This is a genomic window from Mycolicibacterium austroafricanum (assembly GCF_902705885.1).
Taxonomy (GTDB): domain Bacteria; phylum Actinomycetota; class Actinomycetes; order Mycobacteriales; family Mycobacteriaceae; genus Mycobacterium; species Mycobacterium vanbaalenii_A.
This window is the reverse complement of record NZ_CACSIP010000043.1, coordinates 1-49,287: the sequence shown is the minus strand read 5'-3', so window position 1 is coordinate 49,287 and position 49,287 is coordinate 1. Positions and strand designations below refer to the sequence as shown.

45 protein-coding genes, 2 tRNA genes and 3 pseudogenes are annotated in these 49,287 nt (G+C 67.5%); 16 read left to right on the top strand and 34 right to left on the bottom strand.

The annotated features are described in order from the left end of the window. The 14 genes and pseudogenes from BEMPMBAN_RS24755 to BEMPMBAN_RS24690 all read right to left on the bottom strand — a co-directional run. Window positions 1-369, bottom strand: a pseudogene (locus tag BEMPMBAN_RS24755) (signal recognition particle-docking protein FtsY); the annotation flags it as partial. Window positions 370-417: 48 nt separating this feature from the next. Continuing rightward, window positions 418-4,002: a chromosome segregation protein SMC gene (gene smc / locus BEMPMBAN_RS24750; RefSeq protein WP_159233949.1), complete on the bottom strand. Its 3,585-nt coding sequence runs from the start codon at window positions 4,000-4,002 to the stop codon at window positions 418-420. Between the two features lie 26 nt (window positions 4,003-4,028). Beyond that, window positions 4,029-4,310 (bottom strand): acylphosphatase, encoded by a 282-nt coding sequence (locus BEMPMBAN_RS24745; protein WP_159233947.1) that lies wholly within the window; start codon window positions 4,308-4,310, stop codon window positions 4,029-4,031. Further along, window positions 4,297-4,710 carry an OsmC family protein gene (locus tag BEMPMBAN_RS24740; protein ID WP_159233945.1) on the bottom strand — a complete coding sequence of 138 codons (414 nt, stop codon included), beginning with the start codon at window positions 4,708-4,710 and terminating at the stop codon, window positions 4,297-4,299. The genes BEMPMBAN_RS24745 and BEMPMBAN_RS24740 overlap by 14 nt, the downstream gene beginning before the upstream one ends. A gap of 82 nt (window positions 4,711-4,792) precedes the next feature. Beyond that, window positions 4,793-5,674, bottom strand: a complete 882-nt coding sequence (mutM, locus tag BEMPMBAN_RS24735) for a bifunctional DNA-formamidopyrimidine glycosylase/DNA-(apurinic or apyrimidinic site) lyase (protein ID WP_159233943.1) — start codon at window positions 5,672-5,674, stop codon at window positions 4,793-4,795. A gap of 5 nt (window positions 5,675-5,679) precedes the next feature. Beyond that, entirely contained in the window at window positions 5,680-6,372 is a 693-nt protein-coding gene (gene rnc / locus BEMPMBAN_RS24730) for a ribonuclease III (protein ID WP_159233941.1), read from the bottom strand. Continuing rightward, window positions 6,369-7,007, bottom strand: a complete 639-nt coding sequence (locus BEMPMBAN_RS24725; RefSeq protein WP_159233939.1) for a YceD family protein — start codon at window positions 7,005-7,007, stop codon at window positions 6,369-6,371. The genes rnc and BEMPMBAN_RS24725 overlap by 4 nt, the downstream gene beginning before the upstream one ends. A gap of 30 nt (window positions 7,008-7,037) precedes the next feature. Beyond that, a complete protein-coding gene (gene sepIVA / locus BEMPMBAN_RS24720; protein ID WP_159233936.1) occupies window positions 7,038-7,775 on the bottom strand; it encodes a cell division protein SepIVA in 738 nt (245 codons plus the stop codon). A 112-nt stretch (window positions 7,776-7,887) separates the two neighbouring features. Beyond that, on the bottom strand, window positions 7,888-8,367 hold the full coding sequence (gene coaD / locus BEMPMBAN_RS24715) for a pantetheine-phosphate adenylyltransferase (RefSeq protein ID WP_159233934.1): 480 nt from the start codon (window positions 8,365-8,367) through the stop codon (window positions 7,888-7,890). A gap of 36 nt (window positions 8,368-8,403) precedes the next feature. Further along, on the bottom strand, window positions 8,404-8,970 hold the full coding sequence (rsmD, locus tag BEMPMBAN_RS24710) for a 16S rRNA (guanine(966)-N(2))-methyltransferase RsmD (RefSeq protein WP_159233963.1): 567 nt from the start codon (window positions 8,968-8,970) through the stop codon (window positions 8,404-8,406). Next, entirely contained in the window at window positions 8,967-12,359 is a 3,393-nt protein-coding gene (locus BEMPMBAN_RS24705; protein WP_159233932.1) for a pyruvate carboxylase, read from the bottom strand. The genes rsmD and BEMPMBAN_RS24705 overlap by 4 nt, the downstream gene beginning before the upstream one ends. Window positions 12,360-12,389: 30 nt before the next feature. After that, the gene (locus BEMPMBAN_RS24700; protein WP_234897681.1) at window positions 12,390-13,004 is read right to left on the bottom strand and encodes a vitamin K epoxide reductase family protein; all 615 of its coding nucleotides are present in this window, start codon (window positions 13,002-13,004) and stop codon (window positions 12,390-12,392) included. 32 nt (window positions 13,005-13,036) lie between these two features. Beyond that, window positions 13,037-13,792, bottom strand: coding sequence for a DsbA family protein (locus BEMPMBAN_RS24695; RefSeq protein ID WP_159233930.1), 756 nt, complete (start codon window positions 13,790-13,792; stop codon window positions 13,037-13,039). 32 nt (window positions 13,793-13,824) lie between these two features. Beyond that, complete coding sequence (locus BEMPMBAN_RS24690; protein ID WP_159233928.1) at window positions 13,825-14,964, bottom strand: alpha/beta hydrolase; 1,140 nt, start codon at window positions 14,962-14,964, stop codon at window positions 13,825-13,827. A gap of 237 nt (window positions 14,965-15,201) precedes the next feature. Here BEMPMBAN_RS24690 and BEMPMBAN_RS24685 point away from each other — a divergent pair, with 237 nt between their 5' ends. The 5 genes from BEMPMBAN_RS24685 to BEMPMBAN_RS24665 all read left to right on the top strand — a co-directional run bounded on the left by BEMPMBAN_RS24685 (window position 15,202) and on the right by BEMPMBAN_RS24665 (window position 20,153). Next, window positions 15,202-16,041 carry an aldo/keto reductase gene (locus BEMPMBAN_RS24685; RefSeq protein WP_159233926.1) on the top strand — a complete coding sequence of 280 codons (840 nt, stop codon included), beginning with the start codon at window positions 15,202-15,204 and terminating at the stop codon, window positions 16,039-16,041. Window positions 16,042-16,092: 51 nt separating this feature from the next. Beyond that, window positions 16,093-16,632, top strand: coding sequence for a hypothetical protein (locus BEMPMBAN_RS24680; RefSeq protein ID WP_159233924.1), 540 nt, complete (start codon window positions 16,093-16,095; stop codon window positions 16,630-16,632). A 213-nt stretch (window positions 16,633-16,845) separates the two neighbouring features. Then, window positions 16,846-17,376 carry a copper chaperone PCu(A)C gene (locus BEMPMBAN_RS24675; protein WP_159233959.1) on the top strand — a complete coding sequence of 177 codons (531 nt, stop codon included), beginning with the start codon at window positions 16,846-16,848 and terminating at the stop codon, window positions 17,374-17,376. Further along, a complete protein-coding gene (locus BEMPMBAN_RS24670; RefSeq protein WP_159233922.1) occupies window positions 17,363-18,589 on the top strand; it encodes a Dyp-type peroxidase in 1,227 nt (408 codons plus the stop codon). Before BEMPMBAN_RS24675 ends, BEMPMBAN_RS24670 begins: the two co-directional genes overlap by 14 nt. Before the next feature lie 115 nt (window positions 18,590-18,704). Beyond that, window positions 18,705-20,153, top strand: coding sequence for a PepSY-associated TM helix domain-containing protein (locus BEMPMBAN_RS24665; protein ID WP_159233920.1), 1,449 nt, complete (start codon window positions 18,705-18,707; stop codon window positions 20,151-20,153). Between the two features lie 61 nt (window positions 20,154-20,214). Here the strand turns inward: BEMPMBAN_RS24665 and BEMPMBAN_RS24660 are convergent. The 6 genes and pseudogenes from BEMPMBAN_RS24660 to BEMPMBAN_RS24635 form a co-directional block, all read right to left on the bottom strand. Then, window positions 20,215-20,768 (bottom strand): annotated as a pseudogene (locus BEMPMBAN_RS24660) (arylsulfatase); the annotation flags it as partial. After that, the gene (locus tag BEMPMBAN_RS24655; protein WP_200846110.1) at window positions 20,734-20,946 is read right to left on the bottom strand and encodes a hypothetical protein; all 213 of its coding nucleotides are present in this window, start codon (window positions 20,944-20,946) and stop codon (window positions 20,734-20,736) included. The pseudogene BEMPMBAN_RS24660 and the gene BEMPMBAN_RS24655, both read right to left, overlap by 35 nt. Before the next feature lie 120 nt (window positions 20,947-21,066). Then, on the bottom strand, window positions 21,067-21,687 hold the full coding sequence (locus BEMPMBAN_RS24650; RefSeq protein WP_159233918.1) for a superoxide dismutase: 621 nt from the start codon (window positions 21,685-21,687) through the stop codon (window positions 21,067-21,069). Between the two features lie 205 nt (window positions 21,688-21,892). Beyond that, window positions 21,893-22,600, bottom strand: coding sequence for an HNH endonuclease family protein (locus BEMPMBAN_RS24645; protein WP_159233916.1), 708 nt, complete (start codon window positions 22,598-22,600; stop codon window positions 21,893-21,895). Continuing rightward, complete coding sequence (recG, locus tag BEMPMBAN_RS24640; protein ID WP_159233915.1) at window positions 22,597-24,825, bottom strand: ATP-dependent DNA helicase RecG; 2,229 nt, start codon at window positions 24,823-24,825, stop codon at window positions 22,597-22,599. Before recG ends, BEMPMBAN_RS24645 begins: the two co-directional genes overlap by 4 nt. Before the next feature lie 2 nt (window positions 24,826-24,827). Beyond that, window positions 24,828-26,468: a fatty acid kinase ATP-binding subunit FakA gene (locus BEMPMBAN_RS24635; protein WP_159233913.1), complete on the bottom strand. Its 1,641-nt coding sequence runs from the start codon at window positions 26,466-26,468 to the stop codon at window positions 24,828-24,830. Window positions 26,469-26,714: 246 nt separating this feature from the next. On the opposite strand from BEMPMBAN_RS24635, the gene rpmB reads away from it, so the two are divergent. Then, window positions 26,715-26,909 carry a 50S ribosomal protein L28 gene (gene rpmB, locus BEMPMBAN_RS24630; protein ID WP_159233911.1) on the top strand — a complete coding sequence of 65 codons (195 nt, stop codon included), beginning with the start codon at window positions 26,715-26,717 and terminating at the stop codon, window positions 26,907-26,909. 109 nt (window positions 26,910-27,018) lie between these two features. Beyond that, window positions 27,019-27,315, top strand: coding sequence for a hypothetical protein (locus BEMPMBAN_RS24625; RefSeq protein WP_159233909.1), 297 nt, complete (start codon window positions 27,019-27,021; stop codon window positions 27,313-27,315). Window positions 27,316-27,335: 20 nt separating this feature from the next. Here the strand turns inward: BEMPMBAN_RS24625 and BEMPMBAN_RS24620 are convergent, their stop codons facing one another. Together BEMPMBAN_RS24620 and BEMPMBAN_RS24615 are read right to left on the bottom strand one after the other, a co-directional pair. Continuing rightward, a complete protein-coding gene (locus tag BEMPMBAN_RS24620) occupies window positions 27,336-28,013 on the bottom strand; it encodes a uracil-DNA glycosylase (RefSeq protein ID WP_159233907.1) in 678 nt (225 codons plus the stop codon). 28 nt (window positions 28,014-28,041) lie between these two features. Beyond that, window positions 28,042-29,007: a thiamine-phosphate kinase gene (locus BEMPMBAN_RS24615; protein ID WP_159233905.1), complete on the bottom strand. Its 966-nt coding sequence runs from the start codon at window positions 29,005-29,007 to the stop codon at window positions 28,042-28,044. Between the two features lie 122 nt (window positions 29,008-29,129). Here BEMPMBAN_RS24615 and BEMPMBAN_RS24610 point away from each other — a divergent pair, with 122 nt between their 5' ends. Then, a complete protein-coding gene (locus BEMPMBAN_RS24610) occupies window positions 29,130-29,372 on the top strand; it encodes an Lrp/AsnC ligand binding domain-containing protein (RefSeq protein WP_159233957.1) in 243 nt (80 codons plus the stop codon). A 10-nt stretch (window positions 29,373-29,382) separates the two neighbouring features. After that, a complete protein-coding gene (locus BEMPMBAN_RS24605) occupies window positions 29,383-29,931 on the top strand; it encodes a DUF3515 domain-containing protein (protein ID WP_159233903.1) in 549 nt (182 codons plus the stop codon). A 3-nt stretch (window positions 29,932-29,934) separates the two neighbouring features. Here BEMPMBAN_RS24605 and BEMPMBAN_RS24600 read toward each other — a convergent pair whose 3' ends face one another. From BEMPMBAN_RS24600 to BEMPMBAN_RS24590, 3 genes are read right to left on the bottom strand one after another with little or no spacing between them, the layout of a single operon-like run. Next, on the bottom strand, window positions 29,935-31,038 hold the full coding sequence (locus BEMPMBAN_RS24600; RefSeq protein WP_159233901.1) for a D-alanine--D-alanine ligase family protein: 1,104 nt from the start codon (window positions 31,036-31,038) through the stop codon (window positions 29,935-29,937). Between the two features lie 53 nt (window positions 31,039-31,091). Then, window positions 31,092-32,210 carry a cystathionine gamma-lyase gene (locus tag BEMPMBAN_RS24595; protein WP_159233899.1) on the bottom strand — a complete coding sequence of 373 codons (1,119 nt, stop codon included), beginning with the start codon at window positions 32,208-32,210 and terminating at the stop codon, window positions 31,092-31,094. Window positions 32,211-32,213: 3 nt separating this feature from the next. Then, the gene (locus tag BEMPMBAN_RS24590; RefSeq protein WP_159233956.1) at window positions 32,214-33,191 is read right to left on the bottom strand and encodes an NAD(P)H-dependent glycerol-3-phosphate dehydrogenase; all 978 of its coding nucleotides are present in this window, start codon (window positions 33,189-33,191) and stop codon (window positions 32,214-32,216) included. A gap of 62 nt (window positions 33,192-33,253) precedes the next feature. Between BEMPMBAN_RS24590 and cofC the strand changes: the two genes are divergently transcribed. The 3 genes from cofC to mutT1 all read left to right on the top strand — a co-directional run bounded on the left by cofC (window position 33,254) and on the right by mutT1 (window position 37,185). Beyond that, a complete protein-coding gene (gene cofC, locus BEMPMBAN_RS24585) occupies window positions 33,254-33,967 on the top strand; it encodes a 2-phospho-L-lactate guanylyltransferase (RefSeq protein WP_234897679.1) in 714 nt (237 codons plus the stop codon). A gap of 63 nt (window positions 33,968-34,030) precedes the next feature. Then, window positions 34,031-36,217: an RNA degradosome polyphosphate kinase gene (locus BEMPMBAN_RS24580; RefSeq protein ID WP_159233897.1), complete on the top strand. Its 2,187-nt coding sequence runs from the start codon at window positions 34,031-34,033 to the stop codon at window positions 36,215-36,217. Between the two features lie 68 nt (window positions 36,218-36,285). Next, the gene (gene mutT1, locus BEMPMBAN_RS24575) at window positions 36,286-37,185 is read left to right on the top strand and encodes an 8-oxo-(d)GTP phosphatase MutT1 (RefSeq protein ID WP_159233896.1); all 900 of its coding nucleotides are present in this window, start codon (window positions 36,286-36,288) and stop codon (window positions 37,183-37,185) included. A gap of 114 nt (window positions 37,186-37,299) precedes the next feature. Here mutT1 and BEMPMBAN_RS24570 read toward each other — a convergent pair. The 3 genes and pseudogenes from BEMPMBAN_RS24570 to leuC form a co-directional block, all read right to left on the bottom strand. Further along, a pseudogene (locus BEMPMBAN_RS24570) lies at window positions 37,300-37,794 on the bottom strand (HU family DNA-binding protein); the annotation flags it as partial. A 202-nt stretch (window positions 37,795-37,996) separates the two neighbouring features. Further along, window positions 37,997-38,590 carry a 3-isopropylmalate dehydratase small subunit gene (leuD, locus tag BEMPMBAN_RS24565; protein WP_159233892.1) on the bottom strand — a complete coding sequence of 198 codons (594 nt, stop codon included), beginning with the start codon at window positions 38,588-38,590 and terminating at the stop codon, window positions 37,997-37,999. A gap of 19 nt (window positions 38,591-38,609) precedes the next feature. Beyond that, window positions 38,610-40,055 (bottom strand): 3-isopropylmalate dehydratase large subunit, encoded by a 1,446-nt coding sequence (gene leuC / locus BEMPMBAN_RS24560; protein ID WP_159233890.1) that lies wholly within the window; start codon window positions 40,053-40,055, stop codon window positions 38,610-38,612. A gap of 38 nt (window positions 40,056-40,093) precedes the next feature. Between leuC and BEMPMBAN_RS24555 the strand changes: the two genes are divergently transcribed. Further along, window positions 40,094-40,795, top strand: coding sequence for an IclR family transcriptional regulator (locus BEMPMBAN_RS24555; RefSeq protein WP_159233888.1), 702 nt, complete (start codon window positions 40,094-40,096; stop codon window positions 40,793-40,795). A 26-nt stretch (window positions 40,796-40,821) separates the two neighbouring features. Here the strand turns inward: BEMPMBAN_RS24555 and BEMPMBAN_RS24550 are convergent. The 4 genes from BEMPMBAN_RS24550 to BEMPMBAN_RS24535 all read right to left on the bottom strand — a co-directional run bounded on the left by BEMPMBAN_RS24550 (window position 40,822) and on the right by BEMPMBAN_RS24535 (window position 43,547). Then, window positions 40,822-40,897: transfer RNA gene (locus tag BEMPMBAN_RS24550), tRNA-Glu, on the bottom strand. Window positions 40,898-40,968: 71 nt separating this feature from the next. Beyond that, window positions 40,969-41,043: transfer RNA gene (locus BEMPMBAN_RS24545), tRNA-Gln, on the bottom strand. Between the two features lie 120 nt (window positions 41,044-41,163). After that, window positions 41,164-42,636, bottom strand: coding sequence for a glutamate--tRNA ligase (gene gltX, locus BEMPMBAN_RS24540; protein ID WP_159233886.1), 1,473 nt, complete (start codon window positions 42,634-42,636; stop codon window positions 41,164-41,166). Window positions 42,637-42,767: 131 nt separating this feature from the next. Then, window positions 42,768-43,547, bottom strand: a complete 780-nt coding sequence (locus tag BEMPMBAN_RS24535; RefSeq protein WP_159233884.1) for a fumarylacetoacetate hydrolase family protein — start codon at window positions 43,545-43,547, stop codon at window positions 42,768-42,770. Window positions 43,548-43,704: 157 nt separating this feature from the next. Here BEMPMBAN_RS24535 and BEMPMBAN_RS24530 point away from each other — a divergent pair, with 157 nt between their 5' ends. Beyond that, complete coding sequence (locus tag BEMPMBAN_RS24530; protein ID WP_425295011.1) at window positions 43,705-44,886, top strand: MFS transporter; 1,182 nt, start codon at window positions 43,705-43,707, stop codon at window positions 44,884-44,886. 31 nt (window positions 44,887-44,917) lie between these two features. Here BEMPMBAN_RS24530 and BEMPMBAN_RS24525 read toward each other — a convergent pair whose 3' ends face one another. Both BEMPMBAN_RS24525 and serA read right to left on the bottom strand, forming a co-directional pair. Continuing rightward, entirely contained in the window at window positions 44,918-45,928 is a 1,011-nt protein-coding gene (locus BEMPMBAN_RS24525) for a 3-isopropylmalate dehydrogenase (protein ID WP_159233880.1), read from the bottom strand. Continuing rightward, window positions 45,925-47,511, bottom strand: a complete 1,587-nt coding sequence (serA, locus tag BEMPMBAN_RS24520) for a phosphoglycerate dehydrogenase (protein WP_159233878.1) — start codon at window positions 47,509-47,511, stop codon at window positions 45,925-45,927. Before serA ends, BEMPMBAN_RS24525 begins: the two co-directional genes overlap by 4 nt. A gap of 76 nt (window positions 47,512-47,587) precedes the next feature. Between serA and BEMPMBAN_RS24515 the strand changes: the two genes are divergently transcribed. Together BEMPMBAN_RS24515 and BEMPMBAN_RS24510 are read left to right on the top strand one after the other, a co-directional pair. Further along, complete coding sequence (locus BEMPMBAN_RS24515; protein WP_159233876.1) at window positions 47,588-49,018, top strand: phytoene desaturase family protein; 1,431 nt, start codon at window positions 47,588-47,590, stop codon at window positions 49,016-49,018. Window positions 49,019-49,110: 92 nt separating this feature from the next. After that, window positions 49,111-49,287: helix-turn-helix domain-containing protein (locus BEMPMBAN_RS24510; protein WP_159233874.1), on the top strand; the 177-nt coding region annotated here is incomplete at its 3' end.

The following is a 49,287-nucleotide window of genomic DNA, read 5'->3' as shown; positions in this document are numbered from 1 at the left end:
TGCCGGGGGCGCCGGGGGCGCCGGGGGCTCGGGCAGACGGACGTCGGCGATCGGTCGCTTGGGCGCATCGCGCGGGATGGTGGCGTCGTCACCGACGGTGGGTGAGCCGGTGGTGTCGAGGGGCGCGGGGTGCTCGGGAACGCCCGGCGGGGTCTCCTCCCGCGGAGCCGGCGGAGCCTTGGTGGGCGCCGACGCGGTGAACGTGATGCCCGAGGATGCGGTGTAACCCCCCGACCGATCGACAGGGGTGACGGTGTCCGGCGCGTTGAGGCTGATCCGGCGTCGACGGTAGCGGAGCAGGCCGACGACGAGCGCAGCGACCAGCAGAACAGCGATGACCGCGATCGCGATCCAGAGACCCTCAGACACGACGCCATTGTCGCAGGGGAGGTAATCGGTGCTGCCGGACCCCGGCGGTCAGGAGGGACTGGCCACGAGTTCCTGGCCGCGCATCCGCTGCGAGATCACCGTGGTGATGCCGTCGTTGCGCATCGTCACCCCGTAGAGGGCGTCGGCGATCTCCATCGTCGGCTTCTGGTGGGTGATGACGATGAGCTGTGACACTTCGCGCAATTGCTCGAACAGGCTGATCAACCGGCGCAGGTTGACGTCGTCGAGCGCGGCCTCGACCTCGTCCATGACATAGAACGGCGACGGGCGGGCCCGGAAGATGGCCACCAGCATCGCCACCGCCGTCAGCGACTTCTCCCCGCCCGACAGCAACGAAAGCCGCTTGATCTTCTTTCCCGGCGGCCTGGCCTCGACCTCGATGCCGGTGGTCAGCATGTCGTCGGGGTCGGTCAGCAGCAGCCTGCCCTCACCGCCGGGGAACAGTGTCGAGAACACCTGGGCGAACTCGCGTTCGACGTCGGCATACGCCTCGGCGAAAACCTGGAGAATGCGGCTGTCGACATCGGCGATGACGTCGAGGAGGTCCTTTCGGGCCGCCTTGACATCCTCGAGCTGGGTGGACAGGAAGTTGTAGCGCTCCTCCAGCGCGGCGAACTCCTCCAGGGCGAGCGGATTGACCCGGCCCAATTCGTTGAGTTCGCGTTCGGCGCGCTTGGCCCGCCGTTCCTGGGTGGCCCGGTCGAACTGCATCGGCGCCGGCGCGGTGACCTGCTCGCCGCGTTCGCGCGCCTGCTCGTACTCCGCCATCTCGAGCTCGGTCGGAGGCAACGCGACGCTGGGACCGTATTCGGCGACCAGGTCGGCCACGGCCATCCCGAACTGCTCGAGCACCTGCTGCTCGAGTTGTTCGATACGCAGTGCCGCTTGGGCTTTGGCCACCTCGTCGCGGTGCAGCGAATCGGTGAGCGTGCTGATCCTGGCCGTCAGTTCGTTGACCTCCTCACGCGTCTTCGCCAGCGCGCCGGCCCGGACCTGACGCTCGGCGGCGACCTCGTCGCGGATCCTGGACGCGACGCCGACCGCCGAGCTCAACCGTGCCGCCACCAGCCGACCGGTCTCGGCCACGGCAGCCGCCACCGCTGCGGCGTGCACCCGCGCCTCGCGTGCCCGGCGGGCACGTACGCGTGCCTCACGTTCTGCGGTCGCGGCCCGCCGGAGTGAATCAGCCCGTCCCCGAACGGCATTCGCGCGCTCCTCGGCGGTGCGCACCGTCAACCGGGCCTCCACCTCCGCCGAGCGCGCGGCCTCCGCGGCGGCCGTCCACTCCTGGCGGTTGACGGGCTCGGCCTCGAACATCGGCTCCTGTTGGGCGTTGTGCAGCCGCTCTTCGAGCTCGGCGAGCTCGGACACCGTGCGGGTGCGCCCGGTCTCCAGTTCGTCGCGCTGGCTGATCAGGCGCTGCCACTCGTCGTCGGCGGCGCGGGCGTCCTGACCCAGCCGGCCCAGCTGTTCGTAGATCGCCGAGATCGCGGCGTCGGACTCGTTGAGTGCCGCCAGGGCCTGTTCGGCGGCGTCCTGACGGGACGACTGCTCGGCCAGCGCACCGGACAGCGCGGCGGACAGCTCGCCGACCTGCCGCTCGGCGTCGGCGAGTTCCGCCCGAGCCTTGTCCACCTGCGCGGTGATCTCCAGCGTGCTGGGCCTGCGGTCGGATCCGCCGCTGACCCAGCCGGCCCCGACCAGGTCGCCCTCGGCGGTCACCGCACGCAGTTGTGGTTGTGCGGCAACAAGTTCCATGGCGTTCGCGAGGGCGTCAACCACCGCGACCCCGGCGAGCATCGCGGTCACGGCGGCGCGCACCCGCGGGGCGGCGTCCACGACGTCCACCGCCCACACCGCGCCTGCGGGCAGGTGACCCGTCACGGGCGCGGGTTGCGCGGGCCAGTCCCCCAGCACGATGGCGGCCCGCCCGCCGTCGGAGTGCTTGAGCGCGGCGACCGCCTCACGGGCGGTGCCGAAGTTCTCCGCTGCGACGGCGTCGGCCGCTGCGCCGAGCACTGCGGCGACCGCCGACTCGTGACCGGGTTGCACCTTGACCAGGTTGGCGATCGACCCGAAAAGCCCTGCCCCCCGGTTCTCTTGGAGCCATGCAGCGCCGTCCTTGCGGTCCAGCCCGACCGACAACGCGTCGATGCGCGCCTGCAGAGACGCCACCTGGCGCTCGGCGGCACGCTCGCCGGCCTGCAACTCGGCCACCCGCTCGTCGGCCAGCCGCAGCGCGGCCACGGTTCGGTCGTGGTGGTCGTCGAGCCCGACCTCGCCGGCATCGAGCTCGCTCACCCGGGTCTGCACGGTCTCGAACTCTGCTTGGGCCTGCTGCGCGCGTGCGGCCGCCTCGTCGATGCCCGTGGTCAACCGGGCGACGGTCTCGTCGATCGACTCGACTCGGGTGCGCATGGTGTCGACCTGACCGGACAGCCGGGCCAACCCCTCCCGCCGGTCCGCCTCGGCCCGGGCGGCGGCCAGGTGGGCCCGCTCGGCTTCGGCGGCCACCTGCTCCCGCTCGGCCAGCTCGGCGCGGGTGGCTTCCAGACGTTCCCGGGATTCGGCCAGCTCCTCGAGGAGCTGCCGCTCCTGCTCGGCCACCTCGTCGGCCTGCGCCTCGAGTTCGTCCGGATCCGGACCGCCGGCCATGTCGGGCTCGGCGTCCAGGTGCTGTGCCCGCTCGCTGGCGATACGGACCGTCGCACTGACCCTCTCGGCCAGCGCCGAGAGCCGGAACCAGCGCTGCTGCGCGGAGTCGGCGCGCTCGCTGAGTTCCTCGACAGCGGATTCGTGGGCCTCGAGTTCGACGGTCCGGACTTCCAGCCGCGCGGTCAGTTCGTCGTGCTCGCGACGCAGCGTGGTCTCGGCCTGGTTGGTGTCATCGAACTCGGCCTTGCGGGTGACCAGGTCGTCGGCTGCCAGCCGCAGCCGCGCGTCACGCAGGTCGGCCTGGATCGTCTGGGCCCGACGCGCCATTTCGGCCTGCCGGCCCAGCGGCTTGAGCTGACGGCGCAGTTCGGTGGTCAGGTCGGTCAGCCGCGCCAGGTTCGCCGACATCGAGTCGAGCTTGCGAACCGCCTTCTCCTTGCGTTTGCGGTGCTTGAGGACGCCCGCGGCCTCCTCGATGAACGCCCGCCGGTCTTCCGGGCGCGACTCGAGGATCTCGGACAGCTTGCCCTGACCGACGATGACGTGCATCTCCCGGCCGATCCCGGAGTCGCTGAGCAGCTCCTGGACATCCATCAAACGGCAACTGCTGCCGTTGATCTCGTACTCGCCCGCGCCGTCGCGGAACATCCTTCGGGTGATCGACACCTCGGAGTACTCGATGGGCAGCGCGTTGTCGGAGTTGTCGATCGTCAACGTCACCTCGGCGCGGCCGAGCGGGGCCCGCGAGGACGTGCCGGCGAAGATGACGTCTTCCATCTTTCCGCCGCGCAGCGTCTTGGCGCCCTGCTCCCCCATCACCCAGGTGAGCGCGTCGACGACGTTGGACTTGCCGGACCCGTTGGGCCCGACAACGCAGGTGATGCCCGGTTCGAAGCGCAGAGTCGTCGGCGAGGCGAAGGACTTGAAGCCCTTCAGCGTCAGACTCTTGAGATGCATGTCGTCAGACCCTACCGCCGAGCAGCTCAGCGCTCGGTGAAGCCCGAAAACGCGTCGGCGGGTTCGGACCAGTCCGAGACCACCTTGTCGACGTGCCCGGGAGTGTTTCCGCTCCGGAGCTGGTCCAGGAGGCGTTGGCAGGCGTCCCGGGAGCCCTGGGCGACCACCTGAACCCGTCCGTCGGGCCGGTTGGACGCAAAGCCCGTCAGACCCAGCTCGAGCGCCCGCGACCTCGTCCACCAGCGAAAACCCACGCCCTGAACGTGTCCGTGCACCCAGGCGGTCAGCCGGGTCTCACCTGCCGACATCTTTGACCCCAAACGTCACTTTGGTACCAGACTTCAGCGTTCGTCCCACTGTGCACACCTGGTCGATCGCGCGTTCCACCACGGTCAGCAGCCGGGTGACGTCGTCGTCGGACAGTCCCGACAGGTCGACCTCCAATAACTCCTCCAGCAGCGGGTAGCGCTCCTGTTCGCGGTCAGCGGGTCCGGACACCCTGATCGTGGCCTGGTAGTCGTCGCCCAGGCGCCGGCGCAGCGGCTGGTCGCTGGAGAGCCCGCTGCACGCGGCCAGTGCGATCTTCATCAGCTCCCCAGGCGTGAAAGCGCCCTCGACGTCCTCGGAGGCGACGAGGACCTCGGCACCGCGTGTGCTGTGCCCGGTGTAGCGACGCACCCCGGTGCGTTCCACCCATAGTTCGGTCATGGCTCATTTCTACAACCCCCGCCGGAACGGTATTCCACGCGCTCGATCCGGCGCCGTGACCGCGTGGAATACCGTTCCGGCGCTAGGTGCGTGGTCGGGGTTGGCAGCGTGGGCAGAAGAACGACGACCGGTTCATGAACTTCTCCCGCCGCATCACCGCCCCGCACCGGCGGCAGGGCTGCCCCTCGCGGCCGTAGGCATCCAGAGACCGGTCGAAGTAACCGGACTCACCGTTGACGTTGACGTAGAGCGAGTCGAACGACGTACCGCCCTCATCGAGCGCGTCGGTCATCACCTCGGCGGCGGCGTCGAGCAACTCGGCGAGCTTGCGCCGCGGCAACGCCGAGGCCAGGCGGGCGCCATTGACCTTGGCCCGCCACAGGGCTTCGTCGGCGTAGATGTTGCCGACCCCGGACACCACGGCCTGGTTGAGTAGCTGACGCTTGATCTCGGAGTGCTTGTCGCGCAACAGCGTGACGACAAGATCACGATCGAACGCCGGGTCCAGCGGGTCGCGGGCGATGTGCGCGACCGGCGTCGGCACATCGGTGCCGTCGACGGTGACCATCTCGGCGACCATCCAGCCGCCGAAGGTGCGCTGGTCGACAAAGCTCAGCGTGGTGCCGTCGTCGAGCAGCGCGGCGATGCGCAGGTGGTTCTTGTTCGGAACGGGCCCCAACAGCATCTGCCCGCTCATCCCGAGGTGCACGACGAGCGCGCTGCCGGCGTCTCGTCGCGCACCCCCCACATCGGCCTCATCACCCAGCGTGAGCCACAGGTACTTGCCCCGGCGTCCGGTCCCGGTGATCGCGGCGCCGAGCAGCCTGGCGGTCAGGTCCGTGGGCCCGGCCTCGTGCCTGCGCACGGCGCGGGGGTGGTGCACCCGGACCGCAGTGATGGTCCTGTCGGTCACGCTTTGGGCCAATCCCCGCCGGACGACCTCGACCTCGGGGAGTTCAGGCATCCGGATCAAGCACTGTCGAGGGCGTTCCACGCCGCCGCGGCGGCCTTGAGTTCGGCTTCTTTCTTGGTCCGGCCGATACCCCTGCCGTACTCGCGCTCGGCGACCATCACCGTCGCGGTGAACTCCTTGTCGTGATCCGGCCCGGTGGACGTCACGAGGTAGGTGGGCGCACCGAGGCCGCGGGACGCGGTCAGTTCCTGCAGGCTGCTCTTCCAATCCAGGCCCGCACCCAGGGTCGGGGCGGTGTCGAGAAGCTTGCCGAACAACCTCAGGATCACGTCCCGCACGACCGAGGCGCCGTGCTCGAGATATATTGCGCCGAGCAGAGATTCGACACCGTCGGCCAGAATGCTGGACTTGTCGGCGCCGCCGGAGTTCTCTTCTCCCCTGCCCAGCAGCAGGTAGGAACCCAGACCGTCTTCGGTGAGATCCCGACCGACGTCGGCCAGGGCGTGGGTGTTGACGATGCTGGCGCGCAACTTGGCCAGATCACCCTCCGAACGGTCCGGATGCCGGTGATAGAGCTCCTCGGTGATGGTCAGGCCGAGCACCGAGTCCCCGAGGAACTCCAGACGTTCGTTGGTGGGCAGTCCGCCGTTCTCGTAGGAGTAGCTGCGGTGCGTGAGCGCGATGGTGAGCAGTTCCGCGGGCAGATCGACCCCGAGCGCCTTGAGCAGCAGCGCGCGGTCGACGGTCACGACTGGTCTCCACCCTGCTCGCGGAGCTCATCTGCCGTCTGCTCGCGAAGCTCATCTGCCGTCTGCTCGCGGAGCTCGGTCAACTTGGCCCACCGTGGATCGATCTGCTCGTGATGATGGCCGGGCTCTGCGGTGGCCAGCGGCACCCCGCACTGCTGGCACAGCCCTTCGCAGTCCGGGCCGCACACCGGAGAGAACGGCAGCGCCAGACCCACCGCGTCGATGATCGGCTGCTCGAGGTCAACTGTCTCGGCACCGCCGTCGCGGCCGACACGGGCGATCTCGTCGGCGTCGGTGGTCTCGTCGGTCGCGCTGTCGGGATAGGCGAACAGCTCGGTCAGATCGATCTCCACCTCGCCGGTGATCGGCTGCAGGCAGCGCGCGCACTCGCCCGCCGTCGGCGCCGACACGGTGCCGGTGACCAGTACACCTTCCGACACCGCCTCAAGACGCAGGTTCAGCTCCAGCGGCGCGCCCTGCTCGACGGCGAGCAACTGCAGCCCCATCCGCGACGGACTGGCGACGGTGGTCTCCAGGGGCATCATCGAGCCGGGCCTGCGGCCGAGTCGGGAGATGTTGATCACCAGGGGCGATCGCGCCCCTCGGCGCGCGGCCGCGTTCACATGCGTCGGCATGCACGTATCGTACGTTCAGCGCCCCACGGGTCAGCGGGCCGCGTAGTCGTGGGTCCCGGCCGCGGTGCGCAGTTGATGACGGCCCCGGCCCACTGAGCGCAACGTGCCGTTGAGGAAGTCCTCGAATTCGGCCAGCTTGCTGTCGACGTAGATGTCGCACTCGCCACGCAACCGATCCGCCTCCGCGTGCGCGGAGTCGATCAGCCGGGTGGCTTCACCGGTGGCCGTCGCGACGATCTCGGTCTGCGACACCAGCCGCTGCTGCTCCTTGATGCCTTCCTGGACCGCCTTCTCGTAGGTCAGGTTGCCGCTCTCGATGAGCCTGTCCGCTTCGGACTTGGCCCGCCCGGTGGTGGCCTCGTACTCACGCTTGGCCGTGGCCGCGATCCGGTTGGCCTCTTCTCGGGCCTCCGCCACCATCCGTTCGCTGTGCTGGCGCGCCTCGGCGACCATCCGGTCGGCCTGCGACTTCGCGTCCGCCAACAGCCGGTCGGCTTCTGCCCTGGCGTGGTTGACCATCGAATCGGCTTCTGCGTTGGCCGTCGACACGGTGGCCTCCGCATGGTCCTTGGCCTCGCGTAGCAGCGAATCCCGAGCATCCAGCACGTCCTGCGCGTCGTCGAGTTCGCCGGGGATCGCATCCTTGATGTCGTCGATCAGTTCCAGGACGTCGCCCCGAGGCACCACACAACCCGCCGTCATCGGCACGCCGCGGGCCTCCTCGACGATTCCACCCAATTCATCGAGTGCTTCAAAAACTCGGTACACGGCAACACCCTCCAGGCGTAGTTGACAGTGACCAGTGTGCCTGGTGTTACGCCTGTGACTCCGCTACCGGCACCGGTGTGTCGTTACCAATTGCTTGATGCCCAGCATTATGTCAATTCCCTGCGAGCTTGGCCCGCACCTGTGCGTTCACCGGTCCCGGCAGCAGCGCCGAGACGTCGCCGCCCAGCATCGCGACCTCTTTGGCCAGCGAGGACGACACGAACGAGTACTGCGGGTTGGTGGCGACGAAGAACGTGTCGACGCCCGCGATGTGCTTGTTCATCTGGGCCATCTGCAGCTCGTACTCGAAGTCGGTGCCCGTGCGCAGACCTTTGACGATCGCCGTCATGCCCCGGGCCTTGACGAAGTCGACCACGAGCCCCTGGCCCGACTCTGCGCGTACGTTCGGCAGGTGGGCGGTGGACTCCTCGATCAGCGTGATCCGTTCCTCGACGCTGAACATGCCCTTCTTGTTCGGGTTGACGAGCACCGCGATCACCAGCTCGTCGAACTGCGCAGAGGCCCGTTCGAAGACGTCGATGTGACCGAGGGTCACCGGATCGAAGGATCCCGGGCACACCGCTCCACTCATGGAGGTCGACGCTAGCAGCCCGGATGCCCGGGCAGCTCAGTCGCGTTCGGCGAGCTCGATCCGGGTGTCCCCGTAGCGGCGGGCACCCCACGGCACCCATCCGTGCGGCCACGTGATCTCGGGCCCGGAGGTCGAGCGCTCCACCACGGCCACCGTGCCCGGCATCGTCCATCCGGCGCCCTCGAGCGCGACGAGCATCGCGCCGACCTCGGCATCGTCGACCTCATACGGCGGGTCGGCCAGCACAAGATGCACCGGCCGGGCGGCGCCCGCCTGCAGGACCGCCGTCACCGATCCGCGACGCACCGACGCACCCGCGACGCCGAGGGTCGTGATGTTCTTCGTGATCACCGCCGCCGCCTTGGCGTCGGACTCCACGAACACCGCCGACGCGGCGCCTCGCGACAGCGCCTCCAGGCCCAGCGCTCCCGAACCGGCATAGAGGTCGAGCACGTCGAGCCCGGCGAAATCGATCCGGGCGGCCAACAGATTGAACAGGGACTCGCGCACCCGGTCGGTCGTCGGACGGGTTCGATTCCCGGACTTGTGCTGCGGCACCGATATTCGGCGCCCTCCCAGAGCGCCGGCAACGATGCGCGTCAGGTGACCACCACCAGCAGGTCGCCACCTTCGACCTGCGCGGTTGCCGACACCGCGACGCGCGTGGCAGTGCCCGCCTTGGGCGCGGTGATCGCGGCCTCCATCTTCATCGCCTCGATCGTGGCGATGGTCTGGCCCGCTTCCACCGCGTCGCCCTCGGCCACGTTGACCGTCACCACACCCGCAAACGGCGCCGCGACGTGATCGGGATTGTTGCGATCAGCCTTCTCGGCGGCGGGCACCTCGCTGGCGACGCTGCGGTCACGGACGACGACCGGCCGCAACTGGCCGTTGATGATGCACATCACCGTGCGCATGCCCCGTTCGTCGGGATCGGAGATCGCCTCCAGCCCGATGAGCAGTTCGACGCCGCGCTCCAGCTTGACGCGGTGCTCGTCACCGTGCCGCAGCCCGTAGAGGAACTGGTTCGCCGACAAGCTCGAGGTGTCGCCGTAGAGTTCCCGGTGGGCCTCGAATTCCTTTGTCGGACCGGGAAACAGCAACCTGTTCAGGGTGGCCTGGCGCTTGGTCCCGGCCTGGCTCAGCGCCTCGGAGTCCTCGGCGGAGAGGTCGACCTGCGGCTTGGCGGGCGCGCGCCCGGCGAGCGCCTTGCTGCGCAGCGGCTCGGGCCAGCCACCCGGAGGGTCTCCCAACTCACCGCGCAGAAACCCGATGACCGAGTCCGGAATGTCGAATTTGTCTGGCTCGGAAGCGAATTCGTCGGCCGTGATGCCCGCACCGACGAGCGCCAGCGCGAGATCACCGACCACCTTCGATGACGGGGTGACCTTGACCAGCCGGCCCAGGATCCGATCGGCGCCCGCGTAGGCGGCCTCGATCTCCTCGAATCGGTCGCCCAGGCCCAGCGCGACGGCCTGGGTGCGCAGGTTGGAGAGCTGCCCACCCGGGATCTCGTGCCGGTACACCCGGCCAGTCGGTGCGGGAAGGCCGGACTCGAACGGCGCGTACACCTTTCGCAGTGCTTCCCAGTAGGGCTCCAGGTCGCACACCGACGACAGGGCCAACCCGGTGTCGTACTCGGTGTGCGCCGTCGCCGCGACGATCGAGCTCAGTGCGGGCTGACTCGTCGTGCCCGCCAGCGGCGCCGAGGCGCCGTCGACCGCGCTGGCACCGGCCTGCCAGGCAGCCAGATAGGTGGCCAGTTGGCCGCCCGGGGTGTCGTGGGTGTGTACGTGCACCGGCAGATCGAACCGGCTGCGTAACGCACTGACCAGCATGGCCGCCGCCTGCGGTCGCAGCAGACCCGCCATGTCCTTGATCGCAAGCACATGCGCCCCGGCGTCGACGATCTGCTCGGCGAGCTTGAGGTAATAATCCAGGGTGTAGAGGTTCTCGCCCGGATCGGACAGGTCCCCGGTGTAGGACATCGCGACTTCGGCTACCGCAGTTCCGGTTTCGCGTACGGCGTCGATAGCCGGACGCATTGAATCCACGTTGTTCAATGCGTCGAAGATGCGGTAGATGTCGATCCCCACCTCGGTCGCCTCCTGCACGAAGGCGTGGGTGACCGTCTCCGGATAAGGGGTGTAACCCACCGTGTTGCGACCCCGGAGCAGCATCTGCAGGCAGATGTTGGGCACCGCCTCGCGCAGCGCGGCCAGCCGTTCCCACGGATCCTCCTTGAGGAACCGCAGGGCCACGTCGTAGGTGGCGCCGCCCCAGCACTCGATCGACAGCAACTGCGGGGTGAGCCGGGCGATGTGGGGCGCCACCATCAACAGACCGGAGGTGCGCACCCGGGTGGCCAGCAGCGACTGGTGCGCGTCGCGGAACGTCGTGTCGGTGACGCCGACGGACTTCGACTCCCGCATCCATCGGGCGAACCCTTCCGGCCCCACCTCCGAGAGCAGGTGCTTGCTGCCGCGCGGCGGCATCGTGCCGAGATCGACCTGCGGCAGCTTGTCGTGAGGATAGACCGACGACAGCCGGGGTCCGTGCGGTTGGTTGACGGTGACGTCGGCCAGGTAGTTGAGGATCTTGGTGCCGCGGTCGGCGGGCGAGCGCGCGGTCAGCAGGTAGGGGCGTTCGTCGATGAACGAAGTGGTGACCCGGCCGGCCCGGAAGTCAGGATCGTCGATGACGGCCTGGAGGAACGGGATGTTCGTCGAGACCCCGCGCACCCGGAATTCGGCCAGCGCCCGGTACGCGCGCGCCACCGCACTCCCGAAATCGCGCCCCCGGCACGTGAGTTTGACCAGCATCGAGTCGAAGTGCGCGCCGATCTCGCCCCCCAGCACCGCACCGCCATCCAGGCGGATTCCGGCGCCGCCCGGCGAGCGGTACGCGGTGATGCGGCCGGTGTCGGGACGAAAGCCGTTCGTCGGGTCCTCGGTGGTGATCCGGCACTGCATAGCTGCACCACGGATGACCAGCGATTCCTGGCTCAGACCGAGATCCGCGAGGGTCTCCCCCGACGCGATGCGCAACTGGCTGCCGACCAGGTCGACGTCGGTGATCTCCTCGGTGACGGTGTGCTCCACCTGGATCCGCGGGTTGCACTCGATGAACACGTGGTGCCCGCGCTCGTCGAGCAGGAACTCGACGGTGCCCGCACAGGTGTAGTCGATCTGCCGGGCGAACGCGACGGCATCGTCGCAGATCTTCTGCCGCAGCTCCTCGGGCAAGTTGGGCGCGGGCGCAAGCTCGATGACCTTCTGATGGCGGCGCTGCACACTGCAGTCCCGTTCGAACAGGTGCATCACGTTGCCGTCGTTGTCGGCGAGGATCTGCACCTCGATGTGGCGCGGGTTGAGCACCGCCTGCTCGAGGTAGACGGTCGGATCCCCGAACGCGGACTCGGCCTCGCGACTGGCGGCCTCCACCGCCTCGGCCAGCGCCGCGCGGTCGGTGACCCGGCGCATCCCGCGGCCGCCGCCACCGGAGACCGCCTTGACGAACAACGGGAATTCCATGTCCTCGGCGGCCTGGAGGAGTTCGTCGACCGACGCCGACGGGTCCGACGACGCGAGCACCGGGAGACCGGCCGCACGAGCTGCGGCGATCGCGCGAGCCTTGTTTCCGGTCAGCTCCAGCACCCCGGAACTGGGGCCGACAAACGTGATGCCGGCGGCGGCGCACTGCGCAGCCAGGTCCGGGTTCTCCGACAGGAATCCGTAACCCGGATAGACCGCGTCGGCACCGGCCGCGGTGGCCACCCGGATGATCTCGTCGACAGAGAGGTAGCCGCGAACCGGATGCCCGATGTCACCGATCTGGTAGGACTCGTCCGCTTTCAGGCGGTGCAGGGAGTTGCGGTCCTCGTACGGATACACCGCGACGGTGGCGATACCGAGTTCGTAGGCGGCGCGAAACGCGCGGATTGCGATCTCCCCGCGATTCGCCACGAGGACTTTGGAGATCCGACCGGTCACGGTTCACCTTAACCTCATCGGAGGCACCGATCAGACGAGAGTCGACCAGTAGTTCCAGAATCGCTCGAGAATCAGCAGGGTCACCGCGGTGAACCACAGCGCCACCAGCGACCACCGCCACGTGTAGACGGCTCTGATCACGGCGGAGCCACTTCGCTGCGCTTGCGACGCGATCGACGTGGCCACCACCAGCAGCGGGATCGTCACGGCCCACACCACCATGCAGTAGGGGCACAGCGCGCCGATCCGGTACAGGCTCTGGAAGATCAGCCAGTGGACGAACACGGTGCCCAGCAGCGTCCCGCCGGCCAGGCCGACCCAGTACCAGCGCGGCAGCGGAACCTTGGCCAGCGCGAGCACGCCGGTGACCACCACCAGGCTGAACGAGACGATCCCGATCAGCGGGTTGGGGAACCCGAGCAGCGACGCCTGCGGGGTGATCATCACCGAGCCGCAGGACAGGACCGGATTGATGCTGCAGGACGGAATGTAGTCCGGGTTGATCAGGAGTTCGATCTTCTCGATCGTCAACGTCAGCGCCGCGGCCAACCCGACGCCCCCGGCGATCAGCACCCACAGCGCGCTGCTCCTGGCGACCTCGACACCCGTCGACTCGGCGGCCGCCGGATCCGCCGCCGATGGCACTGGGTTCGACGCCGAATTTGACACCGTGGCGGTCACGACGCCGGTGCGGGTGCGACTGCGTCGAGGGCGGGAACGTCGCCGACGATCTCCCTGATCTTGGCGACCAGCGCGTCCGGCGTGCTGGGCTGGTAATCCTCGCCGTTGATGCGGATCGTCGGGGTGGACTGGACCTCGGTGGCCGCAGCCAGGCCGCTGACCATGTCGACGAAGGTGCCGTTGTTGATGCACTCCGGAACCTCGCCCGCGGCACCGGCCTGACGCGCGATCTCGACCAGTCGGGCGTTGTCCGGAAAGGCGCTTCCGGTTTCGCTGGGCTGCTGGGAGTACAGGGCTGCATGGAAGCGGCGGAACGCTTCTTTGGACTCGGAGGCCACGCAGTAGGCGGCGTTGCCGGCGCGCGACGAGTAGTTCTGGTTCTGCGGCCGATCAAGAATGCTCACCATGTAGTAGTCGGCGGCGATCGCGCCGGAATCGATGAGCTGGCTGATGGTGGGCCCGAACTGCTGCTCGAAGTTGCGGCACGCCGGGCACAGGAAGTCCTCGTAGAGCGACACGAGGGCCTTGGGCTCCTCGGTGCCCTCCTTCTTGATCAGGCTGGTCGACTCCACCCTGATGGCTTCGGCCTCACCTGCGGTCGGCCTGTCCTCGGCGCCCATCACGATGTACAGCACCAGGGCGACCGCGAAGAGCACCACGACCGAGGTCAGACCGATCTGAATGAACAGGTTGCGCTTACGATCGGCTGCCTTCAGGTCGTAACGCGCGTTCTTCTTGGGTTTGGTGGCCACGGAAGACAGAGTACCGGCGTCCCCGGCGAGGATTAGCCGCCGCGGGTCAGATGCGCACGCATCGCCGAGATGACATCGGTGGTCGCGGTGGCGCTGGCACCGCCGAGCGGGAAGAAGTTGGCGAAGCCGTGCACGACGGAGCCGTACTCCCGGTAATCGACGGCCACCCCCGCCACGCGCATGGCCTCGGCGTAGTTCCTGCCCTCGTCGCGCAGCGGGTCGAACCCGGCGGTGGCGACCAGGGCCGGTGGCAGCCCGGAAAGGTCATCGGCCAGAAGAGGTGACACCCGCGGGTCGGAGCCGTCGACCGCAGCACCGCCGAGGAACCGGTTGTTGAACCAGTCGATGTCGTCTCGGGTGAGGAAGAACCCCCGGGCGAACAGCGTCCGGGAGCGGGTCTGCGCGGTGTAGTCGGTCACCGGATACAACAACAGTTGCAACGCGGGCGGCGGCGACTTCTCGTCACGGGCACGCAGGGACACCAGCGCGGCCAGGTTGGCTCCTGCACTGTCGCCGCCCACGGCGATCCGCGTCGGATCGGCGCCGAGTTCGGCGGCGTGCTCGCGGGCCCACAGGTAGGCGGCGTAGGCGTCCTCGGCCCCCGCGGGCGCCTTGTGCTCGGGAGCCAACCGGTAGTCGACCGACAGCACGTGGACCCGGCCGGACCGGCAGATCTCACGGCACAGATCGTCGTGGGTCTCGATGCTCCCCATCACCTGGCCACCGCCGTGATAGAAGACCAGCAGCGGCGCGTCGGGGTGCTCGGTGCGGTAATGCCGCGCCTTGATGGGGCCGACGGCACCGGCCACCGCCACATCGTTGACGGCAGCTACCGGGATGTGTTGTCTGAAGCTGTCCGCGAGCAGCTCCAGCTGCGCGCGCGCGGCGACGACGTCGTCGTCGCCGACCAATCCGTCGAGTCCCAGCGACTGCTGACCGGTGAGCATCAACTGCAGCGTGGTGTCGAGGGTGTTGCCGTCGAGCGTGATCGACCGCCCACCCAGCAGGATGCGCTTGACGCTGTCAGGGATGCTCGGCAGTGCCCGCAGCGTCACCCCGGCGACCTTGTTGGCCAGTACGTCGGCCAGGGTGTGCCGGACGCGGACCTTGCGGGCGGGGCGGGTGCCGGGGATTTCGGTGACGGGCGCCTGACCCGTCGCGCTCTGCGTCATGTCTGCTCCATCGGTTCTGGCAGACCTTACCGCCGACGCCGAGGTCGGCGGCCCACTAAGGCGATGTCAGCGGCAAGCGGCTGTGCACCCCGGAGCAAAACTCCCGGGCAGGCGAATGATTAGGCGACTTACCGACACCGCAATATAGTCATCGGCGAAACCGTGTCCCCCGGCCCGAGCATGCGTCGGTGACCGGGGTCCGGTGAACGAGCATTCCACTTCAGCAGGGCAGGTGACATGATCTCGGCGGCAGCGATTCCCACCGTCACACTCAACGACGACAACACGATGCCGGTGCTCGGCCTCGGCGTGGGCGAGTTGTCGGACTCCGAGACCGAGGCCTCGGTCCTGGCGGCATTGGAGGCCGGCTACCGACTGATCGACACAGCAGCTGCCTACGGCAACGAGGCCGCGGTAGGACGCGCGATCGCGCAGTCCGGGGTACCGCGCGACGAGCTGTTCGTCACCACCAAGCTCGCCACCGAGGACCAGGGTTTCCAGTCCTCGCAGAACGCGCTCAAGGCCAGTCTGGAGCGGCTCGGCCTCGAGTACGTGGACCTGTACCTGATTCACTGGCCCGCTACCCAGCACGGCAAGTATGTCGACAGCTGGGGTGGCCTGATGAAGGCCAAGGAGGTCGGTGACACCCGCTCGATCGGTGTCTGCAATTTCAACGAGGGTCACCTCGACGACATCATCAACCTGTCGTTCTTCACCCCCGCGGTCAACCAGATCGAGCTGCACCCGCTGCTCAACCAGGCAGAGCTGCGCGCCATCAACACCGGGTACGGGATCACCACCGAGGCTTACGGCCCGCTCGGCGTGGGCAACCTGCTCGACAACGCTGCGGTCACCGCGGTCGCCGAGGCGCACGGCAGGACACCGGCTCAGGTGCTGGTCCGGTGGAGCCTGCAGCTCGGCAATGTCGTCATTCCGCGTTCGTCGTCTCCGGAGCGGATCCGGTCCAATCTCGAGGTCTTCGATTTCGAGCTGACCGAGGATCAGATGGCCACCCTCAACGGTCTCGACGACGGAACCAGGTTCCGTCCGGACCCGGAGACCTACACCGGAACCTGACCTACTAGCCCGTGTAGTAGTTCATGTAGTAGTGCGAGTAAGGTACCCCTCGTGGGATCGCCGACGTCACGTGCGCGCGGGTTGCGTGGCGCTCTGGTCGGCGTGGCCTCGTCGGTGATGACGGTCGGTGCTCACGCCGCCGCCGGCGGTGGCGTCCCCCTCGGCGGAGCCCTGGTGATCTCGCTTCTGGTCTGCGCCACGATCGGGACGGCAATCGGCTTCCTCCGGTTGGAAAGCCGCTCCGCCCGGTGGCTGGCTACCACGGCGGCGCTGTGCGCTGCTCAGTTCTTGGGACATGTGGTCCTGGTGGCGACGGGCCACCACCATGCCGGCAGTGCACTAGGCATGAGCCCATCCATGGCCGCTTCCCATATCGGGGCGGCCGTGGTCCTGGGTGTGGCCATCACCTCCGCCGAGTACCTCTACGTGGTCTGCTCATCGGTGCTCTGCTGGCTACGCCTGTTCTCGCTGCGTGCGCCGCGACCGGCGGTCCGGACCGTCCGACGGACGACGAACATCGTTGCCGTACAACCGGTTTTCACGACCGGGCTGGGTATGCGCGCTCCCCCGCGATTGGTTGCCGCCGCATAACAGCGGTCCCCTGACTCACGAAACCGCGCTGCAGAACTGCGGCAGCAAGGGTTTCGCCCGCTACCTGATCGCGCGCTATTGCCGCGCCGGCGGTCGCGTGCTCTTCCTCCACTGTTGCGCTGTTCTTCGCGGCTTCAAGCTCGCGGAACCGGATCTCGGCGCGAATTCCACATCGTTTGCATCACTTTGCGAAAGAAGAATCCCTTGTCTGACATGAAAATCCGAGCTGCTGTCGGCGCTTTCCTCGCCGCCGCGGCACTCACCGCTTCCGGATGTACCTCGTCACCGGAGCAACAGGACGCACCCATGGCCTCCTCCGTCACCATCACCGACCAATGGGCAAACGCCAGCGACGAAGAAATGGCCGCAGTATTCGGCACGATCACCAACGATGGACAGCAGGATGTCCGCATCGTGTCCGGCGACTCGCCACTGGCAGGCCGTGTTGAAGTACACGAGGTCGTTTCCGACTCCGCCGGCACCAAGACGATGCGCCCCAAAGCGGACGGAGTTGTCGTACCCGCCGGCGGGACACACGATCTGGTGCCCGGGGGCGACCACCTGATGCTGATGGACCTCAAGGAACCCCTGCAACCCGGCGCTGACGTCGCACTCGATGTGGTGTTCGAGGACGGTTCCACACTGCCGGTCACTGTTCAGATTCGCGATTTTCCTGGCGCAGACGAGGATTATCAGCCGAACAGCGACACCCCCGCTGATATGCCCCACCATGAACACGGCTGACGAACCTGCCCCGCGCCGACTGCCAGTCAATCGGCGGCGCCTCCTCACCGGAGGCGCCGCCGCATTGGCCGCAGGCGCTGCGATAACCCAGTGCAGCGCCGGCCGTTCCGCAAGCTCGGCCAGCGAACCTCTCAATGCCGCAGAACCATTCAACGGTGTACATCAGGGCGGAGTCGCGACCATCCCGCAACGGCACGCAACATTCGTCGCGCTCGATCTCACTCCCCAATCAAGCCGAAACGCACGCGGCACACTCGCTGCAGTCCTCAAGTTGTGGACCGCCGATGCTTCACGACTCACCCAGGGTCGGCCGGCTCTTGCCGACACTGAGCCTGAACTCGCCGTCCAGCCTGCGCGTCTCACTGTCACCGTCGGGTTGGGGGCGACCGCCTTCGAGCGCATCGGTCTGACTCATCTGCTGCCGGAAGCAGCAGTTGAGTTGCCTGCGTTCGCAACCGACCGCCTCGACCCAGGGTGGTGTGGCGGTGACATCCTGCTTCAGGTCTGTGCCGACGATCCCATTGTCGTGTCGCACGCCCTGCGAGTTCTGCTGAAGAACGTCAGAAGCATGACGCGGCAGCGCTGGCGGCAGTCGGGTTTCCGCGGCGCACACGGACCTGGTCGGCCCGGCGGCAGTATGCGCAATCTGATGGGGCAAGTGGACGGAACCGCAAATCTTCACGACGAGGCGGCGTTCGACCGGAACGTCTGGGACGACGGCGCCCAGCAGAAGTGGTTCGCCGGCGGAACCGTACTGGTTCTTCGGCGCATCCGCGCCGAAATGGACACCTGGGACGAACTTGACCGAACGAGCAAGGAGCTGACGATGGGTCGGCGTCTCGACACGGGCGCCCCGCTGACCGGCGAACGGGAGAACGACGTCCCCGATCTCACTGCGAGCCGCAATGGAATCCCGGTCATCCCGCCCAACGCCCATATCGCCCTGGCACGGCACCGCAACGACGAGGAACAGTTCTTGCGCCGGCCCTACAACTATGACGATCCTCCTTCGGACGACGAAACCAGCGACAGCGGACTGATCTTCGCCTCATATCAGCGTGACCCCAGAAGGCAGTTCATCCCAGTCCAACAACGGCTGGCCGACGCTGACGCCCTCAACCGGTGGGTGACGACGATCGGCTCGGCGACGTTCGCCATCCTGCCCGGCGTCGCGGAAGGCGAGCACCTGGGCCAGAGGCTGCTCGCAACGTGACGAATACACAGACATCCACGAGTTGCCGTCCGAGCCGCGTTGCCTGATCAGTTGCTTTGCGCAACTGCACTTTCCATACCAATAACGAGCGCGAATTCACCGAAATCGAGGATCGATGTCCATCACCGAAACCGAACAAAGTCCGACTCCTGAGGCCGGCCCACCGGCGCGCCACCGGCAGTTCTTCATGCGTCTGCACTTCTACGCCGGCATCTTCGTCGGCCCGTTCCTCCTTGTGGCCGCCCTCAGCGGCGGCCTGTACGCGATAGCTCCCACCCTTGAGAAGTTGGTCTACCGGGACTATCTGCATGTCGAGTCGCAGGGTCCGGCGCTACCGGTCGCCGAGCAGATACGCGCCGCCCAAGAGGCGCGGCCCGATCTCACCCTGGCGGCAGTCAGACCGGCAGCCAATCCGGGCGACACGACGCGGGTGATGTTCACCGACTCAGGCCTCGGCCCCTCTGAACGGCACGCGGTGTTCGTCGATCCGGCAACCGCCGAACCGGTGGGTCAGCTGACTGTCTACGGCAGCAGCGGAGCCCTGCCGGTGCGGACCTGGATCAGCAATCTGCACCGCAGCCTGCACCTCGGAGATCCGGGTCGGATCTACAGCGAACTCGCCGCCTCGTGGCTGTGGCTCATCGCGCTGGGTGGCGTGTACCTGTGGGTCAGTCGATACCGCCGGATGAAAGCGCGGGGTTCGGCCAAAGCACGGCTGCTGACGGTCGATCGGAGCACGACGGGCCACTCTCGAACCTTGAATTGGCATGGAACGGTGGGAATCTGGGTTACCGTCGGCCTCCTGTTCCTGTCTGCGACCGGACTCACGTGGTCAACTTATGCAGGTGCGAACATTGACGAGTTGCGTTCGGCGATGTCATGGACCACGCCCGCAGTTTCGAAAGCCCTGCCAACCGCCGGTCAGTCCGGTGTCGAGGGCGATCCGGCTGCCCACGCCGGGCACCACCAAGACGCCGCTGAACTCGGCACATCAGAGGCGATTTCGGCTTCTCACGTGAACGAGGTCGACCGGGTGCTGAGCTCCTCCCGCACGGCCGGGCTCGACGGGCCGGTGGAACTGGGCATTCCCGCCGACTCCGACTCCGCGTTCACCGTGGCGCAGACCCGTCAGCCGTGGGTGATGTCGAACAGTGCGGTCGCCGTCGACGGGGTCACCGGGGCGATCACCGACACTTCCTGGTTTCCGGACTGGCCGTTGGCAGCCAAGCTGTCGGCATGGGGCATTCAGCTCCACATGGGAACCCTGTTCGGGCTGGCGAATCAATTGGCCTTGGCGGTCCTGGCGATCGCACTGGTCACGATGATCGTCCGCGGCTACGTCATGTGGTGGAGACGCCGACCGACGCAGGGGGACCGTCGGTTCGGCCGACCACCGCGTCGCGGTGCGCTGGCGATGTTGCCGCGCGGTGCGGCAGTCGCGGTGATCGTCTGTGCCGCAGCGATCGGCTGGTTCATCCCCCTACTCGGCATCAGCCTCGTGGCGTTCGTGGCAGTCGACGTGGTCGTCGGACTGTTGCAGCGTCACAGACCGGCCGAGGAATAATCCGTCGAACGCCTACGCATTCACAACCTGACGGTGAAGAACAGCTAGATCGCAGCTACTGTCACGCCATCGCCAGGTTGAACCTCTCCTCCGGCGGGATCAGGTGGTCGTGGCTGTCCTCGCCGATGTCCAGCTGCACCCACTCGATCCGACCGGTGAAGCGGATACCGGTCGGGCCGTAGTCGGGTGAGGCCGGTGACCCGGTGTCGGAACCGACGTCGCAGGCCTCGTCGGCCGAATAGCCCGTGGGGATGGTCTTCTCCACCCGTCCCGCGCCGACAGGCTTGACGTCGAAGTACAGGGGGACGTCGCCGCCCTTGGCCAGACCACCGCCGTCATAGGCGAATTCCATCCGTACCTGGTGCTTGCCTGCCGGAATCGGCTGTTCCGCACTGATGATGTAGTGCTCGATGCCGAAGAAGTTGAAGCAGTACCTCAGCTTGCCCTCATGGGCGACTTGTTCTTCAGCGTCAGCACACACCACTCGCTGACCCGCATTCCCTGAAAGAGAAGCTGGGTGTTGCCACGGATCAACTGAGGGCGCCCCGCGATGTCGGGATTGATCCGTTCGAAGCCCCGGTCATCGAGCGGCAGGACGTCGTACTTGACCGCCTCGAAACCTGTTGAGCTTGATGCCGTTTGCTGCGAGTCGGTCGGCGACGGGGGTGCTGCACGGGCCGCCGAGATCCTTCGCGTCATAGGTGGTGAGGCCGACGTGTTTGGGGTTGGGAATCGGCAGTTGTTCCCGCGCCAGGCCCGGAGCGATGGCGAGCTTCGGTGTATCCGGACTCATCACGTCCCCTCGGGGCTGAAGGAACGCTGCGGCAGGCGCCTCACGGTGAAACTGCAGATAACCTATACGCATTGACCTTGAATCGGCATCCTTGACCGACCCGAGGCCGCAGGACGACGCTCAGGAGATCAGGCCGTGCGCCTTGGTGGTGGCCGCGGTGAAACGGTCCTGGACGTCAGCCCAGTTCACGACGTTCCAGAACGCCTTGACGTAGTCGGCCTTGACGTTTTTGTACTGCAGGTAATAGGCGTGTTCCCACATGTCGACCTGCAGGAGCGGGATGATGCCGAGCGGCACGTTCGCCTGCTGATCGTAGAGCTGGAACGTCAGTAGCCGACTGCCCAGCGTGTCGTACCCGAGCACCGCCCAGCCCGAGCCCTGAAGGCCGTTCGCGGCCGCGGTGAACTGCGCCCGGAAACGGTCGAAGGAGCCGAACTGGTCGTCGATCGCCGCGGCCAGTTCGCCGACGGGCTTGTCGCCACCGTGCGGCGACAGGTTCTTCCACCAGATCGAGTGGTTGACATGGCCACCCAGATGGAAGGCCAGGTTCTTCTCGTTGAGGAAGATCGCGGCGTGGTCGTCACCGGCACGGGCTTCCTCGAGCTTGGCGAGAGCGTCGTTGAGGCCCTTCACGTAGGTGGCGTGGTGCTTGCCGTGGTGAATCTCGTTGATCTGACCGGAAATGTGCGGCTCCAGCGCCCCGTAGTCGTAGTCCAGGTCAGGCAGCGTGTACTCGGCCATGAGTTCCCTTCGGTCGGTGGCAGCGGGCGGCGCGCCAACACTGCGCTCTGCACCCTAGGGCTGCCCGACCATATCTGTCCATCCGTTCATGTGTTCATGTGTTAGTGTAGAAATACGGTTCGGCCGTGCGCGGCGTCGATGCAGCACATCACGTAGCGACTGTCTCCACAGGCGGTGGCGATGCCACGGCCGAACCGTTCTCGGATCAGCCTGTCGGACAACTCCGCGCGCCGTCACGCAGCACCGCCGCCGACGGTGCATCCACGGGCAGTCGATAACCCCGCAGCACCGCGATGTACTGCATCGAGTACTGGCAGTGGAACGCGGAGTTCGGCGGCATCCACAGTGCCGGTTCCTTGTCGCCCTTGTCCTGATTGGTCGGCCCGTCGACGGCCAACAGGTTGGCCGGATCGTTGGCGAAGCGGACCCGCATCTCCTCGCTCCAGTTCCGCGCGCCGAGATCCCAGGCGAGCGCCAGCGGTACCAAGTGGTCGATCTGCACCGCGGCGCCGGTCTGGTTGCCGCGGACGAACGGCACGACCACGCTGGTGTACGGGTCATGCAGCGTGCCGGTCGCCACCGCGGTAGGACACCGGCTGATCGACACATAGGTCTTGTCGCTCAGATCGCGGTCGAGGATGTCGTTGCGGGTGTCGCAGCCGTTGCGGCCGCCGGGAGCCGTGGTGTCATCGGTCCACGAGTCCCCGAACGCATCCCGTCGATAGTCGTATCCCCGGACGCGCGCGGGAATCTCGGCAACGCCGGCCAGCACATCGACACCCGGCGCGACAGTCGGGATGTCGGCCTGTGCGATGAAGCGGGACGAATCCTGCGATGTGGAGGTCACCTGGACGGCGACGATCACCGCGAGCGTGGCGGCGACCACCGCCCACAAGAGTTGTTTACGGCTCATGACTTTTCCAGGAACTGCACTCGGTCGGCGTCGATGAACGGCGCCGACAGCACCGCCATGCCACTGTCCAGCGGGTCGTGGTCATACACGGACTCGCAGAGATCGCGTGCCGTGCGAATGATGTCGTAATGCTCGGCAAGCGAAAGGAACCGCAACGTGATGGGCCGGCCCGATTGATGCAGGCCCAGCACATCTCCCTCGCTTCGTTCGCGCAGATCGAGATCGGCGAGCGCGAAGCCGTCCTGCGTGGCCGCGACGGCTTTGAGGCGCTGTCCCGCTTTGGATTGTTCGGGGAGATTGGTGGCCAACAGGCACAGGCTGGGGTGCTCGCCGCGGCCGATTCGCCCGCGGAGCTGGTGAAGCTGGCTGATGCCGAACCGGTCGGCGTCCATCACCACCATGACGGTCGCGTTGGGCACGTCGACACCGACCTCGATGACCGTGGTGCACACCAGAACATCGATCTCGCCGGCACGGAACGCCGACATCACGGCGTCCTTCTCCTCGCTGGGTAGCCGCCCGTGCATCAGGCCCAGCCGCAGGCCGGTCAGGGGCCCACGCTGCAGACGAGCGAACAGTTCCACCACGGTGGTCGGCGGTGGGCCCGGCTCTTTGGCCTCCTTCTTGGTCTTCTTCGCACTGGTGGGCGTGTCGTCTTCGTCGATCCGCGAGGCGACGACGTAGGCCTGGCGCCCGGCCTTGACTTCCTCGACGATCCGGGCCCACGCTCGGTCAAGCCACGCCGGCTTCTGGCGGACGAAGATCGTGTTGGACGTGATGGGCTGCCGTCCCCGGGGCAGCTCCCGCAGCGTCGATGTCTCGAGGTCGCCGTACACCGTCAGCGCCACCGTTCTGGGGATCGGCGTCGCGGTCATCACCAGAAGATGAGGAGTGATGCCGTCGGGAGCCTTGGCGCGCAGCCGATCCCGCTGCTCCACCCCGAACCTGTGCTGCTCGTCGACGACCACCATGCCCAATCGGTGGAACTCCACGGCATCCTGCAGCAACGCATGCGTGCCGATGACGATCCCGGCCGCGCCGGAGGCGACCTCGTCGCGCACCTCGCGCTTGTGTTGCGCCGACATCGATCCGGTGAGCAAGGCCACCCTGGTGGCCTGCTCCGCCCCGCCCAGTTGCCCCGCCAGGGCCAGCGGTCCCAGCATTGCCCGGATCGACTGAGCATGTTGCGCGGCGAGCACTTCGGTCGGCGCCAGCAGTGCGCACTGGTAACCGGCGTCGATCATCTGCAACATCGCGAGCACCGACACGATCGTCTTGCCGGATCCCACCTCGCCCTGCAGCATGCGGTTCATCGGACGGGTAGCGGTGAGCTCGGCGGAGATGACACCGAGCACCTCGCGCTGCCCGTCGGTCAGTTCGAACGGCAACTGGGCGGCCATCGCGGCCGCCAGACCGTCGTCGCGGCGCGGGGCCGGCGGGCCGGAATCGCTCAACTCACTGTGCCTGCGGACCACCAGGCCCCACTGCAGTCCGATCGCCTCGTCGTAGGTGAGCCGTTCGATGGCACGCGTGCGGTCGATGCTCGTCTCAGCGAGATGGACCGCGCGTAGCGCCTCGTCCTCCGACATCAGATCATGTTCTCGGACAAACCAATTCGGAATCGTCTCGGCGACCGGGTCCAACACGGCGAGGACCTGACGCACGCAGGCGTATATCTCCCAGGTCTGCATCTTGGAGTTGGCCGGATAGATCGGGAAGAAGTCCCGTTCGAACTCCGACAGCAGCTCGTCACCGGATGCGGTGGAGGCAGCGGCGATGGCCGCCAGGGATTTGGTGCCCTTGCCGGAGTCCAGAACCAGGAACGCCGGGTGCGTCAACTGCATGATGCCCTTGAAGTAGCCCACCTCCCCGGACAGCATCACCCGGGTGCCCGCGGTCAGCTGCTTTTTCAGGTACCTGGCATTGAAGAACGTCGCGGTGACCTTCGGCCGGCGGTGTCCAAGCGTGATCACCAGGTACTCACGTCTGGACCCCCGAGTGGTCCATCTGGGTTCTGCCCTGGTGATCTCGTCGACGAAGGTGACGTGCTCGCCCTCCTCGAGGTCGAGCTCCTCCCCCTCGCCACGGGTGGTCATGGCGTCGCTGTACTTGCGCGGGAAGTACCGCACCAGGTCGTAGACCGTCCGGATGCCGAAGTACTCCTCGAGTTGGCTCGCAGCCTTGTCGCCGACCAGGAACGGCAACCGATCGTTCAGCGAAGCCACGCTCACTCCACCCCGATCAGCAGTGCGTCGCCGTGGTGGCCGGTGTGGAAGGTCACCATCTCCGTTCCGGGGTGGTGGCGGCGGACGTGGTCGACGAGCGCCTCGGCAACGCTGTCATCCACGCCGTCACCGGTGAGAACCGTCACAAGTTCACCGCCCGCGCCGAGCAGCAAGTCGATCAGTCCCGCCCCTGCGGTGACGATGTCGTCACCCACGATCACGACCTCGTCGCCGGCGATTCCGAGCCCGTCGCCCGGCTTGCAGGTGCCTGCCCAGGTCAACGCCTCGGCGGCGGCCTGCCGGACGGACCCGAAACGGGCACCCGCCGCCGCTCTGGCCATGGTGTACCCGTCGTCGACGAGCAGGCGGTCGGTGTCGTGGACGGCCAACGCCGCCAACCCCTGCACCATCGACCCGGTGGGCACGGGCGCCATGACGATCCCCCAGTCCGAGGCGACCGCCCACCCGGCGAGCAACTCCTCGGCGGCGACGTAGCCGTTGGGCAACACCATCACCTGCGCGGCGCCGGTGTTGACCAGTGCATGCAACAGCTGTTGGGCGCTGACGGGCACATCCGGCTCCAGACGCAGAACCTGGGCGCCTTCACCGGTGAAAAGACCTTCGGCGCCGTCGCCGTCGACGACGGCCAGCACTGCCCGCTCGCGGCTCCAGGCCCCGGCCGGATGGCGATCGCCGCTCGCCACCAGCGAGGTGATCTGAATGCGGCTGAGGCGCCCCGCCTCCAGGCCGGCTTCCACCGCGGCCCCGGCGTCGTCGGCGTGCACGTGCACCGAATAGCGCCCCTCGCCGGCGCCAAAACCCGATGCGGCGATGGCCACCGAGTCACCGAGCTCGTCGAGACGGGCGCGCAGCTTCTCGACGGCATCGGTCTCACAATCGCTGAGCAGGTACATCACCTCGAACTCGGGAGATCGCGCCGCCACGGCCGCCGGCTGGGTGTTCACCGGCGCCGGCAGGTAGACGTCGCGCTGGGAAACCTGCCCGGACAGCGTGGCGCTCAGCGCGTCGAGTAGTACCAGCAGGCCTCGGCCCCCCGCGTCCACCACACCGGCCTCGGCCAGCACCGCGAGCTGGGTCGGCGTGCGGTCCAACGCCACCGCCGCGGCGTCGGCACTTGCGATGACCACGTCGGCGAGCTCGCGCCGCTCGGCAGCGGCGCGCTCGGCGGCACCGGCCGCCTCCTGCAGGACCGACAGAATGGTGCCGGGCACCGGTTCACCCATCGACGTCACCACCAGGGCGGCCGCGTGCCGTAGCGAGGCACCTAAGAGCGTGCCGTCGATGTCGGTCAAGGCGCCGGCGCGGTCAGCGGCCGCCGCGGCCGTCACCTCCGCGAAACCCCGCAGAATCTGCGACAGGATCACCCCCGAGTTGCCCCGCGCCCCGCGCAGTGCCCCGTCGGCCAGCGCGGCGGTCAGCGCTACGACGTCGTCGTCACCGGCGAGCACGTCGACCTGCGCCCAGGCGGCGCGCATGGTGAACAGCATGTTCGTGCCGGTGTCGGCGTCGGCGACCGGGAACACGTTGAGCTGGTTGATCTCGTCGGTGTGCCTGATGAGGTCGGCGACGGCGGTGTGTGCCCAGCGTCTCAGGGCAGGCGCATCGAGCCGCCGAGCCGACATTCCCACCTCCAACACCCGCCATGGCGTCGGCGTCGCACCAGACTGCAGCCACCGTGGGCGCCAGCCTATCCAGTGCCGGTGACAACGCCGAAGACGCGTGGCAGGGCCTGTGGACACCGGTCCCTCGGCCTGTTTTTGGCGATACCTGTGTCGGCCGGTATTCTGATCGGGTTGTCGGGTCAAGCCGTGGCTAATTCGCGGCTGAAGGACCCAGACCCCCAAGTACTGATTCGAGGAGTTCTACATATGGCTGCGGTGTGCGATATCTGCGGGAAGGGCCCCGGCTTCGGTAAGTCGGTGTCGCACTCCCATCGCCGGACCAGCCGTCGGTGGAACCCCAACATCCAGCCGGTGCGCGCGGTCGCCCGCCCCGGCGGCAACAAGCAGCGGGTCAACGTCTGCACCTCCTGCCTGAAGGCCGGGAAGGTCTCGCGCGGCTGACCGCCGCGCACCTGCACCGACAGCGCGGCCGTTTAACGGTGAACCTGTCGGGTAGGCCTCACCTTGAGGTCGGGCACCAGGCCCGGTCGGAAAGGAAATGGCCATCCAGATGACATTTGCCGCAAAGGCTCGTCCCGTCCTGATCACCGTCTCCGGGGCTCTGGCCGCCGGATGGTTCCTGGTCGCGTGCGGCGACGACGGGACCGCCGACACCGAGAACACCACCGTCGAGACGACGCAGACCACCCAGACGACAGAGACCACCCAGACGACAGAACCTGCGGACACCTCCGAACCCACCATCGAGGTACCGTCGCCCGATGTGGACGCCCCAGATGTGGATGCCCCCGATGTAGACATCCCGTCGCCCGAGGTGCCCGAGGTGACCCCGAGCCCGGTTCCCTGACCCGCGTCCTGACCTGAGAGCTAGGGCAGCCGCCAGTCGACTGGCTCGGCGCCCATCTTCTCCAGCAGGTCGTTGGTACGGCTGAACGGCCGTGAGCCGAAGAATCCCCGTGACGCCGACAGCGGTGACGGATGCGCCGATTCGATGATGGCGGTGTCCCCCAGCATCGGTTTCAGTGTGGCGGCATCACGCCCCCACAACACTGCGACCAAGGGCTGCTGACGGGCCACCAGCGCTCGGATCGCGCATTCGGTCACCGCCTCCCAGCCCTTGCCGCGGTGTGACGCCGGCGTCCCGGGACGCACCGTCAGCACCCGGTTGAGCAGCATCACCCCCTGCTCCGCCCATGGCGACAGGTCCCCGTTGGCCGGGGCGGGGTGCCCGAGGTCGTCGCGGTACTCGGTGAAGATGTTGGCCAGGCTGCGAGGCAGCGGGCGCACATCGGCTGCCACCGAGAAGCTCAGCCCGACCGCGTGCCCGGGCGTCGGATAGGGATCCTGGCCGACGATCAACACACGCACCTGCTCGAATGGGAAGGTGAACGCGCGCAGGATGTTCGGACCCTCTGGAAGGTAACGCTGGCCGTCGGCCAGTTCCGAGCGCAGGAACTCGCCCATGTGCGTCACCTGGGGTTCGACCGGCTCGAGTGCGCGGGCCCAGGCCTCGTCGACCAACTCGCTGAGAGGACGTGCAGTCACGAGAGGCCAACATAGTGTGCGGCGTCGCTCAGAACGACTGCCAACCCGGATCACCGCCCCATTCGGCACCGTCGACGGTCACCCGCGCTGGTCCGTTCCCGCGGTCGACGACCGTGCCGATCGCCCGCCAGCCCGGCGGGAGCGCGTCCGGAAAAGTCGCGACCAACGCGTGGTCCTCGCCACCCCCGAGCACCCAGTCCAGCGGTTCTGACCCCGCCGCGGCTCCGGCCGCCGCCAGGGCATCGATGTCGGGCCGCAGACCTGTGGTGTGCACATCGATACGTACCCCCGAGGCGGTGGCGATGTGGGCCAGGTCGGCCAGCAGCCCGTCGGAGACGTCCGTCATGGCCGTCGCACCACTTCGTGCCGCGACCGCGCCCTGGCCGTAGGGGGGTTCGGGCACCCGGTGGCGGCCGCGAAGTTCATCGAATCCGTTGATACCGTTGTGCCACAACACATATCCGGCTGCAGAATGGCCGATATTGCCGATCGCCGCCACCGTGTCGCCTCGGTTGGCTCCGGCGCGACGTACCGGTTCGCGACCGCCGAGGTCGCCGAGCGCTGCCACCGAGATCACCCACTGCGGGGCGCGCACCATGTCTCCGCCGACGATGCCGGCTCCCAGTAGTTCCGCCTCGTGCCACATGCCGTCGGCGAGTTCGACCGCTCTGGCGGTCACCGTCTCACCGGGGGCGCCGAACCCGACGACGAATGCCGTGGCGCGGGCCCCCATCGCCTCGATATCGGCGGCATTCTGGGCGATGGCCTTGCGGCCCACGTCATACGGAGTCGACCAGTCGAGACGGAAGTGGCGGTCTTCGACCAGCATGTCGGTGCTGACGACGGTGCGGCCATCGGGTGCGGCGACCACCGCCGCGTCGTCGCCGGGACCGAGCGAGACCCACGGGGGTTGCCGGCGACCGGCCACCAGCCGGTCGATGGCCGCGAACTCCCCCACCCCGGCCAGCGATTCATCCGGGTGATCGACCGCCATCCCGGTCCTTCCGTCGAGCGTGCAGCTTGCCGCGTCTTCGTGCCCTGAACGCTCGGCCCACCTGCGGTACGTTTGGTCCCTGCGACGTGGAGTCTATGCAGCCAGACGGAGGGATGAGCGGCGTGGTCGAGGCCTTTGTTCTGATCCAGACCGAGGTCGGTCGCGCCGAGGTGATCGCCAAGCAACTCGTCGGCCTGAGCGGGGTGCTGTCGTCGGAATACGTGACCGGGCCCTACGACGTCGTCGCGCGCGTCGGTGCGGACACCCTCGACGAGCTTCAGACCGCCGTCGTCCCCAGCGTGCAACAAGTCGCCGGAATCACCCGCACCCTGACCTGTCCCATCGCCGACGGGGTGCAGCCTTAGAGTTCGGCTGATGAACAGCGATACCGGTGACGGCCCCCCTCGGCCACTACTGATCGCGGCGCTCGTCGTGGCCGTCGGCGCCGTCGTCGCCGTCGTCGTGGTCGCCGCCGTCCTGCAGCGCTCACCCCCGCAGCAACCGGTCGCCATCGCCGCCGCACCGGCGCCGCAGGCCGACAGTCCCGAATGCGGTGCCCTGGTCGAGGCGCTGCCCGAGCAACTCGGTGACTATTCGCGCGCGCCGGTGATGGACCCCGCCCCGGCCGGCGCAGCGGCATGGCGGGCCGACGGCGCGGACGACGCACTCATCCTGCGGTGCGGACTCGAACGTCCCGTCGGTTTCGTGGTGGGTGCCCCGGTTCAGATGGTCGACGCCGTGCAGTGGTTCCAGGTCACCGACCAGGCAGCGCAGGGACGTAGCACCTGGTTCGCGGTGGACCGGCCGGTTTACGTGGCGCTGACCCTGCCGCCCGATTCGGGCCCGACACCGATCCAGGCGATCTCGACCGCGATCACCGAGGTCCTGCCGGCCACTGCGGTCCGTCCCGGGCCGATCGAGTGATCGTCAGCGCAGTCCGGTACCGCGGGCGATCGCGGTCTCGACCATCGTGGCGAGCAGCGTCGGATAGTCGACGTCACTGGCTGCCCACATCCGCGGGTACATCGAGATCGTGGTGAAGCCCGGCATCGTATTGATCTCGTTGATGACGGGTCCGTCATCGGTGAGGAAAAAATCGACCCGGGCCAGGCCCTGGCAGTCGATGGCGCGGAAGGCCCGGATCGCCAACCCCCTGACCTCCTCGGCGACCGCGTCGTCGACCTTGGCCGGTACATCGAGTTCCGCGGCGTCGGCGAGGTACTTGGTCTCGAAGTCGTAGAACCCGTCTTCGCGGCCCCGCACGCCGGCCACCCGGATCTCCCCGATGGTGCTCGCCTCGACATGTCCGTCGGGGAACTCCAGCACGCCGCATTCGAGTTCCCGTCCCGGTACGGCGGCCTCGACGATGACCTTGGGGTCGTGCCGGCGGGCCTGTTCGATGGCAATGTCGAGCATGTCCCAACCGGCGACCCGGCTGACGCCTATCGAGGAGCCACCGCGCGCAGGTTTGACGAACACCGGCAACCCGAGGCGTTCGCGATCCTCCAGCGACAGGGTGGCCTGCTGCGGACGCAGCACCACGTGGTCGCCGATCGGCAGCCCTTCTGCCACCAGCAGCTTCTTGGTGAACTCCTTGTCCATCCCGGCCGCGCTTGCCAGCACTCCCGCGCCCACATACGGAACGCCGGCGAGCTCCAGCAGTCCCTGGATGGTCCCGTCCTCGCCGTACGGCCCGTGGAGCACCGGGAACACGACGTCGACGGCCGCCAGCATCTCGCCGGCTCCCTCGCCCAGCGACAGCAGTTGGCCGTGTCGGGTCGGGTCGGCGGTCAACGCCAGCGCAGTGCCCGACGCTTCGCCGACCTGCGGCAGGGTGCCATCGGTGATGGCCAGCGTCTCGGGCCGACCGTCGGTGAGCACCCAGGAACCCCCGGGCGAGATCCCCACCGCGACCACGTCGAAGCGCTCCGGGTCGAGGTTGCGCAGGATGCTGCCGGCCGAAACACACGAGATCGCGTGTTCAGAACTACGTCCGCCGTAAACGACGGCTACGCGGATACGGGCAGTCACAACCTAGAGAGGCTACCGCCCCCGGGGCAATGCGCAGGGTCCGCGCCCGGTCCTCATGCCGCCCCGAGCGCCTGCTCGATGTCGCTGACCAGGTCATCGGTGTCCTCGATGCCCATCGACAGCCGGGCGAATCCATCGGGGACGGGATCTCCCCATCGCGCCCGGCGGTCGACCGAGGAATGGATGCCGCCGAAACTGGTCGATGCGACCAGCAGTGCGCTCCGACCGACCAGTTCGTGCACCGTCGCCGCGCTCGCCAGCTCCACGGCGACCACGCCACCGAAGCGACGCATCTGCACGGCGGCCACCGCGTGCGACGGGTCGTCGGGCAGACCCGGATAGCGGACCGACCTCACCGCGGGATGTGACCGCAGCATCAGCGCGACGGCGGCGGCGTTCTGACATTGGCGTTCGAAACGCAACCCGAGGCTTCCGAGGCTGCGCAGCACCAGCCAGGCCTCGAACGAGCCCAGGATGGGGCCGGCCAGTAGACGTTCGCGCTCCAGACGCGCCATCACCTCGGGGTGGCTGCCCGCGACGTAGCCGGCCAGGACATCGTGGTGGCCGGCCAGCGCTTTGGTGGCGCTGGCCACCACGAGGTCGGCGCCCAGTGACAGCGGTTGCTGCCCCAGCGGCGTGGCGGTGGTGTTGTCGACGACGAGCATCGCGCCGCCGGCGCGGCAGATCATTGCCAGCTGGTGCAGGTCGACCACATCGAGCCCCGGGTTCGACGGCGTCTCGGCGAACACCACGTCTCCTGTGCCGGCATCACCGGCCGCGTCGCACATCTGGGCACAGCGGGCCTCGACCACCCTGACACCGCGCGGTGCGAGATACTCGCGGGCGTAGGCGCGCACCTGGTAGTAGCCGTCGGCGGGAACGACCAGGGTGCGGCCGGGCTCGGCGACGGTGCGCAGAACCGACGTGACGGCAGCCATTCCGGAGCCGAACGTCAGCGCGCCGGCGGCCCCCTCGAGTCGGGCGAGTGCCGACTCCAGTTGCCGCCACGTCGGATTGGACCTGCGGCCGTAACTGTCCAGCGAGTCGTCTTCGTCGGCCGGAAGGTGGTATGCGGCCGCGGGAACCGGCGGCGGCGCGATGGGGCTTCCCGGGATTGCTTCTGAGCCAACAGCTTTGATGCTGCGGGTGGAGTCGCCATAAGTGCCGGGCATGGCCTACTCCGGCTTGGTGGTCCGGCCGAGCAACAGGGCCACCGCGTCGCCGACCGACAGGGCTCTGTGACAGACCCGGTGCACGGCCTCGGTGAGCGGCATCTCGACGTCGTAGGCGGACGCCAATGCCAGCACCGATTCGCACGACGTGACACCTTCGGCGACGTGGCCTCCGGTCGCGGCGAGCGCTGCCTGCATGGTGCCCCCCCTGCCCAGCCGCTCACCGAAGGAACGATTACGGGAGTGCGGTGACATGCAGGTGGCCACGAGATCGCCGATGCCTGCGAGCCCGGCAAGGGTGGCGGGCTTGGCTCCCAACGCGATTCCCAGCCGCATGATCTCGGCGAGGCCACGGGTGATGATGGCCGCCGCGGTGTTCTCCCCCAGCCCCGAACCGGCGGCCATTCCGCAGGCCAGGGCGATGACGTTTTTGCATGCTCCCCCGACCTCCGCGCCGATCACGTCGGAGTTGGTGTACGGCCGGAAGTAGCCGGTCGCCAGTGCCCGCTGGATGGTCACCGCCCTTCCGGAGTCGCTGCACGCGACGACGGTCGCGGCGGGCTGTCCCTGCGCGATCTCACTGGCCAGGTTGGGCCCGGTGACGACGGCGACCTGAGCCGGATCGAACCCGGTCACGGCCACGATGACCTGACTCATTCGCATCAGCGAGCCCAGCTCGATGCCCTTGGCCAAGCTGACCAGCGTGGCGCCGGAGTCGATGGAGTCCTTCCAGCCGATCAGGTTGGCCCGCAGAGTCTGAGCCGGCACGGCCAGCAGCACCGTACAGGCACCGTCGAGCGCCTCGACGTGATCGCTGGTCGCGCGGATCGTCGTGGGCAGCTCACCGTCGAGGTAGCCGGCGTTGTGATGGGTGCGGTTGATCTCGTCGGCCAGTTCGGGTCGACGGGCCCACAGCCGGACGCTGTTGCCGGCATCTGCCAATACTTTCGCCAGGGCGGTCCCCCACGCCCCCGCGCCCATCACCGCCGCCTCAACCACGGCTTCAGCGTAGCCGGGGAATAGTGACTGGCAGGATGGCGCTCGTGAGCAGCATGACCGACGGCACCACCGAGGGCAGCGCTCGCGCGAAGAACAGCCGGCAATCGGCCCAGCGCCCGCGTGCTGAGAATCCCGATATCGGGCTGGTGATCGCGGTCAAGCGGCTCACCGCGGCGAAGACACGGTTGGCGCCGGAGTTTTCGGCGGCGACCCGCGAGCAGATCGTGCTGGCCATGTTGATGGACACCATCGCCGCGGCTTCGGCCGTGACCGCGCTGCAGTCGGTGATCGTCGTCACCCCCGACATGACGGCCGCCGCGGCGGCGCAACGATTGGGCGCGGTGGTGCTCACCGATCCGACGCCCGACGGCCACCCCGACCCGCTCAACAACGCGCTGCTGGCGGCCGAGGCCATGGTGCGCAGGAGCACGGTGAACGTCGTTGCGCTGCAGGGTGATCTACCGGCGCTGCAGAGCCATGAGCTGAGCGAGGCGATCAGTGCCGCACGGGACTGTCCGCGCAGTTTCGTCGCCGACCGGCACGGCACTGGCACGTCGGCGTTGTTGTCGTTCGGAGTGGGACTCGACCCGCGCTTCGGACCTGATTCCGCAGAGCGCCATCGTCGTTCAGGCGCGGTCGAACTGACCGGCGACTGGCCGGGGCTGCGCTGCGACATCGACACCCCCGATGACCTGATCGCGGTGCGGGAACTCGGCATCGGGTCGGCGACGGCACAGGCAATCAGCAACAGGAAATGACGGCGACCACCCGATGCCCCGACTCGGTGGCAAGAGGACCCCTGGATAGGGAATCATCACAGGATGACCGAAGCCCAGACCCGGCCCGACAGCTCGGACGCAGCGGAGACAGCGGCTCCCCTGCCGGTGATCGCGGGTCCGGCTGACGCGGCACCCGAGGCGCCACCGGCGGCGACCGCGCCTCCGGTCGAGAACCCGCTGCCCGAGGACCGCTATCTCAACCGAGAGCTGAGCTGGCTGGACTTCAACGCCCGGGTGCTGGCGCTCGCCGCCGATCCCTCGCTGGCCTTGCTCGAACGGGCGAAGTTCCTGGCGATCTTCGCGTCCAACCTCGACGAGTTCTACATGGTGCGGGTGGCCGGCCTCAAGCGGCGTGACGAGATGGGACTGTCTGTCCGGTCCGCCGACGGCCTGTCACCGCGCGAGCAGTTGCGGAGGATCAGCGAGCGCACCCAGCAGATCGCCAGTCGGCACTCCCATGTGTTCCTCGACTCGGTCCGCCCGGCGCTGGCGGAACAGGGCATCATCATCGTGACGTGGGCCGAACTCGATGAGGCCGAGCGCGGGCGGCTGTCCACGTACTTCCACGAACAGGTGTTCCCGGTTCTGACACCGTTGGCGGTCGACCCCGCACACCCGTTCCCGTTCGTCAGCGGACTGAGCCTGAATCTGGCGATCACCGTCAAGCATCCCGACGACGGCGGCCAGCACTTCGCCCGAATCAAGGTGCCCGACAACGTCGACCGTTTCGTGGAGCTGTCCAGCCGCGAAGGCACACCGGACGTCGTGCGCTTCCTGCCGATGGAGGAGCTGATCGCCGCGTTCCTGCCGGTGCTGTTCCCCGGGCTGGAGATCGTCGAGCACCACGCGTTCCGGATCACCCGCAACGCGGATTTCGAGGTGGAGGAGGACCGCGACGAGGACCTGCTGCAGGCGCTCGAGCGGGAACTGGCCCGCCGGCGCTTCGGCTCGCCGGTGCGGCTCGAGGTCTCCGACGACATGACCGAGGGCATGCTCGAATTGTTGTTGCGCGAGCTCGATGTCGCGCCCGGGGATGTCGTGGAAGTCCCAGGTCTGTTGGATCTCTCGTCGCTGTGGCAGATCTATGGCGTCGACCGGCCTGCGCTGAAGGATCGTCCGTTCGTGCCGGCCACACCGCCGGCGTTCGGCGAACGAGAGACACCCAAGAGCATCTTCTCGACACTTCGTGACGGCGACGTCCTGGTCCACCACCCGTACGACTCGTTCTCCACCACGGTGCAGCGTTTCATCGAGCAGGCGGCCGCGGATCCCAACGTGCTGGCGATCAAGCAGACGCTGTACCGAACCTCGGGTGATTCCCCGATCGTCAACGCGCTCATCGACGCTGCCGAGGCCGGCAAGCAGGTCGTCGCGCTGGTGGAGATCAAAGCGAGGTTCGACGAGCAGGCCAACATCAAATGGGCACGTGCCCTGGAGCAGGCAGGCGTACACGTGGTGTACGGGCTGATCGGTCTGAAGACACACTGCAAGACCTGTCTGGTGGTGCGGCGAGAAGGGTCGACGATCCGGCGCTACTGCCACGTCGGCACCGGCAACTACAACCCCAAGACCGCGCGACTCTACGAGGACATCGGTCTGCTCACCGCCGCGCCCGACATCGGTGCCGACCTCACCGATCTCTTCAACTCGCTGACGGGTTACTCCCGCAAGGAGTCCTACCGCAATCTGCTGGTCGCCCCATTCGGAGTGCGCAGGGGCATCATCGAGCGGATCGAACGCGAGATCGCGGCGACCCGGGACGGCGCCGACGGCCGGATCCGGATGAAGGCCAACGCCTTGGTCGACGAACAGGTCATCGACGCCCTGTACCGGGCATCTCAGGCCGGTGTCCGGGTCGAAGTGGTGGTCCGGGGGATCTGCGCCCTGCGCCCCGGCGCCTCCGGCTACTCGGAGAACATCTCGGTGCGCTCGATTCTCGGTCGGTTCCTCGAGCATTCGCGGCTCATTCACTTCCGCGCCATCGACGAATACTGGATCGGCAGCGCCGACATGATGCATCGTAATCTCGACCGGCGTGTGGAAGTGATGGCCCAAGTCAAGGATCCGCGGTTGACTGCACAGTTGAACGACATCTTCGAGTCGGCGACCGACCCGAAGACCCGCTGCTGGGAACTCGGCCCGGACGGACACTGGACCGCGTCGCCTCAGGAGGGGCGCACCGTGCGCGACCACCAAATGTCTTTGATGGAACGCCACCGTCATCCGTAGGACTGGATCTCCGGACCGATCGACCCACAGGAGCTGAGGTGTCCAAGGAGACCCCACTGGATACAACCATGGCCAAAAACCGCATCCTCGCTGCCGGCGCTGTGCTGTGGCGGCCGTCGGACGGCGCCTCCACGCCGGAGGTGGCGATCATTCACCGCCCCCGCTATGACGACTGGTCGCTCCCCAAGGGCAAGGTGGATTCCGGTGAGACCGAACCTGTGACCGCCGTGCGGGAGATCGCCGAGGAGACGGGCTTTCATGCCCATCTCGGTCGCCGCCTCACAACGGTGAGTTATCCGTTGGATCCCGGCATCAAGAAGGTGCGTTACTGGGCAGGGCGTTGTATCAACGGACAGTTCAGCGTCAACGACGAGGTCGACGAGCTGAAATGGTTACCGGTCGACCAGGCGATGAAGATGCTGACGTATCCGGATGATCGCAAAGTGCTGCGCCGCTTCACAAAACTGCCCGCCGACACTCAGACGGTGATGATCGTCCGCCACGCCACCGCGGGAAGTCGAGCCAGATACAAGGGCGATGACCGGAAGCGCCCCCTCGACAAGCACGGTCGCGCGCAGGCCGAGTCGCTGGTCGGCCAGCTCCTCGCCTTCGGCGCGGGCGACTTGTTCGCTGCCGACCGGGTTCGGTGCCGGCAGACACTGGATCCCCTCGCCGAAGAGCTGGGCGCGGTGATCCGCGACGAGGCCGAGCTCTCCGAAGAGGCGTACGCCGACAACCGGAAGGCCACCCGCGAACGCATCCTCGAGATCACGGCGACAGCGCAGAACCCGGTGATATGCACTCAGGGGAAGGTGATTCCCGACCTCATCGAGTGGTGGTGCGAGCGTGACGGAGTCCGGCCGGACAAGTCACGCAACCGCAAGGGCAGCACATGGGTGATGTCACTGGCCGACGGCAGACTGGTCGCGGCAGACCACCTCGGCACAGCGCTGCCTCCGAAGAAATGACGCCGCAAATGAATTCAACCTAGGCAGCCCATCGGCACTGTTCCCGACGCACACACAAACACGCCGCGGGTCTCGTGACCCGCGGCGTGCCTGATGTTTTGACTACCTGCGACCGCGTTTGGCCGGAGCCTTCTTGGCCGGAGCCTTCTTGGCGGGAGCCTTCTTGGCAGGAGCAGCCTTCTTCGCCGCAGCCTTCTTGGCCGGAGCCTTCTTGGCAGGAGCAGCCTTCTTCGCCGCAGCCTTCTTGGCCGGAGCCTTCTTGGCAGCCTTCCGGGCAGTGCTGCCGGCAGTCACACCACGCTTGACCGCCGGACCATCCGCCGGGAGACGCTGTGCGCCAGAGACAACAGCCTTGAACTGAGCGCCTGGGCGAAACGCCGGCACGGAGGTGGGCTTGACCTTGACCGTCTCTCCGGTGCGCGGGTTGCGCGCCACGCGGGCGGCACGACGACGCTGTTCGAAGACGCCGAAGCCGGTGATCGTCACGCTCTCACCCTTGTGAACCGCACGCACGATGGTGTCAACGACATTCTCCACCGCCGCAGTTGCCTGCCGACGATCCGAGCCCAATTTCTCCGTGAGTACGTCGATGAGCTCTGCTTTGTTCATGCAAAACCTCCGAATACAAGTGGTCCTCTTTGAACCGACTATTGGACACGGTAAACCCAATGGCTGCTGATTTCCAAGAGCCACGCGCAATTTCAAGGCAACCCAGCGAACTTTTTTCAATCCGCTTGCCCCGCTTGCCGTCCTGCCGGCGGCCCCGAAAAGGGGATCGTGGCGGGGCGATTTCGGCCGAAACGGCGGTCTGTCAGGCCGGTAGAGTGCGCGGTTTCCACACCGGACGAGCGGCCTCGAACTGCTCGATCTGATCGCGTTTCCGCAGCGTAAGGCCAATATCGTCGAGGCCTTCGAGAAGTCGCCATGCGGTGTAGTCGTCAATGTTGAACGGCACCATGACCGTTCCCGCGGCAATGGTTCGATCTTGAAGATTCACAGTGATTTCCAGACCCGGCTGCTGCTCGATGAGTTTCCACAACAATTCCACGTCGTCCTGCGCGACTTCTGCCGCCAGGAGACCGGCCTTGCCCGCGTTGCCCCGGAAGATGTCGGCGAACCGGGACGAGATCACCACCCGGAATCCGAAGTCCATGAGCGCCCAGACGGCGTGCTCGCGCGACGAACCGGTGCCGAAATCAGGTCCGGCCACCAGAACAGAGCCCTTGTCGAACGGTGCCTGATTGAGCACGAAGGCCGGGTCGTTACGCCAGGCTGCGAAGAGTCCGTCCTCGAATCCCGTTCGGGTCACCCGCTTCAGATAGACCGCGGGAATGATCTGGTCGGTGTCGACATTCGACCGGCGCAGTGGAACGCCGATTCCGGTGTGGGTGCGAAAGGCTTCCATCAAAGTCTCCTGTCGGGTTTCAGTGAGTCGTCACGGCCGGCAGATCCGCCGGCGAGGAGAGCGTTCCGCGCACCGCCGTCGCCGCGGCAACCGCCGGGGACACCAGGTGGGTACGCCCACCCTTTCCTTGCCTGCCCTCGAAGTTGCGGTTGGAAGTCGACGCACACCGCTCGCCGACAGAGAGCTGGTCGGGGTTCATCCCGAGGCACATCGAGCAGCCGGCCTGTCGCCATTCCGCGCCCGCAGCCGTGAAGATCTCGCCCAGCCCTTCTGATTCGGCCTGGGCGCGCACCCGCATCGAGCCGGGGACCACCAGCATCCGGACGTCGTCGGCGACCCTACGTCCGCGCAACACCTCGGCGACCACCCGCAGGTCCTCGATCCGGCCGTTGGTGCACGAGCCGACAAAAACGGTGTCCACCGGGATGTCACGCATCGCCGTACCGGCGCGAAGGTCCATGTAGGTCAATGCCTTTTCGGCGGCCTGGCGCTCCCCCTCGCCCACGATCAGCTGCGGGTCCGGCACCGAACCGGACAGCGGAACACCCTGCCCCGGATTGGTCCCCCATGTCACGAACGGGCTCAGAGTGGACGCATCGATGTAGACCTCGGTGTCGAATTCGGCGCCGTCGTCGGTGCGCAGCAGACGCCACGCGGCCACGGCGGCGTCCCACTGCGAGCCCTTGGGGGCGTGCGGGCGACCGCGGAGGAACTCGAAGGTCGTCTCGTCGGGCGCGACCATTCCAGCTCGGGCTCCTGCCTCGATGCTCATGTTGCAGACGGTCATCCGACCTTCCATCGACAGTGCTTCGATCGCGCTGCCGCGGTACTCGATCACGTACCCCTGCCCACCGCCGGTACCGATCTTGGCGATGACGGCGAGAATGATGTCCTTGGCACTGACCCCGGGCGGCAGGACACCATCCACGTTGACGGCCATCGTCTTGAAGGGCGACAGCGGCAGTGTCTGGGTGGCCAGCACGTGCTCGACCTCGGAAGTGCCGATGCCCATTGCCAATGCCCCGAATGCGCCGTGGGTGGAGGTGTGACTATCCCCACACACCACCGTCATACCGGGTTGGGTCAAACCCAGTTGCGGTCCGATGATGTGCACGATCCCCTGTTCGGCGTCGCCCATCGGGTGCAGCCGGACGCCGAACTCCTCGCAGTTGCGGCGCAGCGTCTCCACCTGCGTGCGCGAGATCGGGTCGGCGATCGGCTTGTCGATGTCGATCGTCGGCACGTTGTGGTCCTCGGTGGCGATGGTCAGGTCCGGCCGGTGCACCGGGCGCCCGGCAAGGCGCAGGCCGTCGAACGCCTGGGGGCTGGTCACCTCGTGCACCAGGTGCAGGTCGATGTAGATCAGGTCCGGTTGCCGGGCACCACCCTCACCGGAGCCGGTGACAACAACGTGGTCGCTCCACACCTTCTCGGCGAGAGTGCGGGACTGGTTCGCGATGGCCATCTTGACGATCTCACAATCTGGGACGCTAGTATCTCCTTGTGAGACAGGATAGCGGCATCGGCGTGTTGGACAAAGCCGTCGGCGTGCTTCACGCGGTCGCCCAGTCCCCATGCGGCCTGGCAGATCTGTGTGAGCGCACCGACCTGCCGCGGGCCACGGCGCATCGGCTGGCCGTCGGGCTGGAGGTGCACCGCCTGCTGGCCCGCGACGGTGACGGGCAGTGGCGTCTCGGCCCTGCCGTCACCGAGCTCGCCGGGCACGTCAGGGATCCGCTGCTGGCCGCGGGCGCCTCGGTGCTGCCGCGGCTGCGCGAACTCACCGGGGAGAGCGTGCAGCTCTACCGGCGCGAAGGGACCGCACGGATCTGCATCGCCGCCCTGGAACCACCTGCCGGGCTGCGCGATACCGTGCCGATCGGGACACGGCTGCCGATGAACGCCGGGTCGGGCGCCAAAGTGCTGCTCGCCTACGCAGATCCGGCCACCCAGCAGGCGGTCCTGCCGTCGGCGGCATTCAACGATCGCACGCTGGCCGAGGTGCGCAAGCGGGGATGGGCCCAGAGCGTGGCCGAGCGGGAGCCGGGAGTGGCCAGTGTGTCCGCGCCGGTGCGGGACGGGCGCGGCGCCGTGATCGCGGCGGTATCGGTATCCGGACCGATCGACCGAATGGGCCGGCGTCCGGGTGTGCGCTGGGCCACCGACCTCGTCGCCGCCGCTGACGCATTGACCCGCCGCCTCTGAGACCAGAACTGCCCAGAATTCGCCGGTGGTACCCCCGATGGGATTCGAACCCACGCTACCGCCGTGAGAGGGCGGCGTCCTAGGCCGCTAGACGACGGGGGCCAGAACTGTTTCCAACTGTTTTCGGTGGGTCAGCATAGCTCAGGTGAGAATGCTGACCTAATCCGTTGCATTGGCTGGGGTACCAGGACTCGAACCTAGAATGGCGGTACCAGAAACCGCTGTGTTGCCAATTACACCATACCCCACTGGCCACCTGTAACCGCTGGTCACAGGCCATTTCGTGAACCCGACACAGCACGGGGACGCCGTGCTGGACCTACTGGCGGGCCGACGTGCACACTACCAAATGTTCGGCGGTGTTTTTTTCAGGCCTCTGCCGCCGCCGCGGCGGCGACGTCGCGGCCGGCCCGCAACCGGTCCAGGCTGCGGTCCCGCCCCAGCAGTTCCAGCGACTCGAACAGCGGCGGGCTCACCGAAGAACCGGTCACCGCCACCCTCACCGGACCGAACGCCTTGCGGGGTTTGAGTTCCAGCCCGTCCACCAGTGCTGACTTCAGTGCCTCCTCGATCGCGGCCGTCGCCCACTGCCCGACCCCCTCGAGCGCCTCCAGCGCGGCACTGAGGACCGGCACGGCAGCAGGCCGCAACTCCTTGGCCGCCGCCCTGTCGTCGAGCACGAAACCGTCGTCGTCGAGGAACTTCAGCAGCTCCCACGCGTCGCCGAGCACCACGATGCGGGTCTGCACCAGCTTCGCGGCCTCGGCGAACCGAGCGTCGTCCAGGCCCGTGCGGTGACCGTGCGCGGCGAAGAACGTCGACAGCCGGTCGGCGAAATCGTGCTCGTCCAGCAGCCGGATGTGCTCGGCGTTGATCGCATCGGCCTTCTTCTGATCGAAGCGCGCCGGATTCGAGTTCACGTTGACCACATCGAATGCGGCCACCATCTCGTCGAGGCCGAACACGTCGTGATCGTCGGCGATGCCCCAGCCGAGCAACGCCAGATAATTCAGCAGCCCTTCGGGAATGAAGCCACGGTCGCGGTGCAGGAAAAGATTGGACTGCGGGTCGCGTTTGGACAGCTTCTTGTTGCCGTCCCCCAGAACGCTTGGCAGATGGGCGAACTGCGGAACCTGCTCGGCGACCCCAATGCGGATCAGCGCCTGGTACAACGCGATCTGGCGCGGGGTGGACGGCATGATGTCCTCGCCGCGAAGCACATGGGTGATCTTCATCAGCGCATCGTCGACCGGGTTGACCAACGTGTACAAAGGGTCTCCGCTGCCACGCGTCAACGCGAAGTCGGGCACCGACCCCGCCGGAAACGTCGTCTCGCCGCGGACCAGATCGGTCCAGGACAGGTCGGCGTCGGGCATCCGCAGCCGCAGCACCGGCTTACGCCCCTCGGCACGGAAGGCTGCGCGCTGCTCGCCGGTCAGATCACGGTCGAAATTGTCATACCCCAGTTTCGGATTACGGCCGGCAGCAAGGTGCCGCGCCTCCACCTCCTCGGCGGTCGAATACGCCTCGTAGGCCTCGCCCGAAGCGAGGAGTTGCTCGAGCACGTCCCGGTAGATCTGAGAACGCTGCGACTGCCGGTAGGGCTCGTAGGGCCCCCCGACCTCGGGTCCCTCATCCCAGTCCAGGCCCAGCCAGCGCAGCGCATCCAGGATCGCGGCGTAACTCTCCGCGCTGTCCCGCTGCGCGTCGGTGTCCTCGATACGAAAGACGAACGTGCCACCGGTGTGCCGGGCGTAGGCCCAGTTGAAGAGCGCGGTGCGCACCAGGCCGACGTGGGGAATGCCGGTCGGCGACGGACAGAATCTGACCCTGGTGTCCAATTCGCTCCTTGCGTCCGCGGTGCCCAAATTGCTCCTTGCGTCCGCGGTGTCCAAATTGCTCCTTGCGTCCGCGGTGTCCAAATTGCTCCTTGCGTCCGCGGTGTCCAAATTGCTCCTCGCGTCCGCGGTGTTCACGGCTTTCCTTTTCGTACAACGGGATTGGACAACGTCCCGATCCCCGAAATGGTGATGCTGACGGTGTCTCCATCCTCGATCGGGCCGACGCCCTCGGGCGTCCCGGTCAGGATCAGATCCCCCGGAAGCAACGTCATCACCGCAGACACCCACTCGACGATCGCGCCGACATCGTGGAGCATCAGAGCGGTGTTCGAGTGTTGGCGCACCTCGCCGTTGACCTCGGTGCGCAGATCCAGATCGCTCGGATCGAGGTCGGTGACGATCCACGGCCCCACCGGGCAGAAGGTGTCATGCCCCTTGGCCCGCATCCACTGTCCGTCTTTTCGCTGCTGATCGCGCGCCGAGACGTCGTTGGCGATCGTGTAGCCCAGAATATTCTCGGCGGCCCGGGAAGCCGGCACGTCCTTGCACGGCCGCCCGATCACGGCAGCCAGTTCGCCTTCATGATGCACCGGATGAGCATCCGCAGGCAGCTGGATCGGCGAATTCGGGCCGATGATCGAGGTGTTCGGCTTGAGGAATATCACCGGGTCCTCGGGTGCGGCGCCCCCCATCTCCTCGGCGTGGGCCGCATAGTTCTTGCCCATGCAGACCACCTTGCTGGCCAGGATGGGCGCCAGCAGCCGGACGTCGGCAAGCGGCCAACTCCGCCCGGTGAATGTCGGGTTGCCGAACGGGTGCTCGGCGATCTCCTTGCAGATTGCCTCGTTCGGGTCGCCCTCGATGCTGACGAAGGCGACTCCATCGGGACTGGCGATTCGGCCGAGACGCATTGCCTCAGCGTAATGCCCGGCACCTCAGGTCCGACGGGCGCGGCGCAGCTGGACAGCCAGATCTCACTAGATGGGATACCTATTCAGCCTGATGAGATATGTGTGCGAGCATGGCCGGGTGGTCGTCTCGCCCATTAGCACCGCCAAGCGCTGGTCGATGCTGGTGATCGCGCTGTCGGCGACGCTGTGCGCGAACGTGTTCATCAACGGTGTGGCGTTTCTGATTCCCACGCTGCACACCGAGCGCGGACTCGGCCTCGCGCAGGCCGGCCTGGTATCGGCCATGCCCAGCCTCGGCATGGTGGTGACCCTGATCGCGTGGGGTTATGTCGTCGACCGGGTGGGCGAACGCCTGGTGTTGATGCTGGGCTCGGCACTCACCGCTGCGGCTGCCTTCGCGGCCGCGTCGGTGCAGTCGTTGGTCGCGGTGAGCATGTTCCTGTTTCTCGGCGGGATGGCGGCGGCAAGCAGCAATACGGCCAGTGGCCGGCTGGTCGTCGGGTGGTTCGCCGCCGAACAGCGTGGCCTGGTGATGGGGATCCGGCAGACCGCTCAACCACTGGGGGTCGGCCTCGGCGCACTGGTCATCCCCCGGGTGGCCGAGCACCACGGCGTCTCGGCGGCATTGCTTTTCCCGGCGATCGTGTGCACCGCATCGGCGTTGATTTGTGCGGTGGCGGTGATCGATCCACCCCGGCCGCCCCGATCCCAGGCCCCCGAGGCGGACTTGGCAAACCCGTACCGCGACTCCCGACTGCTGCTGCGCATCCACCTCACTTCGGTACTGCTCGTGGTGCCACAGATCTTGGTATGGACGTTCACGCTGGTCTGGCTGATCAGCGAACGCGGCTGGTCGCCAGGCTCTGCCGGCCTGTTGGTCACGCTGGCACAGCTTCTCGGGGCAAGCGGGCGGATCGGCGCCGGGCGTTGGTCCGATCGGGTTCTCAGACGATCCGGTGACGCGCTTGGTGCGCGGATGCGACCGATCCGGATCATCGCGGCCGCCGCGGCCGTGTCCATGGCCGCCCTCGCCCTCACCGACTGGCTCGACTCACCCGCCAGCATCGCGTTGATGATGGTGGCGTCGGTGGTCACCGTCTCGGACAATGGCTTGGCGTTCACCGCGATTGCCGAGATCGCGGGCCCGTTCTGGAGCGGACGGGCTCTGGGCGCCCAGAACACCAGCCAGTTGTTCACCGCCGGGATCGTGCCGCCGCTGTTCGGGGCCCTGATCGGCGTGGCCGGCTTTCCGATCACCTTCGCCGTGTGCTCACTGTTCCCGCTCATGGCGATTCCCGCGGTGCCACTGACGGCACCGTCGCCTACCCGGAGCCGGTGAGCCTGCAGCGTCACGAATCCGCCCGCGGTGCTTACAGCTTCCCCAGGATCCGCTCGCCGACCGCGGACGTCGACAACTTCTCGTCACCACGTGTCGCCAGATGCTCTTCCACAGCCTTGTCGACCCGCGCCGCGGCGCCGAGTTCGCCGAGGTGGGCCAGCAGCAGCGACACCGACATGATCGCCGCCGTCGGATCCGCGATCCCCCGGCCGGCGATGTCGGGCGCGCTTCCGTGGACCGGTTCGAACATCGACGGATTGGCCCTCGTGGCATCGATGTTGCCGCTGGCCGCGAGTCCGATGCCGCCGCACACCGCAGCGGCGAGATCGGTGATGATGTCGCCGAACAGGTTGTCGGTGACGATGACGTCGAAGCGGCCGGGGTCGGTGACCATGTGGATCGTCGCGGCATCGACGTGCAGGTAGGCCACCTCGACGTCCGGGTACTCAGGTGCCACCGCCTGCACGGTGCGCCACCACAACGACCCTGCGTACGCGAGCACGTTGTTCTTGTGCACCAGCGTCAGATGCTTGCGCCGCTGCTGTGCCCGCCCGAAAGCGTCCTGAACCACCCGGCGCACCCCGTAGGCGGTGTTGACGCTCACCTCGGTGGCGATCTCGTGGGGCGTGTCGACACGGATCGCGCCGCCGTTACCGGTGTACGGGCCCTCGGTGCCCTCCCGAACCACCACGAAGTCGATCTCGGGGTTTCCGGCCAGCGGGCTCTGCACACCCGGATAAAGCCGCCCGGGACGCAGGTTGACGTGATGATCCAACTCGAACCGGACCCGCAGCAGCAGGCCTCGTTCGAGCAACCCGCTGGGCACCGACGGATCTCCGATCGCCCCGAGCAGGATGGCGTCGTGCGCCTTCAACTCATCGAGCACCGACGCGGGCAGCACCTCGCCGGTGGCGTGGTACTGCCGGGCGCCGAGGTCGTACTCGGTCTTTTGCACACCCGGAAGTACCTCGTCGAGCACTTTGAGCGCCTCGCCGATGACTTCCGGCCCGATACCGTCGCCGGCGATCACCGCGAGCTTCATGACAGATCCACCACTTCCAACGTCACCGCGTTGACGTCGCGACCGATGGCTGACAGGACGTCGGCGGGCACCTGACGGTCCAGCCGCAGCATGATCGTCGCGCCGTCGCCGTCGGCGTCCTGACTCAGTTGCGCGGCAAGGATGTTCGCGCCCGCACTGCCCAGCAGGGTGCCGATCTTGCCGAGCGCCCCCGGCTGGTCGTCGTAGTTGATGATCAGGTTGACGCCCTCGGCACGCAGTTCGAGGTTGCGGCCGTTGATCTGGACGATCTTCTCGACGAGCTGAGGGCCGGTCAGGGTGCCCGCGACGTTGACCGTCGATCCGTCCCCTCCCACCGCGCGTACGTCGACCATGCTGCGGTGGTTCGGGCTCTCCGGGGCGGTCGCGATGGATGCCTCCACGCCTCGCTCGGCCGCCAGCGCCGGTGCGTTGACGAACGTCACCTGATCCTCGATCACCGCCGAGAACAACCCGCGCAGCGCCGAGAGTCGCAGCACTTCGACCTCTTCACCGGCCAGTTCGCCCTGCACCTGCACCGACAGCGAGACCGGCAGCTCGGCGGAGAGCACTCCGACCAGGAGGCCCAGCTTGCGGACCAGGTCGAGCCAGGGCGCCACCTCTTCGCCGACGACCCCACCACCGACATTGACCGCGTCCGGCACGAACTCCCCTGCCAACGCCAGCTTCACGCTGGCCGCGACGTCGGTGCCCGCCCGGTCCTGAGCCTCCGAGGTGGACGCGCCCAGGTGTGGGGTCACCACCACCTGTGGCAGCTCGAACAACGGGCTGTCGGTGCACGGCTCGGTGGCGAACACGTCCAGCCCCGCGCCGCGCACGTGTCCGCTGGCCACCGCCTCGGCGAGGGCCGCCTCGTCGATCAAGCCGCCGCGGGCTGCGTTGACGATGATGACGCCGGGCTTGGTCTTGGCCAGTGCCTCTTTGCCGATCAGCCCCGCGGTCTCCTTGGTCTTGGGCAGGTGCACCGAGATGAAGTCGGCTCGTCCGAGAAGTTCGTCGAGCGTCAACAACTCGATGCCCAGCTGCGCGGCACGCGCGTGGGAGACATAGGGGTCATACGCCGTGATGTGTGCGCCGAACGCGGCGAGCCGCGCAGCCACCAGTTGGCCGATGCGGCCGAGCCCGACCACCCCGACGGTCTTGCCGAAGATCTCGGTGCCGGAGAACGACGACCGCTTCCAGGTGTGTTCACGCAGCGTGGCGTCGGCGGCGGGAATCTGACGGGCGGCCGACAGCATCAACGCCAGCGCGTGCTCGGCGGCGCTGTGGATGTTCGACGTCGGCGCGTTGACCACCAGCACACCTCGCGCAGTCGCCGCGTCGACGTCGACGTTGTCCAGGCCGACGCCCGCCCGCGCCACGATCTTCAGCTTCGGTGCCGCGGCCAACACGTCGGCGTCGACGGTGGTGGCCGAACGCACCAGCAGCGCGTCGGCGTCACCGACCGCAGCGAGCAGTTTCTCCCGGTCGGGACCGTCGACCCAACGCACTTCGACCTGGTCGCCGAGGGCTTCCACGGTCGATTGGGCTAATTTGTCGGCGATCAGTACAACAGGCAAACTCACCCGGACAGCCTAATGGGCGGCGGTTGCGGGGTGGTGGCCGGGAGATTCCCGAGTCGGACGTGGGAGGATTTCGCGGGTGGACGTCACCATCGTCGGAAGCGGGCCCAACGGTCTGGCGGCCGCTGTCATCTGCGCACGAGCGGGTCTTTCGGTACAGGTACTCGAGGCCCAGCCCACCGCAGGGGGCGGCGCACGCACCCTTCCCGACCCGGAGTTCTCGGAGATCTCCCACGACATCTGCTCAGCGGTGCACCCGCTGGCCCTGGCGTCGCCGTTCTTCGCCGCGTTCGATCTGCCCTCGCGGGGGGTGGCGCTGGCGGTGCCCGAGGTGTCCTACGGCAACCCGCTGCCGGGCAGGCCCGCAGCCATCGGCTACCGCGACATCGGCCGCACCTGTGCCGAACTCGACCACGGGGCGTCGTGGCGCCGGCTGCTGGGTCCGCTGTCGGCCGATTCCGAAGGCGTCGTCGGCCTGCTACTCGGCGACAAGCGGTCGATCCCGCCCAGTATCGCTGCGGCACTGCGGGTGGCTCCGCGACTGCTCGCCCAGGGCACCCCGGCGTGGAGCACTCTCAACGGCGAGGACGCCCGCGCGCTGTTCACCGGCGTTGCCGCGCATACCATCTCGCAGATGCCATCCTTGGTGGCCGCGGGTGCGGGCCTGATGCTGGCGACGCTCGGGCACTCAGTTGGTTGGCCGATCCCCGTCGGTGGCTCGCAGGCCATCCCCGCCGCCCTGATCGCCGACCTCCGCGCGCATGGCGGGGAACTGACACTCGGCGAGGAGGTCACCAGCCCACCGCCGGGAGTCGTCCTCTACGACACGGCGCCGACGGCGCTGCTGAGCATCTACGGAGACCGGTTGCCGTCCCGATACGCCAAGACGTTGCAGCGCTACCGGTACGGCCCGGGAGTGGCCAAGGTCGACTTCGTGCTGTCAGGGGAAATCCCCTGGCAGGATTCACGATTGGCACACGCCCCGACCCTGCATCTGGGTGGCGACCGGTCCACGATGGCGCGGGCCGAACAGGAGATCGCCGAGGGCCGGCATCCGGAGTGGCCGATGGTGCTCGCGGCGCTGCCCCATCTGGCCGACCCCGGTCGGATCGACGCACAGGGCCGCCGGCCGATGTGGAGCTACGCGCACGTGCCGCAGGGCTCGACCGTCGACATGGCCGAGGCCGTCACCGGCATCTTCGAACGCTTCGCGCCCGGCTTCCGTGATCTGGTCGTCGGTGTGCGCAGTGTGCCGGCCGCGCGCCTGGCCGACCACAACGCCAACCTCGTCGGCGGCGACATCGGGGTCGGCGGGAACAACATGTTCAGCGCGCTGACCGGCCCTGCGCTGCGGTGGAATCCGTGGTCGACCCCGATTCCCGGGGCCTACCTGTGTTCCTCGGCCGCACCCCCAGGCGGAGGTGTGCACGGGATGGCGGGGTACTACGCCGCCCGCACCGTGCTGCGTAAGGAGTTCGGCATCACGCGCATACCGACACTCGCCCCCTGACGCGATTTCGGCGTGGTTCGTCACGTCGAGGGTGATGTTCTGTTTCGGGACATCGCTGACACCTGAGTAGGGCCGTGAGGCCACGATGGTCCATGGCCCAGAAGGTGACCGCGATGGATATTCGTGCCGCGACGGCGTTTGCCGGGCAGATCGACAACGTTGCGCAGTTCTGCCGTGAGCAGCAGATCAGTCGACAGACGTTCTACAAGTTTCGCAATCGTTTCGCTCAGGAAGGGCTCGGCGGACTCGAGGAACGCACACGCCGACCC

Excerpts from the sequence above, each read along its gene's own strand:
- BEMPMBAN_RS24525 (WP_159233880.1), bottom strand. The coding sequence starts at position 45,928 with ATGAAGCTCGCGGTGATCGCCGGCGACGGTATCGGGCCGGAAGTCATC.
- BEMPMBAN_RS24645 (WP_159233916.1), bottom strand. The coding sequence starts at position 22,600 with ATGAGCCGTAAACAACTCTTGTGGGCGGTGGTCGCCGCCACGCTCGCG.
- BEMPMBAN_RS24740 (WP_159233945.1), bottom strand. The coding sequence starts at position 4,710 with ATGACCGAACTATGGGTGGAACGCACCGGGGTGCGTCGCTACACCGGG.
- smc (WP_159233949.1), bottom strand. The coding sequence starts at position 4,002 with ATGCATCTCAAGAGTCTGACGCTGAAGGGCTTCAAGTCCTTCGCCTCG.
- BEMPMBAN_RS24650 (WP_159233918.1), bottom strand. The coding sequence starts at position 21,687 with ATGGCCGAGTACACGCTGCCTGACCTGGACTACGACTACGGGGCGCTG.
- BEMPMBAN_RS24670 (WP_159233922.1), top strand. The coding sequence starts at position 17,363 with ATGAACACGGCTGACGAACCTGCCCCGCGCCGACTGCCAGTCAATCGG.
- BEMPMBAN_RS24590 (WP_159233956.1), bottom strand. The coding sequence starts at position 33,191 with ATGGGCGCGGGGGCGTGGGGGACCGCCCTGGCGAAAGTATTGGCAGAT.
- BEMPMBAN_RS24625 (WP_159233909.1), top strand. The coding sequence starts at position 27,019 with ATGACATTTGCCGCAAAGGCTCGTCCCGTCCTGATCACCGTCTCCGGG.
- coaD (WP_159233934.1), bottom strand. The coding sequence starts at position 8,367 with ATGAGTGGAGCGGTGTGCCCGGGATCCTTCGATCCGGTGACCCTCGGT.
- BEMPMBAN_RS24665 (WP_159233920.1), top strand. The coding sequence starts at position 18,705 with ATGTCCATCACCGAAACCGAACAAAGTCCGACTCCTGAGGCCGGCCCA.
- leuD (WP_159233892.1), bottom strand. The coding sequence starts at position 38,590 with ATGGAAGCCTTTCGCACCCACACCGGAATCGGCGTTCCACTGCGCCGG.
- BEMPMBAN_RS24655 (WP_200846110.1), bottom strand. The coding sequence starts at position 20,946 with ATGAGTCCGGATACACCGAAGCTCGCCATCGCTCCGGGCCTGGCGCGG.
- mutT1 (WP_159233896.1), top strand. The coding sequence starts at position 36,286 with ATGGCCAAAAACCGCATCCTCGCTGCCGGCGCTGTGCTGTGGCGGCCG.
- BEMPMBAN_RS24530 (WP_425295011.1), top strand. The coding sequence starts at position 43,705 with ATGCTGGTGATCGCGCTGTCGGCGACGCTGTGCGCGAACGTGTTCATC.
- BEMPMBAN_RS24535 (WP_159233884.1), bottom strand. The coding sequence starts at position 43,547 with ATGCGTCTCGGCCGAATCGCCAGTCCCGATGGAGTCGCCTTCGTCAGC.
- BEMPMBAN_RS24615 (WP_159233905.1), bottom strand. The coding sequence starts at position 29,007 with ATGGCGGTCGATCACCCGGATGAATCGCTGGCCGGGGTGGGGGAGTTC.
- BEMPMBAN_RS24580 (WP_159233897.1), top strand. The coding sequence starts at position 34,031 with ATGACCGAAGCCCAGACCCGGCCCGACAGCTCGGACGCAGCGGAGACA.
- rpmB (WP_159233911.1), top strand. The coding sequence starts at position 26,715 with ATGGCTGCGGTGTGCGATATCTGCGGGAAGGGCCCCGGCTTCGGTAAG.
- BEMPMBAN_RS24685 (WP_159233926.1), top strand. The coding sequence starts at position 15,202 with ATGATCTCGGCGGCAGCGATTCCCACCGTCACACTCAACGACGACAAC.
- BEMPMBAN_RS24690 (WP_159233928.1), bottom strand. The coding sequence starts at position 14,964 with ATGACGCAGAGCGCGACGGGTCAGGCGCCCGTCACCGAAATCCCCGGC.
- BEMPMBAN_RS24675 (WP_159233959.1), top strand. The coding sequence starts at position 16,846 with ATGAAAATCCGAGCTGCTGTCGGCGCTTTCCTCGCCGCCGCGGCACTC.
- BEMPMBAN_RS24725 (WP_159233939.1), bottom strand. The coding sequence starts at position 7,007 with ATGCCGACGCATGTGAACGCGGCCGCGCGCCGAGGGGCGCGATCGCCC.
- leuC (WP_159233890.1), bottom strand. The coding sequence starts at position 40,055 with ATGGCCATCGCGAACCAGTCCCGCACTCTCGCCGAGAAGGTGTGGAGC.
- BEMPMBAN_RS24745 (WP_159233947.1), bottom strand. The coding sequence starts at position 4,310 with ATGTCGGCAGGTGAGACCCGGCTGACCGCCTGGGTGCACGGACACGTT.
- mutM (WP_159233943.1), bottom strand. The coding sequence starts at position 5,674 with ATGCCTGAACTCCCCGAGGTCGAGGTCGTCCGGCGGGGATTGGCCCAA.
- BEMPMBAN_RS24635 (WP_159233913.1), bottom strand. The coding sequence starts at position 26,468 with ATGTCGGCTCGGCGGCTCGATGCGCCTGCCCTGAGACGCTGGGCACAC.
- BEMPMBAN_RS24595 (WP_159233899.1), bottom strand. The coding sequence starts at position 32,210 with ATGCCCGGCACTTATGGCGACTCCACCCGCAGCATCAAAGCTGTTGGC.
- BEMPMBAN_RS24605 (WP_159233903.1), top strand. The coding sequence starts at position 29,383 with ATGAACAGCGATACCGGTGACGGCCCCCCTCGGCCACTACTGATCGCG.